Annotated in this window: 53 protein-coding genes (2 of these 53 cut by a window edge); 25 read left to right on the plus strand and 28 right to left on the minus strand. The window is 60.6% G+C overall.

Going from position 1 to position 56,174, the window contains the following annotated elements; all coding sequences use genetic code 11:
- The 3 genes from ACVW0Y_RS09505 to ACVW0Y_RS09515 form a co-directional block, all read right to left on the minus strand.
- A protein-coding gene (locus ACVW0Y_RS09505) for a DUF1302 domain-containing protein (RefSeq protein ID WP_457437788.1) crosses the window boundary here: on the minus strand, positions 1-1,520 show its 5' portion. 433 nt of this gene lie to the left of the window's left edge; 1,520 of the gene's 1,953 nt are visible here — the first part of the coding sequence; it begins with the start codon at positions 1,518-1,520; its stop codon lies off the left edge, out of view.
- Between the two features lie 369 nt (positions 1,521-1,889).
- Positions 1,890-2,357: a DUF3859 domain-containing protein gene (locus tag ACVW0Y_RS09510; protein WP_457437790.1), complete on the minus strand. Its 468-nt coding sequence runs from the start codon at positions 2,355-2,357 to the stop codon at positions 1,890-1,892.
- Between the two features lie 72 nt (positions 2,358-2,429).
- Positions 2,430-3,449: an amidohydrolase family protein gene (locus ACVW0Y_RS09515; protein WP_457437910.1), complete on the minus strand. Its 1,020-nt coding sequence runs from the start codon at positions 3,447-3,449 to the stop codon at positions 2,430-2,432.
- A 117-nt stretch (positions 3,450-3,566) separates the two neighbouring features.
- On the opposite strand from ACVW0Y_RS09515, the gene ACVW0Y_RS09520 reads away from it, so the two are divergent.
- Entirely contained in the window at positions 3,567-3,968 is a 402-nt protein-coding gene (locus ACVW0Y_RS09520) for an OsmC family protein (protein ID WP_457437791.1), read from the plus strand.
- A gap of 6 nt (positions 3,969-3,974) precedes the next feature.
- Positions 3,975-4,838, plus strand: coding sequence for a pirin family protein (locus ACVW0Y_RS09525; RefSeq protein WP_457437793.1), 864 nt, complete (start codon positions 3,975-3,977; stop codon positions 4,836-4,838).
- A 97-nt stretch (positions 4,839-4,935) separates the two neighbouring features.
- Here the strand turns inward: ACVW0Y_RS09525 and ACVW0Y_RS09530 are convergent, their stop codons facing one another.
- From ACVW0Y_RS09530 to ACVW0Y_RS09550, 5 genes are all read right to left on the minus strand, one after another.
- A complete protein-coding gene (locus ACVW0Y_RS09530; protein ID WP_457437795.1) occupies positions 4,936-5,658 on the minus strand; it encodes a dienelactone hydrolase family protein in 723 nt (240 codons plus the stop codon).
- A 178-nt stretch (positions 5,659-5,836) separates the two neighbouring features.
- Positions 5,837-7,735, minus strand: a complete 1,899-nt coding sequence (htpG, locus tag ACVW0Y_RS09535; RefSeq protein WP_457437797.1) for a molecular chaperone HtpG — start codon at positions 7,733-7,735, stop codon at positions 5,837-5,839.
- Between the two features lie 227 nt (positions 7,736-7,962).
- Positions 7,963-9,222 (minus strand): MFS transporter, encoded by a 1,260-nt coding sequence (locus ACVW0Y_RS09540; RefSeq protein WP_457437798.1) that lies wholly within the window; start codon positions 9,220-9,222, stop codon positions 7,963-7,965.
- Between the two features lie 171 nt (positions 9,223-9,393).
- A complete protein-coding gene (locus ACVW0Y_RS09545; RefSeq protein ID WP_457437800.1) occupies positions 9,394-9,855 on the minus strand; it encodes a PaaI family thioesterase in 462 nt (153 codons plus the stop codon).
- Positions 9,852-10,358, minus strand: a complete 507-nt coding sequence (locus ACVW0Y_RS09550; protein ID WP_457437801.1) for a PaaI family thioesterase — start codon at positions 10,356-10,358, stop codon at positions 9,852-9,854. The genes ACVW0Y_RS09545 and ACVW0Y_RS09550 overlap by 4 nt, the downstream gene beginning before the upstream one ends.
- A 176-nt stretch (positions 10,359-10,534) precedes the next feature.
- On the opposite strand from ACVW0Y_RS09550, the gene ACVW0Y_RS09555 reads away from it, so the two are divergent.
- Complete coding sequence (locus tag ACVW0Y_RS09555; protein ID WP_457437803.1) at positions 10,535-10,735, plus strand: hypothetical protein; 201 nt, start codon at positions 10,535-10,537, stop codon at positions 10,733-10,735.
- A 137-nt stretch (positions 10,736-10,872) separates the two neighbouring features.
- Here the strand turns inward: ACVW0Y_RS09555 and ACVW0Y_RS09560 are convergent, their stop codons facing one another.
- The 10 genes from ACVW0Y_RS09560 to sdhC form a co-directional block, all read right to left on the minus strand.
- The gene (locus tag ACVW0Y_RS09560; RefSeq protein WP_457437805.1) at positions 10,873-11,265 is read right to left on the minus strand and encodes an MAPEG family protein; all 393 of its coding nucleotides are present in this window, start codon (positions 11,263-11,265) and stop codon (positions 10,873-10,875) included.
- Between the two features lie 293 nt (positions 11,266-11,558).
- Positions 11,559-12,446, minus strand: coding sequence for a succinate--CoA ligase subunit alpha (gene sucD / locus ACVW0Y_RS09565; protein WP_110617804.1), 888 nt, complete (start codon positions 12,444-12,446; stop codon positions 11,559-11,561).
- The gene (sucC, locus tag ACVW0Y_RS09570) at positions 12,446-13,612 is read right to left on the minus strand and encodes an ADP-forming succinate--CoA ligase subunit beta (RefSeq protein ID WP_108097304.1); all 1,167 of its coding nucleotides are present in this window, start codon (positions 13,610-13,612) and stop codon (positions 12,446-12,448) included. The genes sucD and sucC overlap by 1 nt, the downstream gene beginning before the upstream one ends.
- 164 nt (positions 13,613-13,776) lie before the next feature.
- Positions 13,777-15,213: a dihydrolipoyl dehydrogenase gene (lpdA, locus tag ACVW0Y_RS09575; protein ID WP_457437807.1), complete on the minus strand. Its 1,437-nt coding sequence runs from the start codon at positions 15,211-15,213 to the stop codon at positions 13,777-13,779.
- Between the two features lie 80 nt (positions 15,214-15,293).
- Positions 15,294-16,514, minus strand: a complete 1,221-nt coding sequence (gene odhB, locus ACVW0Y_RS09580) for a 2-oxoglutarate dehydrogenase complex dihydrolipoyllysine-residue succinyltransferase (RefSeq protein WP_457437808.1) — start codon at positions 16,512-16,514, stop codon at positions 15,294-15,296.
- A gap of 77 nt (positions 16,515-16,591) precedes the next feature.
- A complete protein-coding gene (locus tag ACVW0Y_RS09585; RefSeq protein ID WP_457437810.1) occupies positions 16,592-19,426 on the minus strand; it encodes a 2-oxoglutarate dehydrogenase E1 component in 2,835 nt (944 codons plus the stop codon).
- A gap of 258 nt (positions 19,427-19,684) precedes the next feature.
- Positions 19,685-20,389 (minus strand): succinate dehydrogenase iron-sulfur subunit, encoded by a 705-nt coding sequence (locus tag ACVW0Y_RS09590; protein ID WP_457437912.1) that lies wholly within the window; start codon positions 20,387-20,389, stop codon positions 19,685-19,687.
- A gap of 26 nt (positions 20,390-20,415) precedes the next feature.
- Complete coding sequence (gene sdhA, locus ACVW0Y_RS09595) at positions 20,416-22,188, minus strand: succinate dehydrogenase flavoprotein subunit (RefSeq protein WP_457437811.1); 1,773 nt, start codon at positions 22,186-22,188, stop codon at positions 20,416-20,418.
- 3 nt (positions 22,189-22,191) lie between these two features.
- A complete protein-coding gene (sdhD, locus tag ACVW0Y_RS09600; protein ID WP_110617799.1) occupies positions 22,192-22,560 on the minus strand; it encodes a succinate dehydrogenase, hydrophobic membrane anchor protein in 369 nt (122 codons plus the stop codon).
- Positions 22,554-22,940, minus strand: coding sequence for a succinate dehydrogenase, cytochrome b556 subunit (gene sdhC, locus ACVW0Y_RS09605; RefSeq protein ID WP_457437813.1), 387 nt, complete (start codon positions 22,938-22,940; stop codon positions 22,554-22,556). The genes sdhD and sdhC overlap by 7 nt, the downstream gene beginning before the upstream one ends.
- 348 nt (positions 22,941-23,288) lie before the next feature.
- Between sdhC and gltA the strand changes: the two genes are divergently transcribed.
- Complete coding sequence (gene gltA / locus ACVW0Y_RS09610) at positions 23,289-24,578, plus strand: citrate synthase (protein WP_457437814.1); 1,290 nt, start codon at positions 23,289-23,291, stop codon at positions 24,576-24,578.
- Positions 24,579-24,710: 132 nt separating this feature from the next.
- On the opposite strand, the gene ACVW0Y_RS09615 is transcribed toward gltA, so the two are convergent.
- The 3 genes from ACVW0Y_RS09615 to ACVW0Y_RS09625 all read right to left on the minus strand — a co-directional run bounded on the left by ACVW0Y_RS09615 (position 24,711) and on the right by ACVW0Y_RS09625 (position 26,613).
- On the minus strand, positions 24,711-25,316 hold the full coding sequence (locus tag ACVW0Y_RS09615; protein WP_457437816.1) for an START domain-containing protein: 606 nt from the start codon (positions 25,314-25,316) through the stop codon (positions 24,711-24,713).
- A gap of 49 nt (positions 25,317-25,365) precedes the next feature.
- Positions 25,366-25,641 carry a YkgJ family cysteine cluster protein gene (locus ACVW0Y_RS09620; protein ID WP_457437818.1) on the minus strand — a complete coding sequence of 92 codons (276 nt, stop codon included), beginning with the start codon at positions 25,639-25,641 and terminating at the stop codon, positions 25,366-25,368.
- Between the two features lie 108 nt (positions 25,642-25,749).
- On the minus strand, positions 25,750-26,613 hold the full coding sequence (locus ACVW0Y_RS09625; protein ID WP_457437820.1) for an NAD(P)-dependent oxidoreductase: 864 nt from the start codon (positions 26,611-26,613) through the stop codon (positions 25,750-25,752).
- A gap of 165 nt (positions 26,614-26,778) precedes the next feature.
- Between ACVW0Y_RS09625 and ACVW0Y_RS09630 the strand changes: the two genes are divergently transcribed.
- The 3 genes from ACVW0Y_RS09630 (at position 26,779) to rhtA (ending at position 28,765) form a co-directional block, all read left to right on the plus strand.
- The gene (locus tag ACVW0Y_RS09630; RefSeq protein ID WP_457437821.1) at positions 26,779-27,324 is read left to right on the plus strand and encodes an exonuclease domain-containing protein; all 546 of its coding nucleotides are present in this window, start codon (positions 26,779-26,781) and stop codon (positions 27,322-27,324) included.
- Between the two features lie 91 nt (positions 27,325-27,415).
- Complete coding sequence (gene ppnP / locus ACVW0Y_RS09635) at positions 27,416-27,697, plus strand: pyrimidine/purine nucleoside phosphorylase (RefSeq protein ID WP_457437823.1); 282 nt, start codon at positions 27,416-27,418, stop codon at positions 27,695-27,697.
- A gap of 168 nt (positions 27,698-27,865) precedes the next feature.
- Positions 27,866-28,765 (plus strand): threonine/homoserine exporter RhtA, encoded by a 900-nt coding sequence (rhtA, locus tag ACVW0Y_RS09640; RefSeq protein WP_457437824.1) that lies wholly within the window; start codon positions 27,866-27,868, stop codon positions 28,763-28,765.
- Here the strand turns inward: rhtA and ACVW0Y_RS09645 are convergent.
- Both ACVW0Y_RS09645 and ACVW0Y_RS09650 read right to left on the minus strand, forming a co-directional pair.
- Positions 28,749-30,542 (minus strand): ABC transporter transmembrane domain-containing protein, encoded by a 1,794-nt coding sequence (locus ACVW0Y_RS09645; protein WP_457437825.1) that lies wholly within the window; start codon positions 30,540-30,542, stop codon positions 28,749-28,751. The two genes, rhtA and ACVW0Y_RS09645, sit on opposite strands and share 17 nt — an antisense overlap.
- Positions 30,543-30,732: 190 nt before the next feature.
- Positions 30,733-31,872 carry an ATP-NAD kinase family protein gene (locus ACVW0Y_RS09650; protein ID WP_457437826.1) on the minus strand — a complete coding sequence of 380 codons (1,140 nt, stop codon included), beginning with the start codon at positions 31,870-31,872 and terminating at the stop codon, positions 30,733-30,735.
- Positions 31,873-32,024: 152 nt separating this feature from the next.
- On the opposite strand from ACVW0Y_RS09650, the gene ACVW0Y_RS09655 reads away from it, so the two are divergent.
- The gene (locus ACVW0Y_RS09655; protein WP_457437828.1) at positions 32,025-32,204 is read left to right on the plus strand and encodes a PA1571 family protein; all 180 of its coding nucleotides are present in this window, start codon (positions 32,025-32,027) and stop codon (positions 32,202-32,204) included.
- Between the two features lie 120 nt (positions 32,205-32,324).
- Here the strand turns inward: ACVW0Y_RS09655 and pdxB are convergent, their stop codons facing one another.
- On the minus strand, positions 32,325-33,455 hold the full coding sequence (gene pdxB, locus ACVW0Y_RS09660; RefSeq protein ID WP_457437829.1) for a 4-phosphoerythronate dehydrogenase PdxB: 1,131 nt from the start codon (positions 33,453-33,455) through the stop codon (positions 32,325-32,327).
- Between the two features lie 288 nt (positions 33,456-33,743).
- Between pdxB and ACVW0Y_RS09665 the strand changes: the two genes are divergently transcribed.
- Positions 33,744-35,096 (plus strand): MATE family efflux transporter, encoded by a 1,353-nt coding sequence (locus tag ACVW0Y_RS09665; protein WP_457437914.1) that lies wholly within the window; start codon positions 33,744-33,746, stop codon positions 35,094-35,096.
- An 81-nt stretch (positions 35,097-35,177) separates the two neighbouring features.
- Here the strand turns inward: ACVW0Y_RS09665 and tusA are convergent, their stop codons facing one another.
- Both tusA and rlmM read right to left on the minus strand, forming a co-directional pair.
- Positions 35,178-35,435: a sulfurtransferase TusA gene (gene tusA, locus ACVW0Y_RS09670; RefSeq protein ID WP_457437830.1), complete on the minus strand. Its 258-nt coding sequence runs from the start codon at positions 35,433-35,435 to the stop codon at positions 35,178-35,180.
- Between the two features lie 24 nt (positions 35,436-35,459).
- Positions 35,460-36,515: a 23S rRNA (cytidine(2498)-2'-O)-methyltransferase RlmM gene (rlmM, locus tag ACVW0Y_RS09675; protein WP_457437831.1), complete on the minus strand. Its 1,056-nt coding sequence runs from the start codon at positions 36,513-36,515 to the stop codon at positions 35,460-35,462.
- Positions 36,516-36,707: 192 nt separating this feature from the next.
- On the opposite strand from rlmM, the gene acnA reads away from it, so the two are divergent.
- Both acnA and ACVW0Y_RS09685 read left to right on the plus strand, forming a co-directional pair.
- A complete protein-coding gene (acnA, locus tag ACVW0Y_RS09680; protein ID WP_457437832.1) occupies positions 36,708-39,449 on the plus strand; it encodes an aconitate hydratase AcnA in 2,742 nt (913 codons plus the stop codon).
- Between the two features lie 190 nt (positions 39,450-39,639).
- Positions 39,640-41,205, plus strand: coding sequence for a methyl-accepting chemotaxis protein (locus ACVW0Y_RS09685; protein WP_457437833.1), 1,566 nt, complete (start codon positions 39,640-39,642; stop codon positions 41,203-41,205).
- A gap of 56 nt (positions 41,206-41,261) precedes the next feature.
- Here the strand turns inward: ACVW0Y_RS09685 and ACVW0Y_RS09690 are convergent, their stop codons facing one another.
- Positions 41,262-41,954, minus strand: a complete 693-nt coding sequence (locus ACVW0Y_RS09690) for an alpha/beta family hydrolase (RefSeq protein WP_457437834.1) — start codon at positions 41,952-41,954, stop codon at positions 41,262-41,264.
- A 48-nt stretch (positions 41,955-42,002) separates the two neighbouring features.
- Between ACVW0Y_RS09690 and ccoN (ACVW0Y_RS09695) the strand changes: the two genes are divergently transcribed.
- The 12 genes from ccoN (ACVW0Y_RS09695) (at position 42,003) to ACVW0Y_RS09750 (ending at position 54,244) form a co-directional block, all read left to right on the plus strand.
- A complete protein-coding gene (gene ccoN, locus ACVW0Y_RS09695) occupies positions 42,003-43,427 on the plus strand; it encodes a cytochrome-c oxidase, cbb3-type subunit I (protein ID WP_457437836.1) in 1,425 nt (474 codons plus the stop codon).
- Positions 43,428-43,438: 11 nt separating this feature from the next.
- Entirely contained in the window at positions 43,439-44,050 is a 612-nt protein-coding gene (gene ccoO, locus ACVW0Y_RS09700; RefSeq protein ID WP_457437838.1) for a cytochrome-c oxidase, cbb3-type subunit II, read from the plus strand.
- 16 nt (positions 44,051-44,066) lie between these two features.
- Positions 44,067-44,984, plus strand: coding sequence for a cytochrome-c oxidase, cbb3-type subunit III (ccoP, locus tag ACVW0Y_RS09705; RefSeq protein WP_457437839.1), 918 nt, complete (start codon positions 44,067-44,069; stop codon positions 44,982-44,984).
- A gap of 426 nt (positions 44,985-45,410) precedes the next feature.
- Complete coding sequence (gene ccoN / locus ACVW0Y_RS09710; RefSeq protein ID WP_457437840.1) at positions 45,411-46,853, plus strand: cytochrome-c oxidase, cbb3-type subunit I; 1,443 nt, start codon at positions 45,411-45,413, stop codon at positions 46,851-46,853.
- On the plus strand, positions 46,853-47,464 hold the full coding sequence (ccoO, locus tag ACVW0Y_RS09715; protein ID WP_271196808.1) for a cytochrome-c oxidase, cbb3-type subunit II: 612 nt from the start codon (positions 46,853-46,855) through the stop codon (positions 47,462-47,464). The genes ccoN (ACVW0Y_RS09710) and ccoO (ACVW0Y_RS09715) overlap by 1 nt, the downstream gene beginning before the upstream one ends.
- Before the next feature lie 6 nt (positions 47,465-47,470).
- Positions 47,471-47,662: a cbb3-type cytochrome oxidase subunit 3 gene (locus ACVW0Y_RS09720; RefSeq protein ID WP_108097332.1), complete on the plus strand. Its 192-nt coding sequence runs from the start codon at positions 47,471-47,473 to the stop codon at positions 47,660-47,662.
- A complete protein-coding gene (gene ccoP / locus ACVW0Y_RS09725; RefSeq protein ID WP_457437843.1) occupies positions 47,659-48,648 on the plus strand; it encodes a cytochrome-c oxidase, cbb3-type subunit III in 990 nt (329 codons plus the stop codon). The genes ACVW0Y_RS09720 and ccoP (ACVW0Y_RS09725) overlap by 4 nt, the downstream gene beginning before the upstream one ends.
- 229 nt (positions 48,649-48,877) lie before the next feature.
- Positions 48,878-50,293: a cytochrome c oxidase accessory protein CcoG gene (gene ccoG / locus ACVW0Y_RS09730; RefSeq protein WP_457437844.1), complete on the plus strand. Its 1,416-nt coding sequence runs from the start codon at positions 48,878-48,880 to the stop codon at positions 50,291-50,293.
- 61 nt (positions 50,294-50,354) lie between these two features.
- Positions 50,355-50,888, plus strand: a complete 534-nt coding sequence (locus tag ACVW0Y_RS09735) for a FixH family protein (protein ID WP_457437846.1) — start codon at positions 50,355-50,357, stop codon at positions 50,886-50,888.
- A 4-nt stretch (positions 50,889-50,892) separates the two neighbouring features.
- Positions 50,893-53,322, plus strand: coding sequence for a heavy metal translocating P-type ATPase (locus tag ACVW0Y_RS09740; protein WP_457437847.1), 2,430 nt, complete (start codon positions 50,893-50,895; stop codon positions 53,320-53,322).
- A gap of 15 nt (positions 53,323-53,337) precedes the next feature.
- Positions 53,338-53,556, plus strand: coding sequence for a cbb3-type cytochrome oxidase assembly protein CcoS (ccoS, locus tag ACVW0Y_RS09745; RefSeq protein WP_457437848.1), 219 nt, complete (start codon positions 53,338-53,340; stop codon positions 53,554-53,556).
- Positions 53,549-54,244, plus strand: a complete 696-nt coding sequence (locus tag ACVW0Y_RS09750) for a sulfite exporter TauE/SafE family protein (RefSeq protein ID WP_457437850.1) — start codon at positions 53,549-53,551, stop codon at positions 54,242-54,244. The genes ccoS and ACVW0Y_RS09750 overlap by 8 nt, the downstream gene beginning before the upstream one ends.
- A 7-nt stretch (positions 54,245-54,251) precedes the next feature.
- Here ACVW0Y_RS09750 and ACVW0Y_RS09755 read toward each other — a convergent pair whose 3' ends face one another.
- Positions 54,252-54,710, minus strand: coding sequence for a hypothetical protein (locus ACVW0Y_RS09755; protein ID WP_457437851.1), 459 nt, complete (start codon positions 54,708-54,710; stop codon positions 54,252-54,254).
- Between the two features lie 130 nt (positions 54,711-54,840).
- On the opposite strand from ACVW0Y_RS09755, the gene fnr reads away from it, so the two are divergent.
- Positions 54,841-55,575: a fumarate/nitrate reduction transcriptional regulator Fnr gene (fnr, locus tag ACVW0Y_RS09760; RefSeq protein WP_457437853.1), complete on the plus strand. Its 735-nt coding sequence runs from the start codon at positions 54,841-54,843 to the stop codon at positions 55,573-55,575.
- 66 nt (positions 55,576-55,641) lie between these two features.
- Positions 55,642-56,174: the 5' portion of an adenine phosphoribosyltransferase gene (locus ACVW0Y_RS09765; protein ID WP_457437854.1), read on the plus strand. The gene runs 16 nt beyond the window's last position; 533 of the gene's 549 nt are visible here — the first part of the coding sequence; its start codon is at positions 55,642-55,644; its stop codon lies off the right edge, out of view.

A 56,174-nucleotide genomic window follows, 5' to 3' on the forward strand; every position in this document is an offset into this window, starting at 1 on the left:
TCAAAGCTGACCAGAGGGCCGAAGTTGTAGATGGTGGACAGCGAGATGTTGTAGGTCTCGGCGCGTTCGTAGTTTTCGAACAGCTGGGAGCGGCACAGTTGTTTGCCAGCGACGTCAGCACAGGCTTGATCGCCTGGGGCAGCGCTACTGATCAGAGACGATCCGTTGACGCCTTGGATCAGCAGGTCACCTAACAAGTCGTCCGTGGCGGCAATACTGATTGGCGCATTGGGACGATAGGCCACTTCACCGGAAAACGAGGCGTCACCCAGCGTCGTGTTGAAGCTGAAGCCATACATCCGGATGTCTTCAACATAGTCGCGGCGGGCCTGGGCGTTGCTCGCCAGGTCAAATGTTGCCAATGCCCCAGCGTAATTCGGGTCAATCCCGTTCAAGAAAAGATCGGTGCCCAGTGCATTGAGATCCACACCGTTATAGCGGGACAGATCAATCGCAATCTGCGGTTCTTTGGCGTGGTAGTTGACGAAGTAGAAACCGAATTCGGTGGAGTTCAACTCCTCTGCCACGTAGCGGAATGACACGCCATATTGACCACTGTCGTCGGCTTCGATGTCCTTGCCAATGTTGGCGACTTTGAATACTGCCGTGTCACCGTTCAAGTACGCATTTGGGCCTTGGGGCCCCATTCCCAAACCACCTGAGCCGAGAAACATGTTGTACAACGGCATCAGAGGTGCCAGCGCTTCATAGGTCGTATACGCCGTATTCCCTCCCTCGGCGAACAAGTCCGTATCACCAAAATAGGTACCCGCCGGGTCCAGCTGAGTCTCTTTCCACTTCCACTGGTAGAAGGCTTCCATGGACAGGTCTTCGGTCAGCCCGACGTTGAAGCTGAATGCCTCCATCGGTACCAATACTTCTTTCAGCTCGGAGCCCGGCAGGTGGAACTTGGCGGCGTCCACCGGGTTGATGGTGTTTACCCCACCGCGATAGAACACGCCCTCGCCCCAGCTGAGCACCTGACGGCCTACCTTGGCGGCCAGAGGTTTGTCGTAGATATCCCAGTTGCCCGACAGATAGGCGTCGAGAATCTGCGCCTTGCGCCCGGCGTTGTGGCGGGTGTCTTCGGTGAATTCGTTGTCGTTGGGGAAGTTCTGGCTGGGGCGCTCGACACCGTTGGTGGTGCCGTAATAGTCGTTGCGCTTGTCCATGATCTGCGTGTCGTAGAACGCGGTGCCGCGCACAAACAGGCCGTAATTCTGGTACTTGGCCGAGAGGTCGGAGGTGGCTTTGTAGACTTCCGATACCAGCCCGGTATCGAAGTTGCGGTTGCCGTCGTCGGCGTTGATATCGCCGATATTGCCTGGGTCGCGGCTCTGCACGCGCCACATCGAGCCGTATGACAGGGTGGTGTCCAACGAGCCGGTCACCTCGTTGTCGGCAAAGCTGAACTCCGCCCCCTGAACCGTCCCCGCTACCAGCAATGGCAACAGGGCCAACGCCGCTCCCGCCTGCCATGGGCGCACTTTCAACCTGGAAAAGCACACACGTGTGTTCATCGACAACGCTCCTTATTGGCCAAGATTATTCGGGAGGCTCTGCGGCCACCCTGTTTTTATTCGTCTCTCGGCTGCTGATGGCAGGCTAGGCACGCGCCCTTAGCCATCAACAGAAACTCCATCGGCCCATACCGCGTCGCCGTTGTCGGCGCGCCTTTATGTCTAATTGGTACGATAGTGCAGGCAAAGTAACAAAGTGTTGCCCTGCTGCCAACCGGTGAAAACAAAATAGCTGGTGTTTGCCAAATCGCGGCTGAAGCAGCTCCTACGGGTTGTGCGAAGAGTAGGAGCGGCTTCAGCCGCGATGCTTTTTGCCCAATAAAAAACCCGAGGCGCTGTGGCGGCTCGGGCTGGGTGTAGCGGCAAAAGTTATTGCACGGTGAAGGATTTCTGCGCCAACAGGCGATCGCCCTGGAACACCATAAAACGCCACTCGCCTTTGACCAGTTCGTTGTATTCGCTGAACTCGAAGGCCATTACATCCTGCGGCGCACCAACCACCAGTTTCTGCTCCACCACCAGCTTGTCGTGGCGGCCATCGGTCGACTGGATGCCGGGGGTGAGGTACAGCAGGGTCAGCGGGGTGTCGTCGGCGCGCTTGTTCAGCAAGGTGTAGCGAATGCCGAACTTGGTGCCCAGTTTGGCCGGGATGACATCCGTGTTGTGGATGGTTTGCTGGCTACGGGTAAGCACGCGCTCACCGGGCTGCAGGTCTTTGGCGGAGGTTTCGAAAATACCGAATTCCACCTGGCCATCGACGCGGACCTCGGCCGAGGCCAGCTGGCTCAAACCACACAGCAGCAAAGCTGCCAGCGAACTCATACGGATGACTTGCATATCGCGCTCCTTGTTTGGGGATCGCAGGAGCTTATGACCAACCAATGACAGACTGATGACAGCGGAAAAACATCAGCGCGGCGCGGGTTTGAGGTTGCGCGGCAAGACCTTGAGGAAGTTCTCCCGCGCCACGTTCTGCGCCACATCGGCTGGCAAGGCATCGAGAAACGGATCGAAGCCATGCATCTGCTCGCCGATATTTTCGAACTTGCCCACCACATCGGAGCCGAGCATAAAGCGTTCGGGAAAGCGTTTTACCAGCGCCAGCCACTCGCCATCAGGCTTGCCCTGTTCGTCCAATAAATACGGGCGCAGTACGCTCCAGGACAGGTCGATATACAGGTTCGGGTAGGTCTCGAGCAGGCGTTCCAGCGTTGGCCGGACAAAGTCCAGCTCGGTCTGGTGGCGGTGCAGCTCCATGCTGGTACCGGCATGGGCCCAGATAAACCGCGTGTGCGGATGATTGCGCAACGGCTCCTCCACCTCAGGCAGGTACAGCGGATTTTTCTCGCGCTTGGAGGTGATATTGCTGTGCAACAGCACCGGCATATCGTGCTCGGCGGCCAGGTGGTAGACCCGCGCCATGGCTTCGTTATTGGCCCGTGGCGTGTCGCCAGAGGTGATAGCGGTCAAATCGTCGTGACGGGTAAATACCTCGCCAATGCCTTGCCACAAACCGGGGTAGAGCTTGAGCAAACGTTCGATATGGGCGGCGGCGTTTTTGTCGACCGGATTGAAGCCGGAGATAAACGGGTGAAAGCGTTGGCGCTGCTGGTCGTTCAGATCGCCGAGGGCGGCGGCCACATAAAAGTCGGTGGCGCTGTACCAGTAGGCATCGGCATCGTCGCCGGCGTAGTAACGAGGGCGCTTGGGTTCGTCTTCGTGCCATTTCTTGGCCAGCGGAATCCCGGTGATCATCGCGTGGTCAACGCGGCTGGCATCCATCTGCTTGATCAGCACCTCCATGCCTTCGGTTTCCTGAAAGAAATCCACGTAATGCAGGTGGCCATCGGTGTAGTGGTAGTCGCGCGCCTGGCTTTGGCCGGCAATGGCCAACCAGGCGAACAGCAAGACGCTGGGCTTGAGAAAAATGGACAACGGTTCGCTCCCTGAAAATACGCGCCAAGCATAGACCCTGGGCTAGGCTTGCAGGTTCATGCCGGGCCAAGCAGGATGCCCTATCACGCCCTTTTAACCCAGAGAGTCGCTATGACCATCACTGTCACCAGTCAGTCCGCCAGCAGCTATCGCCATACCATCCAGATCGCCGAACTGGCACCACTGTTTACCGATATGCCCAGCGAATTGGGTGGCGAAAGCTCGGCGCCAGATCCCCATGACTATTTCGATACTGCCCTCGGTGCCTGCAAAGCCCTGACCGTTACCCAATATGCCCGCGCTCGGGGCATGCCGTTGACCGGTATCGAGGTGGCGGTGAGCCGTGACAACAGCAAAGAGCGCGAGGGCCATTACACGCTGAACGTCACCCTCACCCTACAGGGCAAACTCAGTGACGAGCAGCGCGCCAAGCTGCTGACGATTGCCGACAAATGCCCGGTGCACAAGCTGATGACCAGCACTGAAATCCACGTTGAAACTCAGCTGGGTTAACCCGCCATGGCCAGCCCGATAGTGATTCGCCCACGCCCGGAAAATGTCGAAGGGCAACCCATTCTGCGGCCCCTGCCTTCGGCGCAATGCCGCAGCGTCGGGCCCTTTGTGTTTTTTGACCATATCCTCAGCAACCGCTATGCGCCGGGCACCGGCATGAATGTGCGCCAGCACCCGCATATCGGCCTGTCGACCTTGAGCTACCTGTTCGACGGCGCACTGATCCACAAGGACAGCCTGGGTTCGGACCAGTACGTGGCGGCTGGCGATGTCAGCTATATGACCGCCGGCACCGGCATCGCCCATGTCGAACGCACGCCCAGCGAGCTGTGGCAAAGCGGCTCGCTGCTGCATGGTCTGCAGCTGTGGTTGGCGTTGCCCAAACACCTGGAGCAAGGCACGCCGAGCTACAGCCATCACGGCGTGGCTGAGCTGCCGGAAAGTGAGGCGCTGGGGGTGCGAATTCGCCTGGTGGCCGGCGAAGGCTTTTGCCTGAAATCGCCGGTACCGGTGCCCACCCCTACGCTGCTCGCCGATATTCACATGAGCACTGGCGCTGCGCAGTTTATTGCCGCCGAACACCAGCAACGGGCGTTGTACCTGGTCAGCGGCGAGGCGAGGCTGGAAGACCAGGAGCTGCAAACGCAGAGCATGTTGGTACTGCCGGAAGGTGAAACCTACACCCTGTTCGCCGAGAGCGATTGCCAGCTGATCATGGTCGGCGGCGAGCCTCTGGATGGGCCGCGGCGGATGAACTGGAATTTTGTTGCCAGTGATTCGACGTTGATCGATCGGGCGCGGGAAAAGTGGGCGGCGCGGGATTGGCCGACGGTGGCGGGGGAAACGGAGCGGATTGAGCTGCCGAGGTAACGGCGATCTCGTAGGAGCGGCTTTAGCCGCGATGCTTTTTTACGATCAAAAGCATCGCGGCTAAAGCCGCTCCTACGAAGATCAAATGCACGATCGGTTACAGCACTTCTTTGAGCAAATGCGCCATGGTGCTGAACGCCCGCGCCGAGACGGTGGGGTTGTATTTCATCATCGGCAGATTGTCGGCGCTCGGGTCGGTAAAGGAATGCACCGCGCCGCCGTAGCTGACCAGTTGCCAATCCACACCCGCCGCATCCATTTCGGCCTCGAAGGCCGGCAGTTGCTCTTTGGGTACCAGCGGGTCGGCCGCGCCATGCAGCACCAGAACCTTGCCTTTGATGTTGTTGGCATCGGCGTTGTTCGGGGTGTCCAGGGTGCCGTGGAACGACACCGCAGCCTTCACCGGTGCCCCATCACGGGCCAGCTCCAGGGCGCAGCAGCCACCGAAACAGAAACCGAAGACCGCCAGTTTGTCGCTGGCCACTGCCGCGTGTTTCTGGCTTTGCAAGGCCGCCAGGCTGGCCTGCATACGTTTGCGCAACAGGGCGCGGTCATTCTTCAACGGCATCATCGCCGCCGCCGCCTGTTCGTGGCCGTTGGGGCGTACCTGGGCACCGTAGATATCGGCGACCAGCACCACATAGTCCTTACCGGCAGCTTTTATCGCCAGGTCGATGGCACCGTCGGTAACGCCCATCCAGTTCGGCGCCAACAGTAGGCCCGGGCGGGCGCTGGTAACGCTGGTATCGAACACCAGCTGGCCTTCGTAGGCTTGGCCATCAACGTCGTACGCCACTGGAATAACGCTGAAATCGCTCATTGCTCACTCCTATTGATCGGGGAATCGGGATCGGGCTTTTGGTAGGAGCGACTTTAGTCGCGAACCCTGGAAAAGGTGAATGACGCCAGATCGCTTCGCGGCTGAAGCCGCTCCTACCGGGAACTTGGGGCTTGAATGACAAAACCCGCCGAAGCGGGTTTTGTGATCACTCTAGTCGTTAAACCGACAGCTCGACGAGCAGCTTGTTAAGCCGGCGCACATAGGCCGCCGGGTCTTTCAGGCTGTCGCCAGCGGCCAGGGCCGCCTGGTCGAAAAGGATGTGCGAGAGGTCGCCGAAGCGCTCTTCGCTCTGCTCGTTGTCGAGCTTCTCGATCAGCGGGTGCGCCGGGTTGAATTCGAAGATCGGCTTGGAGTCCGGCACTTTCTGCCCGCTGGCCTCGAGGATCTGGCGCATTTGCAGGCCGAGGTCCTGTTCGCCAATGGCCAGAATCGCCGGCGAGTCGGTCAGGCGGTGGGAAACCCGCACTTCGCTGACCGAGCTACCCAGCGCGGCTTTCAGGCGCTCCACCAGACCCTCTTTGGCCTTGGCGGCTTCTTCCTGGGTTTTCTTGTCTTCGTCCGAATCCAGGCTGCCGAGGTCGAGGTCACCGCGGGCAACATCGACGAACTGCTTGCCGTCGAAGTCGGTGAGGTAGCTCATCAGCCACTCATCGATGCGGTCGGTGAGCAGCAGCACTTCGATGCCTTTCTTGCGGAACACTTCCAAATGCGGGCTGTTTTTCACCTGCGCGTAGCTTTCGCCGGTGAGGTAGTAAACCTTGTCCTGGCTTTCTTTTACGCGGCCCAGGTAGTCGGCCAGGCCAACACTCTGCTCGCCGCTGTCGTCGCTGGTGGAAGAGAAACGCAGCAGGCCGGCGATCTTCTCTTTGTTGGCGAAGTCTTCGGCCGGGCCTTCTTTGATCACCTGGCCAAAGTTTTTCCAGAAGCCCTTGTATTGCTCAGGCTCGTTCTTCGCCAGTTTTTCCAGCATATCCAGCACGCGCTTGGTCAGCGCCGACTTCATCGAGTCGATGATCGGGTCTTTCTGCAGGATTTCCCGCGAGACGTTCAGCGACAGGTCATTGGAATCGACCACGCCTTTGACGAAGCGCAGGTACAGCGGCAGGAACTCGTCGGCCTGGTCCATAACGAACACGCGCTGCACGTAGAGCTTGAGGCCCTTCGGCGCTTCGCGGTGGTACAGGTCGAATGGCGCACGGCCCGGCACGTAGAGCAGCGAGGTGTATTCCAGCTTGCCTTCGACCTTGTTGTGGCTCCAGCTCAGCGGGTTTTCGAAATCGTGGGCGACGTGCTTGTAGAAGGCCTGATATTCCTCGTCCTTCACCTCGGTGCGCGGACGGGTCCAGAGGGCGCTGGCGCGGTTGACGGTCTCCCATTCAACCTCGGTTGCAGCCTCTTCGCCTTGCTGCTCTTTCGGCAATTCGATCGGCAGGGCGATATGGTCGGAGTATTTGGTGACGATATTGCGCAGGCGCCAGCCATCGGCGAACTCGCTTTCAGCGGCTTTCAAGTGCAGCACGATGCGGGTACCGCGCTCGGCTTTTTCCACGCTGGCGACTTCGAATTCGCCCTCGCCTTTGGAGCTCCAGTGCACGCCTTCGCTGGCCGGGGCACCTGCACGGCGGCTGAATACCTCAACCTGGTCGGCAACGATAAAGGCCGAGTAGAAACCCACGCCGAACTGGCCGATCAGGTGCGAATCTTTTTTCGCATCGCCAGACAGCTGCTTCATAAAGTCGGCGGTGCCGGACTTGGCGATGGTGCCCAGGTGGGTGATGGCGTCTTCGCGGCTCATGCCGATACCGTTGTCCTCGAGGGTCACGGTGTTGGCGGCCTTGTCGAAACTGACGCGGATTCTCAGCGCATCGCCACCTTCCAGCAGGGCCGGGTTGGCCAGCGCTTCGAAGCGCAGCTTGTCGGCGGCGTCGGAGGCGTTAGAGATCAATTCGCGAAGGAAGATTTCCTTGTTGGAATACAGCGAATGGATCATGAGGTGCAGCAGTTGCTTCACCTCGGTCTGGAAGCCCAGGGTTTCTTTTTGAGTTTCCACACTCATGGTCGTTTAACTCCAAGCAGATGGCAGATGCCGTAAAACGGCGATGACCAAGAGATGGGGGCAACGACTTCGATTTCAAGTGGTTAGGTATCTGCGCACGACGTGCAATTCTGGATCCCAGCCTGCGCTGGGATGACGGTGGTGTTTGGCAGAACTCCGTCATCCCAGCGCAGGCTGGGATCCAGACTCTCAATGCGACCACCATTTGCCGCCAAAACAGACAGCCGCTAAGGCTCCAACAACTCAATCGAGGTGATCTTCGCCGGCAACACGGCAAAGCTCGCCCCGCCCTGCCCTTTGAGGTTGCGCTGGACGACGATCTGGCCTTCGGTGTCGATGCCATTGAAGCGCCCTTCGACCATGCTGCCGCGCTCGGTAAGGATGCGCATCTGTAGGTTCATATAGCGGCTCGGGTTGCTTTGCAGACGTTCCAGGCTGAAACGCTGGCGGCGGTCCAGGGAGCTGTTGGGTGCCGGTGCGGCATTGGCCTGCACCGGCTTCTCCACGTTGCCTGCCTGCTTGGCGGCGGGGGCTTCAGCGACCTGGTAACGGTCGCCAACCACTATCCAGCCACGGCTAGGGCTTTTGCGCAGAACCACAGGCAGTTGCTGCGGCTGATCATTGATGCGCGCCTCGACATCAAGACTAAGGCTGCTGGCCGGGAAGTTGACCACCGGCAGAATGCCCAACTCCACGCGTTCGGTGGCGTAGCGACGTTTGAGGTAGTCCTCGATCACGTATTCGAGGGTTTCCCGCGAGTCGTAGCGGCTGTCGACCTTGCCGTCGGCGTAACGCAGGTGGTTGGTGAATACCTCGATGGTGCCGCTCAGGGTGGTCTTGAACTGCGGCGGCAACACCAGGTGGAAATCGCCGGCCAGCTTGTTCGGGCCCTGCGGGTCCAGCTTCAGGTGCAGGGTATAGGCATGGTTGAGGCGCCGCGCTTCGGGCAGCTCCTGCTCCGGCAGCAACCAACTCAGCTGCACCTCGGGCAGGTTGCCGCTGTCCTGGGGCAATACGTCGACGCGTACCGGACCATTGCCCACCGCGGCGAGCTCCGGGATACGCACGGTAACCTCGCGACGGGCGAACACATCCTCACCCTCGCGCAGGCTGAGCACGCCATCGATCAATTCGCCTTGCTGCGGTGCGAATGGCTGACCGTTGAGGCTGCCACGCAAATGGATGGCCAGCTCCGCCGGGGCCTGCACCGGTGAGTGCGCCCAGTCCAGGCTGAGGATGGCCTGCAGACGCTGGGCATCCTGATTGGCCAGCAACGTCAGCCCGACGACCAGCGGAATAAAACCCAGCCCACCGAGCACCACGGCTTTGCGCGCCACCCGCCAGTGCTTAAGCACATACACCAGGGTCAGCGGCGGCAGCAGACTGCCAAGGCCCCAGAGCAGGCTGGTGTCGAATGCCAGCATAACCAACCAGACCAGACCGACCAGAATCAGCAGCAAGCCGCCGAGGATCAGTAACGCATCCATCGAAAAAATCCTTATCCGTTACACAGACCCCGCGAAAGCTACTGCGCTTGGTTTAGCTGCGTTAAAAGCAGGGGGAAATGCTCATTGACTACGGCTTCCCCCCTGCTTTTGCCTTGCTAAACCTTCGCTCGCTACGCTTTCACGGGGTCTGACCGTTAATCTGCATCTAACTTACGGCTCATCCACTTTGAAATGCGCCCGCGCTGTGGCAATCGGTTCACTACGGGTGGTTTGCCAGGCGGTGATGGCCACGTTGGCCACCCGCCGGCCCTGACGCCAGACCTGGCAGGAAGCGAAGGTGTCACGATAGTGGCCGGCGCGCAGGTAATCTATCGAGAAGTCGATGATTTTCGGAAAGTGCGGGGTGCCCATAAACATCAGCAAATGGAGCATGGCGCTGTGCTCCATAAACCCGGCGATCACGCCGCCGTGAATGGCCGGCAGAATCGGGTTGCCGATGCTGTCCTTGTTGGCCGGAATGCGGAACACCATGTCATCACCCAGACGCAGGCATTCGATGCCCAGCAGCTTGGCGTAGGGGGTCAGCTCCAGCAGTTCATCGTAGTTGTTCTTTTCATGCGCGGCCTGCACCAGTTGGTTCAGGTTCAGCGCGGGCGGATTGGCTTCGCTCATGCTTTGCCTCCATCGATCGCGCCTTTAAGCTGCTCGGGGCTGACCGCCGTGCTCTTCAGTTCGGTGTCGCCCTGGGCACCTTTGCCCATGCGCATAAAGGTGCCGACCACATTGGCAATCGGCTGCTCGGGGTCGTCCTGGTAGGCATAACCACGGGTGAAGATGATGTTGGGGGTGACGCGGTAGCATTCGGCCACGCCGAACACGTCTTTATGCGGCTCGGCCGGGCGCATGTAATCGACGCGCAGGTCCAGGGTCGGGCAGATCTCGAAGTCCGGCAGCACACAAATGGTGGAAATGCCGCAGGTGGTGTCCATCAGGGTGGTGATCGCGCCGCCGTGAATCACGCCGGTTTCCGGATTACCGATAATCTGCTGGCTATAGGGCAAGCGCAGGGTCAGGCGCTGGCTATCGATGGCATGCACGGTCAGCCCCAATACCTGACAGTGACGCAACGCCGACAGGAAGCGCTGGACGCGCTCTAGAATCAGGCTATCGCTCATGTTCAAGGCCTATCTCATTGATCCATAAGGGCCGCATCATACCTTTCCGGCCTCCGGATTGGAGCCGTCCAGCCACGCCAATGGCGATTTTGCTTGGAACTTCGCGTAGCAGGTCACGCTCCAAAAGCGCAGCGATGAGAAAAATCGCCCCGATAAAGCGAAAAAGGACCAAGCCCATGAAAAATCCAATTGCCTACGCCCTGCTGCTTGCCGCGACCATGACCATGGCTGCCTGCGATAAAACTCCTGAAGACAAAATGGAATCCGCCAAGGAGTCCGCCCAGGACTCAGCCGAATCGGCACAAGACGCCGCCAAGAAAACCGGCGAAGCCATTCAACAGAAAGCCGAAGAAACCCACGACGAAGCCACCAAGTAATTCGTCGCTGCGTTACGCACAAAGGCCCACAAATGTGGGCCTTTGTTGTTTCTGGGGGATCAAATCCATCGCGGCTAAAGCCGCTCCTACGGTACGCACTATCCGTAGGAGCGGCTTCAGCCGCGATAGCCGTTACGCTATCTCAAGGTCGGGCTCAGCATAATCAGCAACGTGCACACCAACCCGATGATCCACACCAGCGACCGCTGCCAATGCAGGTCGCCCCAATACAGAAACAGATAAAGCACTCGGCAGACCACGAAAATCACCGCCAGGGTGTCGACAAGCCAGCCCATGGTCTGGGTGACAGCCGCCATCAACACAGCAGCGGCAAACAGCGTGAATGCCTCGAAGGTGTTCTGATGCGCCGCATAGGCCCGCGCGCCCAACCCCGTGAGCCGCGCCTGCTGCGCGCGCGGATGGTGGTTGTCATACCCGCCACCCTCCTTACTCATTTCTCTGGCCAGTGGAATCTTCGATACGAAGATCAAAACGGCCGTGATAAACACACACCAGAACGGCAAGCTCATTAGTTGTTCTCCTTGTTATTGGGCTGCGTTTGGAGTGTAGCGCAGCGGCGTCGTTCATCTTTTCCACGAGGCGGCTGACGCCGTGATGCTTTTGATGTTCCGATTTCAGCCGCGCTACAAATCGAGATCGAGCGAGCTAGAGCGAGGCAAGGCGAAAAGGCTTTTTCAAGCGCAGTTGGCTGTAGCCAATGAGCATTTAAAAAGCCTTTTCAACGCAGCATCGCCGACGCGCAGCCGATCGTTCAGGCAAAAAAAAGACCACCCGAAGGTGGCCTTTTTATTGCCGTTAACGCTTACGCGTTTTTGGCGGTCCAGCCGGTCAGCTCAGCCAGGGCTTTGCCGATATCAGCCAGCGAACGCACGGTTTTAACGCCGGCGTCTTGCAGTGCTGCGAATTTCTCGTCAGCAGTACCTTTACCACCAGAAATGATGGCGCCGGCGTGGCCCATGCGCTTGCCTGGAGGGGCAGTCACACCAGCGATGTAGGACACCACTGGCTTGGTCACGTGGGCTTTGATGTAAGCAGCAGCTTCTTCTTCAGCCGAACCACCGATTTCGCCGATCATTACGATGGCTTCGGTTTTCGGGTCTTCCTGGAACAGCTTCAGGATGTCGATGAAGTTGGAGCCTGGGATCGGGTCACCGCCGATGCCGACGCAGGTGGACTGACCGAAACCGGCGTCAGTGGTCTGCTTTACAGCTTCGTAGGTCAGGGTGCCGGAACGGGAAACGATGCCGACTTTGCCTGGCAGGTGAATGTGACCTGGCATGATGCCGATCTTGCATTCGCCCGGAGTGATCACGCCTGGGCAGTTCGGGCCGATCAGGCGTACGCCCAATTCGTCGCACTTGACCTTGGCTTCCAGCATGTCGATGGTCGCGATGCCTTCGGTGATGCAGACGATCAGCTTGATGCCGCCGAACGCTGCTTCCAGGATCGAGTCCTTGCAGAACGGAGCCGGAACGTAGATCACGCTGGCGGTAGCGCCAGTTTTGGCTACGGCTTCAGCAACAGTGTTGAACACTGGCAGGCCCAGGTGAGTGGTGCCGCCTTTGCCCGGAGTCACGCCGCCAACCATTTGGGTGCCGTAGGCAATGGCTTGTTCGGAGTGGAAAGTACCCTGCGAGCCGGTGAAGCCCTGGCAGATGACTTTGGTGTCTTTATTGATCAGGACGCTCATTACTTGCCCTCCGCAGCTTTGACGACTTGCTGAGCAGCGTCGGTCAGGCTGGTTGCCGCGATGATGTTCAGGCCGCTTTCAGCCAGTACCTTGGCGCCCAGTTCAGCGTTGTTGCCTTCCAGACGCACAACCACCGGGATCTTCACGCCTACTTCTTTCACTGCGCCGATGATGCCTTCGGCAATCATGTCGCAACGAACGATGCCGCCGAAGATGTTCACCAGAACAGCTGCAACGTTGGTATCGGACAGAATGATTTTGAACGCTTCGGTAACGCGCTCTTTGGTTGCGCCGCCGCCTACGTCGAGGAAGTTGGCTGGCTTGCCGCCGTGCAGGTTGACGATGTCCATGGTACCCATGGCCAGGCCAGCACCGTTGACCATGCAGCCAATGTTGCCTTCCAGGGCTACGTAGTTCAGTTCGAACTTGGCAGCGTGGGCTTCGCGTGGGTCATCTTGCGACGGGTCATGCATAGCGCGCAGTTTTGGCTGGCGGTACATGGCGTTGGCGTCGATGTTGATCTTCGCGTCGAGGCAGTGCAGGTTGCCGTCAGCTTTGATGACCAGCGGGTTCACTTCCAGCAGAGCCAGGTCGTAGTCCTGGAACAGCTTGGCCAGGCCAACGAAGATGTGGGTGAACTGCTTGATCTGGTCGCCTTGCAGGCCCAGTTGGAAGGCCAGGTCGCGACCTTGGTAAGGCTGAGCGCCAACCAATGGATCGATAGTGGCTTTGAGGATCTTCTCAGGGGTGTCGTGAGCGATCTTCTCGATGTCCACGCCGCCTTCGGTGGAGGCCATGAACACGATACGACGGCTGGAGCGGTCAACGACTGCGCCCAGATACAGCTCTTTGGCGATATCGGTGCAGGACTCAACCAGAATCTGGTTGACCGGCTGGCCATTGGCGTCGGTCTGGTAGGTCACCAGACGCTTGCCCAGCCACTGAGCGGCGAAGGCCTTGGCCTCTTCCTTGCTCTTGACCAGTTTCACACCACCGGCTTTACCGCGACCACCTGCGTGGACCTGGGCTTTGACAACCCACTCGGTACCACCGATTTTGTCGCAGGCCTCAGCGGCCGCTTCCGGGGTGTTTACTGCAAAGCCTTTGGATACGGGCAGGCCGTACTCAGCAAACAGTTGCTTACCCTGATACTCGTGAAGATTCATGCTTGTCTACCGTCTTCGTTAGGTATTGCGCATTCGACGCTGCGTGAAAATTGCCGCGCCACCTGTGACCGTTTTCTAGAAACGATCCGCCTGGGCATTCCGCAGTGCATCTTCACAAGGAAGACGCACGAACGGGCAGCCCGGCGTGGTTCTTGTTGTCGCTATTAACGCTTCTTGCGGTTGGCGATGTGGATGGCGCCGCCATTCACTGCCAAGGCCGCTTCGTGCAGCGCTTCGGACATGGTTGGGTGCGAGAACACCATCATGCCCAGGTCTTCGGCACTGGTGCCGAACTCCATACCGATTGCACCTTGTTGCACCAGCTCAGCCGCAGCTGGGCCAATCACATGAACGCCCAGCACGCGGTCGGTCTTGGCATCAGCGATAACCTTGACGAAACCGGCGGTGTCGTTGGCTGCCATGGCACGGCCACTGGCGGCGAACGGGAAGGTGCCGACGTTGACAGCAACGCCTTCAGCCTTGAGCGCCTGCTCGGTTTTACCGACCCATGCAATTTCCGGGTGAGTGTAGATAACCGATGGGATCAGGTCGTAGTTCATTTGCGCTTTGTGGCCGGCGATACGCTCGGCAACCATCACCCCCTCTTCCGAGGCTTTGTGCGCGAGCATGGCACCACGAACCACGTCACCGATGGCGTAAACGCCCGGAACGCTGGTGGTGCAATGATCGTCAACGAAGATGAAACCGCGCTCGTCCAGGGTCACGCCGCTGTCGGAAGCCAACAGCTCGGTGGTTACCGGGCGACGGCCAACAGCCACGATCAGCTTGTCGAAGACCTGCTTCTGCTCGCCAGCGGCGTCAGTGTAGGTCACGGTGACTTGCTTCTTCTTGACGTCCGAACCGGTTACGCGAGCGCCCAGTTTGATCTTCAGGCCTTGCTTGGTGAGGATCTTCAGGGCTTCTTTGGCAACGGCGTCGTCAGCGGCTGGCAAGAACTTGTCCAGGGCTTCGAGCACAGTCACTTCCGAACCCAGACGAGCCCAGACCGAACCCAGCTCCAGACCGATAACGCCAGCGCCGATCACGCCGAGGGTTTTCGGTACGGCTTGGAAATCCAGAGCACCGGTGGAGTCGACGATCACGTCCTGATCAACCGGGGCCGGTGGGATGTCCACAGGGCGCGAACCGGAGGCCAGAATCACGTTCTCGGCTTCATAGACAACGGCTTTGCCGTCCAGACCAGTCACTTCAACCTGCTTGTTGGCCAGCAGTTTGCCGTGGCCTTCCAGCAGGGTTACACCGTTGGCCTTGAACAGGGTGGCAACGCCGCCAGTCAGGTTCTTAACGATGCCGTCTTTACGGGCAACCATGGCCGCTACGTCGATGGTGACCTTCGGCGCGGAAATACCATGGATGGCGAAGCCTTCGTGGGCTTCGTGGTACTTGTAGGAGCTGTCCAGCAGCGCCTTGGACGGAATGCAACCGACGTTCAGGCAGGTACCACCCAGGGCAGTTTTGCCCTCCTTACCCTGATACTTCTCGACACAGGCAGTTTTCAAGCCCAGTTGAGCAGCCTTGATAGCGGCTACGTAGCCCCCTGGGCCAGCACCGATAACTACCACGTCAAATTTTTGCGTCATAACTCATTCCTTTTCGGATGAAACCGGACGACCCCTTGTGAGGGTCGCCGTGATCAAACCACAGAGTCGATATCCAGCGATCAGATATCCAGCAGCAGACGAGCCGGATCTTCCAGCAGGTTCTTGATGGTGACGAGGAAGCTAACGGCTTCTTTACCATCAATCAGGCGGTGATCGTAGGACACGGCCAAGTACATCATCGGACGGATGACAACCTGACCATTGATCGCCATCGGGCGCTGAATGATGTTGTGCATGCCCAGGATGGCCGCTTGCGGCGGGTTGACGATCGGGGTCGACATCATCGAACCGAAGGTACCACCGTTAGTGATGGTGAAGGTGCCGCCAGTCATTTCATCAATGGACAGCTTGCCCTCTTTGGCTTTCTTGCCGAAGGTGGCAATGCCGCCTTCCACTTCTGCCAGGCTCATCAGCTCGGCGTTACGCAGAACCGGAACCACCAGGCCACGGTCGCTGGAAACAGCAACGCCGATATCCTGGTAGCCGTGGTAAACGATGTCGGAACCGTCGATCGAGGCGTTCACCGCCGGGAAGCGTTTCAGCGCTTCCACCGAGGCCTTGACGAAGAACGACATAAAGCCCAGGCGCACGCCGTTGTGGCTCTTCTCGAACAGGTCCTTGTACTTGCTGCGCAGGGCCATCACTTCAGTCATGTCGACTTCGTTGAAGGTGGTCAGCATGGCCATGGTCGACTGAGCTTCAACCAGACGCTCGGCAACCTTGGCGCGCAGGCGGGTCATCGGAACGCGTTTTTCCACGCGGTCGCCAGCGGCGAAAACCGGAGCAGCTGCAGCCGGGGCAGCAGCGGCTTTGGCCGGAGCAGCCGGAGCGTTTTTCTTCGCTTCGATGGCAGCTACAACGTCTTCCTTGGTGACGCGACCACCTTTGCCGCTGGCGGCGATGGTGTTGACGTCGATGCCGTTTTCTTCAGCCAGCTTGCGTGCAGCAGGTGCCAGAATCAGCTCTTCTTTGCCAGCGGCAGCCGGAGCGGCAGCAGCGGTGGCGGCAGGTGCAGCAGCGGCGGCTGGAGCAGCAGCAGCGCCGGCGGCACCCAGTTTACCCAGCAGCTCGCCGCTGAGTACGGTGTCGCCTTCGTTCTTGACGATTTCGGCGAGAACGCCGTCGGCCTCAGCCAGCACTTCCATAACAACTTTGTCGGTTTCGATGTCGACGATCAGGTCGTCGCGCTTGACGGCGTCGCCCGGCTTCTTGTGCCAGGTAGCTACGGTGCCGTCGGCAACCGATTCCGGGAATTGTGGGGCTTTGATCTCGATAGCCATTGTGTGCGTTTCCTTAAATTCGGGTTCTTCAGCGAACGGGCGGCAGGATCGCTGCCGCCTGTTCTTGGACGAAGGCGTTAAACAGTAAAGGCGTCCTGCAGCAGTTTTTCCTGCTGCTCGGCGTGCATCGATGCATAGCCACAGGCCGGAGCAGCAGAGCCTTCACGGCCGGCGTACTCGAGGAACAGACCTTTCTTATGCGCCGTGGTGACACGACGCATATGGTGCTGGCTGCAATACCAAGCGCCCTGGTTCATCGGTTCTTCCTGACACCAGACCACGTGCTCGAGGTTCTTGTACGGGGCAAGGACTTCGGCGAGGTCTTCTTCAGGGAACGGATAAAGCTGCTCGAGACGCACGATGGCGATATCTTCGCGGCCTTCGGCGCGGCGTTTTTCCAGCAAATCGTAGTAGACCTTGCCGCTGCACAGCACCAAGCGTTTCACCTTCTTCGGATCGAGGCTGTCGATCTCTGGAAGTACGGTCTGGAACGAGCCTTCGGCCAAGTCTTCCAGGGTCGAAATAGCCAATTTGTGCCGCAGCAGCGACTTCGGCGTCAATGCGACCAATGGCTTACGCAGCGGACGGATCACCTGGCGACGCAGCATGTGGTAGACCTGCGCCGGGGTAGTCGGTACGCAAACCTGGATGTTGTGCTCAGCGCACAACTGCAGGTAACGCTCCAGACGTGCCGAGGAGTGCTCAGGCCCCTGCCCTTCATAACCGTGCGGCAGCAGCATGGTCAGACCGCACAGACGGCCCCACTTGTGCTCGCCACTGGTGATGAACTGGTCGATCACCACTTGTGCACCGTTGGCGAAGTCGCCGAACTGGGCTTCCCAGATCACCAGCGCATCCGGCTTGGTGGTCGAGTAGCCGTATTCGAAAGCCAGTACCGCTTCTTCCGACAACAGCGAGTCGTACAGGTCGAACTTCGGCTGACCGTCGTACAGGTGTTGCAGCGGAATGTAAGTGCCTGCGTCCTTCTGGTTGTGCAACACCGCGTGACGGTGCGAGAAGGTGCCACGGCCGACGTCCTGACCGGTCAGGCGAATCGGGTGCTTGTCGAACAGCAAGGTGCCGTACGCCATGGTTTCGGCAAAACCCCAGTTGATCGGCAGGCCGCCAGCGGCCATTTTCTGACGATCTTCGAGGATCTTCGACACCTGACGCTGAACCACGAAACCATCCGGGATTTCCAGCAGCTTGGCGGCCAGTTCCTGCAGGGTTTTCAGCGGTACGCGGGTGTCGTGACGGGCAGTCCAGGTGTGGCCCAGGTACGGGCGCCAGTCCACGAACAGCTCTTTGTTCGGCTCTTTGACCAGGCTTTTTACTACGTGCAGACCGTTGTCCAGCGCGTTGCGGTAGTCGTCGACCTTGTGTTGCACGCTTTCGGCGTCAAGGCTGTTGGACTGGGTCAACACGTCGGCGTACAGCTCACGGGTGGTGCGCTGCTTGGCGATCTGCTGGTACATCAGCGGCTGGGTGCCGTTCGGCTCGTCGGCCTCGTTGTGGCCGCGACGACGGTAGCAAACCAGGTCGATCACCACGTCACGCTTGAACTGCATGCGGTAGTCGATGGCCAGCTGGGTCACGAACAACACGGCTTCCGGGTCATCACCGTTCACGTGCAGGATCGGTGCCTGGATCATCTTGGCGACGTCGGTGCAGTACTCGGTGGAACGCGAGTCTTCCGGGTTGCTGATGGTGAAGCCAACCTGGTTGTTGATCACGATGTGCACGGTGCCGCCAGTCTTGAAGCCGCGGGTCTGCGACATCTGGAAGGTTTCCATGACTACACCCTGACCGGCGAATGCCGCGTCACCGTGCAGAGAAACCGGCAGAACCTTGTCACCGGTGGTGTCGTTGCGACGGTCCTGGCGAGCGCGTACCGAACCCTCGACCACTGGCGAAACGATCTCCAGGTGGGACGGGTTGAACGCCATCGCCAAGTGAACTTCGCCACCTGCGGTCATCACGTTGGAGGAGAAACCCTGGTGGTACTTGACGTCACCGGAGCCCAGCTCGACCAACTTCTTCTTGCCTTCGAACTCGTCGAACAGGTCGCGCGGGTTCTTGCCGAAGGTGTTGACCAGCACGTTGAGACGGCCGCGGTGGGCCATGCCGATGACGATTTCCTTGGTGCCGTAGGAACCGGAACGCTGGATCAGCTCATCGAGCAACGGGATCAGGCTTTCGCCACCTTCCAGACCGAAACGCTTGGTGCCCGGGTACTTGGTACCTAGGTATTTTTCCAGGCCTTCAGCGGCGGTGAGACGCTCGAGCAGATGGCTCTGCACCTCTGGGGAAACCGTCGGACGACCGCGCACGCTTTCCAGACGCTGCTGGAACCACTTGCGTTGCTCGGAATCGACGATATGGGTGAACTCGGCGCCAATGGTGCGGCAATATGTCTGCTGCAAGGCCACGTAGATCTCGCGTAGAGTCGCCTCCTCCTTGCCGATGTAAAGCTCACCGGTACGGAAGGTGGTGTCGAGATCGGCGTCAGTCAGGCCGTAATGATTGATCGCCAAATCAGCCGGTGCCGGGCGCTGCCACAGACCCAACGGATCGAGCTGAGAGGCCTGATGGCCACGCATCCGATACGCCTGAATCAGTCGCAAGACTTCGACCTGCTTCTTCTCGTGCTCACTGCTCACGCTACCGGCGGATACCGGTTGAGCGCGACGCTGGTTCTTGGCCAGCAACACGAAATGATCGCGAACCGTCGAGTGAGAAACGTCATTGGTGACGTTGCCATCGGCCGGCAGCTTCTGGAAGTAGGTGCGCCACTCTTCTGGCACAGCGTTGGGATCGTGCAGGTAGAGCTCATAGAGCTCTTCCACGTAGGCAGCGTTACCACCGGATAGGTGGGCACTGTCCCACATGCGCTGCATCACGCTTTCTTGCATGCTTGGTCACCCTCGGTAAGGGGACACCACCGGCGTGGAAACCGCAGGTATTTACCCAGGCCAAAACCAGCGACCTGGATAAAGCCACTTCGGATCCCGCAGATAGTCCGGGCACCAGCCCGGATGCCCCTGCTGGTCGTCAATTTTTCAGAATGAGAGCCGCCGCCTTTTGGGTAACGACTCGGTCTTAAACTGCGGCACCGAATTGTCGATGCCACAGGTATTGCGCTTACACGTGCTACGGGTAAAGCCGTTAAATCAGATACCGCTCTGCAACAACATGCTGCGTACGTGGCCGATTGCCTTGGTCGGATTGAGACCTTTAGGGCAAACGTTCACGCAGTTCATGATGCCGCGGCAGCGGAATACGCTGAACGGGTCATCAAGCGCAGCCAGACGCTCTTCGGTATGGGTGTCACGGCTGTCAGCCAGGAAACGATAGGCTTGCAGCAGTGCAGCTGGACCGAGGAACTTGTCCGGGTTCCACCAGAACGATGGGCAGGACGTCGAGCAGCACGCACACAGAATGCACTCGTACAGACCGTCGAGCTTTTCGCGCTCTTCTGGAGTCTGCAGACGCTCGATAGCCGGCGCCGGAGTATTGTTCTGCAGGAAAGGTTTCACCTTTTCGTACTGCTTGTAGAAGATGCTCATGTCGACGACCAAGTCACGGATCACCGGCAGACCTGGCAGCGGACGAACGACCAGCTTGTTGCCCTTGACCACCGCCGACAACGGGGTGATGCAGGCCAGGCCGTTCTTGCCGTTGATGTTCATGCCGTCGGAGCCACACACGCCCTCGCGGCAGGAACGACGGTAGGAGAAACCTTCGTCCTGTTCTTTGATCAGTGCCAGCACGTCCAGGATCATGATGTCTTTGCCATCAGTATCGATCTGGAAGTCCTGCATGAACGGAGCAGCATCCTGGTCCGGGTTGTAGCGGTATACGCTTACTTGCAGCAGTTTGGCGTTAGACATTGCAGCCACCCTTAGTAAGTACGGATCTTGGGTTCGAACGCCGGTACAGTCTTCGGCGCGAAGTTGACGGCACGCTTGGCAACGCGCTTCTCACCTGGGAAATACAGGGAGTGGCAGAGCCAGTTTTCGTCATCCCGATCTTCGTAGTCTTCACGAGCGTGAGCACCGCGCGATTCTTTACGAACCTCGGCGGCGATAGCCGTTGCTTCAGCCACTTCAAGCAGGTTTTGCAGTTCCAACGCCTCGATACGAGCAGTGTTGAACGCCTGGCTCTTATCGTTGATCTTCACGTTGGCAATGCGCACGCGCAGGTCAGCCAGCTGAGCGATACCCTTCTGCATGTATTCGCCGGTACGGAATACACCGAAGTAGTTCTGCATGCAGCTTTGCAGTTCTTTGCGCAGGGTAGCGACGTCTTCACCGTCAGTACGCGAGTTCAGACCATCCAGACGTGCCATGGCAGCGTCGATGTCGGACTGGCGAGCGCGTGAGTAGTCGACGCCTTCTTTCAGCGTTTGCTCCAGGAACAGACCAGCAGCACGACCGAACACCACCAGATCGAGCAGCGAGTTGCCGCCCAGACGGTTGGCACCGTGTACCGATACGCACGCCACTTCGCCTACAGCGAACAGGCCTGGAATGATCTGGTCAACGCCTTCGGCGTCCTGGGTGATCGCCTGACCATGAATGTTGGTGGCAACGCCGCCCATCATGTAGTGGCAGGTTGGAACAACCGGAATTGGCGCTACAGCAGGGTCAACGTGGGCAAAGGTCTTGGACAGTTCCATGATCCCTGGCAGACGGCTATGCAGAACTTCTTCACCGAGGTGATCGAGTTTCAGCATTACGTGGTCGCCATCCGGGCCACAGCCGTTACCGGCAATGATCTCTTTAACCATCGAACGGGCCACAACGTCACGACCAGCCAAGTCTTTGGCGTTCGGAGCGTAACGCTCCATGAAACGCTCGCCGTGCTTGTTGATCAGGTAACCGCCTTCACCGCGGCAGCCTTCGGTAACCAGTACACCGGCACCGGCGATACCGGTCGGGTGGAACTGCCACATTTCAATGTCTTGTACCGGCACGCCAGCACGCAGCGCCATACCAACGCCGTCACCGGTGTTGATCAGGGCATTGGTGGTGGACGAGTAGATACGGCCTGCACCGCCCGTTGCCAGAACAGTGGCATTGGCGCGTACATAAGAGGTTTCGCCGGTTTCGATGCAGATGACGATCATGCCGACAAAGGCACCCTCTTCATTCTTCACCAGATCGACGCCGTAGTACTCGTTGAGGAATACGGTGCCGGCTTTCAGGTTGGCCTGGTACAGGGTGTGCAGCAGGGCGTGACCGGTACGGTCAGCGGCGGCGCAAGTACGTGCAGCCTGACCACCCTTGCCGAAGTCTTTCGACTGGCCACCGAACGGACGCTGATAGATGCGGCCTTGTTCGGTACGGGAGAACGGCAGACCCATGTGTTCCAGTTCGAACACGGCTTCCGGGCCTACAGAACACATGTATTCGATAGCGTCCTGGTCACCGATGTAGTCGGAACCCTTGACGGTATCGTACATGTGCCAGCGCCAATCATCGTTCGGGTCGGCCGACGCGATGGCGCAGGTGATGCCGCCCTGCGCCGACACAGTGTGCGAGCGGGTCGGGAACACCTTGGTGACTACTGCAGTCTTGTGGCCGCCCTGGGCCAGCTGCAGTGCGGCGCGCATCCCGGCACCGCCACCACCAATAATGATGGCATCGAAGGAAAGCGTATTAATGTTAGCCATGAATCAGATACCCCAAAGAATCTGCACGCCCCAGACGAAGTACGCGAACATGGCAATGCCACACGCTGCCTGGAACAGAAAACGCACACCGGTCGCCCATTTGCCCAACGCCATAGGGGTCAGGTAGTCCGTGGAGATCGTCCACATACCAACCCAGGCGTGAACGCCCAGAGCAACCAGAGCCAGCAGGCTGAAAATGCGCATCCAGTTCTGCGAGAACAGACCATGCCAGACGGTGTAGTCCAGGCCTGGGTGAACCACGAGGTATCCAATAAGGAAGAGGAAGTAAGCCGCGAGTACAACCGCAGACACGCGCTGGGCCATCCAGTCATATAGCCCGGAGCGCGAAAAGTTCGTGACGTTAGTTACCATATCCACACTCCCGCCAGCACGATCACTACCGCCGAAACGACGAGTACGATTTGCGAGCCCAGTTTGCCGCCTTCCAGCGTCTCACCAACACCCACGTCCATAATCAGATGGCGTACACCGGCCACCAAGTGATACAGCAGAGCGGAGAGCAGGCCCCAAATCACAAACTTGGCCAGAGGGCTGGCCAGGCACGCGGCCACCTGCTTGAAGCCATCCTCGGATTCGAGGGACTTGTCGAGTGCATACAACAGCACAGCGAGGCCCACGAAGAGAATGACACCGGAAATCCGGTGCAAGATGGACGTGTAAGCAGTGACTGGGAGTTTGATCGTCCTTAAGTCTAGGTTTACAGGTCTTTGGCTATTCACGGCTTTTTTCACACGGAAGGGCCCCTAACAATCAGGGCAAAGTTGTCGGGAAGTGCACTGGTCAGACCCACTGCCCCGGGAGTGACAACCACCAGAATAAAGGCTTTAACGGCCCTGGCGGTCGGTGGGGGAGTATAGACAGTTAGGTTACTAATGACAACGAAAAGGCCTACCCCAAACCGCTCATTGCGCTCGACGAATAAAAGGCGTAAATAGCGCGAAATTCAATGGCAAACACCGCTGCAACCCTTCTGGCATATGGGTTCTCGCAAATTGACTTTGGAATTTATCTCTCTATAGTGTGGCGGGCCCTGCGTGGGGGGCAGTCTGGTGATTTCAAGCATAAATAGGAGGCCACACATGGCTGACAAAAAAGCGCAGTTGATCATCGAGGGCGCAGCCCCCGTCGAGCTGCCCGTTTTATCCGGCACCGTTGGTCCCGATGTTGTAGACGTACGGGGCCTCACCGCCACGGGCCATTTCACTTTTGATCCTGGCTTTATGTCGACCGCCTCGTGCGAGTCGAAGATCACCTATATCGATGGTGACAAAGGCATCCTGTTGCACCGCGGCTACCCGATCGAGCAATTGGCTGAGCAGTCCGACTACCTGGAAACCTGCTACCTGTTGCTGAACGGCGAACTGCCCACAGCCGAACAGAAAGCCAAATTCGTCAGCACCGTGAAAAACCACACTATGGTTCACGAGCAGCTGAAAACCTTCTTCAACGGCTTCCGCCGCGACGCCCACCCGATGGCCGTCATGTGTGGCGTAGTCGGTGCCCTCTCGGCGTTCTACCACGACTCGCTGGACATCAATAACCCGCAACACCGCGAGATTTCGGCCATTCGCCTGGTGGCAAAAATGCCAACCCTGGCCGCGATGGTTTACAAGTACTCCATGGGCCAACCCATGATGTACCCGCGTAACGACCTGACCTACGCTGAAAACTTCCTGCACATGATGTTCAACACCCCGTGCGAGATCAAACCGATCAGCCCGGTACTGGCCAAGGCAATGGATCGGATCTTTATCCTCCACGCCGACCACGAACAGAATGCTTCCACCTCCACCGTGCGTCTGGCCGGCTCTTCGGGTGCCAACCCGTTCGCCTGTATCGCTGCCGGTATCGCTGCACTCTGGGGCCCTGCCCACGGCGGTGCCAACGAAGCCGTACTGACCATGCTGGACGAGATCGGCAGCGTCGAAAACATCGACAAGTTCATCGCCAAGGCCAAAGACAAGAATGATCCGTTCAAGTTGATGGGCTTCGGTCACCGGGTTTACAAAAACCGTGACCCACGCGCCACCGTAATGAAGCAGACCTGCGACGAAGTGCTGAAAGAACTCGGCATCAAGAACGACCCGCAGCTGGAACTGGCCATGCGCCTGGAAGAGATCGCCCTGACCGATCCGTACTTCAAGGAACGCAACCTGTACCCGAACGTCGACTTCTACTCGGGCATCATCCTCAAAGCGATCGGCATTCCGACCAGCATGTTCACCGTGATCTTCGCCCTGGCGCGGACCGTCGGCTGGATTTCGCACTGGAAAGAAATGCTCTCCAGCCCGTACAAGATTGGCCGTCCGCGCCAGCTCTACACCGGCTACGAGCAGCGCGATATCACTGCCTTGAAAGACCGCAAGTAAGCTGCATGCAGCAATAAAAAACCCCGCTTCGGCGGGGTTTTTTATTGTCTACGCGCCCCGTAGGAGCGGCTTCAGCCGCGCTGCCCTTGCCTGCGCAAAGCCTCGCGGCCAAAGCCTCCTACGGAATTGCCTTTATTTCTCTGCGCGCTCTTTCATGCCCTGCAGGGTCTTGAACGGCGCATCCACTACAAAACTGTTGGCCAACCATGACGGCACGCTGCCGCCCGGCTCGGTGGTCACCTGGTACACCACTTCCACCTCACCCGCGCCTTTGGGCGTCATTTTCCAGAAGCCGTCGACCTTGGTCACGCGCACATAACCCTTCTCTTCCGGCTGGTAGGTGGGCAAGCCTTCGAGTTTGCGCAGCACGCTGCCGTCGGCTTCTTCAGTGGTGGTGACGTGGATGATCGAATCCCGTGCGGTTACCGGCCACGGCGGGCTGAATCGGGTGTAGGTCCAGCTTTCGGCACCTTCGCTTTTAATCAGCTTCTGCTCGCTGCACTGGAAGATCCACTTGCACGAGCCACTGACGTCTTCCTGCAATTTGCGCAGGGTGGCGATATCGCTCTTGATGGTGGTAACGCCACGGTAGGCTTTGTACTGCGAGCCCGGGACTTCGCTGAGAAAGACTTTGATGCCGTCTTCGTCCTTGGCCACTTTCCAGTCTTCGGCCTGGGCCACAGCAGAGGCCAATAGACTCAGGGCGCAAACGCCCGCCACACGACTTAGCAAACCCATCACGAACTCCTTACTGATGAAACCCAGGGTACGCGGTACGCCCCTGACGTTATTGGAGGGTAGAACCCACACCGAGCGCGGTGGCTTGCTCCAGCCAGCCGAGCAGACGAATCGCCTCGTCGCTGCTGTCACCGCACACCTCGGGATCTGCACCAAATGCGGAACACACCGCCGGCCGTTCGGGCAAGCCGAACAACGCGCACAAATTATCGACCGACAGATGCAAACAACGTTCGCCAGCCGGCTTGCCATTGGGCAAACCGGGAATCGGCGAGCTGATGGAGGGGGCGATGCAACAGGCACCGCAGCCGGCGCGGCAAATCATGACGACAACTACCTCGTGAGGTTCTGATCGCTCCGGGCAGACAGGCTGCAGCCGGTAACGGGCGGCGATTCTACCTGTGCCGTCGGACGCCGCAAAGCCGCCAGCGGCCTACTTCAGACGGGTAATCAGGCTGGAGGTGTCCCAGCGCCCGCCGCCCTGCCCTTGCACCTCGGCGTAAAACTGGTCCACCAACTGGGTGATCGGCAATTGCGCGCCGTTGCGCTGGGCCTCTTCGAAGACAATGGCAAAATCCTTGCGCATCCAGTCCACGGCAAAACCAAAGTCGAATTTGTCTTCCAGCATGGTCTGGTAGCGGTGCTCCAATTGCCAGGATTGCGCCGCGCCCTGGCTGATCACTTCCATCGCACTCTGCACATCCAGCCCGGACTTGCGGGCAAAGTGCAGCGCCTCGGCCAGCCCCTGCAGCAAGCCGCCGACACAGATCTGATTGACCATCTTGGTCAGTTGCCCGCTGCCCACCGGCCCCATCAGCCGGACCAGCTTGGCGTAGCTTTCGATCACCGGTGCCGCGCGCTGATAGAGCGCCGCATCGCCACCGACCATCACCGTCAGCATGCCGCTTTCGGCACCGGACTGGCCGCCCGACACCGGCGCATCGAGAAAGCCCAGCTCGCGCTCGGCGGCCAGGGTGGCCATTTCCCGGGCGATATCGGCAGAGGCCGTGGTGTGATCCACCAGCACGCTGCCCGCTGCCATACCGGCAAACGCGCCGCTTTCGCCCAGCAACACCGCACGCAGATGCTGGTCATTGCCCACACAGGTCATCACCAGCTCGGCCCCCTGCGCTGCCTCACGCGGGGTCTCGGCGCTTTCGCCGGCAAACTCGTCGCACCACAGCTCTACCTTGTCCGCCGTGCGGTTGTACACGGTCACCTGATGCCCTTCGCAGGCCAGGTGGCCAGCCATATGAAATCCCATGGTGCCGAGCCCGATAAATGCCACAGTCGCCATTGCTCATCTCCTTCATTGGGTTACAGCAAGCTTAGAGCGCCCTGACGAATTGACCGGGAGAAAATCCCCCGGCTTCTCGGTCAAAACCCGCGCAGGCCCCTGGCATGGGGTTTGCGGGGCGTCGAAAGGCCTTCCATACTGCTTGCCCAACGGACGGAGAGAACCATGGGATATTGGTTGGTGATCGACCTGGAGGCCACCACAGAAGAAGGTGGCTGGCCGGTTGCAGACATGGAAATCATCGAAATCGGCGCCAGCCTGGTGAACGCGCAGGGTCGTGAAGTCGACCATTTCCAGCGTTTCGTCCGCCCGCTGCGGCGCCCGCACCTCACCACCTTCTGCAAACAGCTGACCCATATCACCCAGACGAACGTCGATACCGCCGCGCCCCTGGCGGCTGTCTGGCCGTTGTTCGAGCGCTGGCTGGCCGCCCATCAACCGCGCCTGGTGGGTTGGGCCAGCTGGGGCGACTACGACCGCAAACAGCTGGAACAGGATTGGCAGCAGCACCAGCTCAGCAGCCTGCTCAGCGCGGTGCCGCACCTCAACCTCAAGCAGCGTTTTGCCAAGGCGCGGCAGTTGCAGAAGCCAGTAAGTTTGAACACCGCGCTGCAATTGGCTGGTCTGAGCTTTCAGGGCCAGCAGCACCGCGCCCTGGAAGATGCGCGCAACACCGCGCGGCTGTTGCCTCTGGCCCTGCCAGCCAGTTAAGACCGCGCCTTTGCAAGCGCCACGAGGGTGACGAGGGCAACACGCTTGGGCATACTGGCCGACCCTTTTTCGTCCCTTCAAGGAAACCGCCATGTTCAAGGTCAACGAGTACTTCGACGGCACCGTCAAATCCATCGCCTTCGGCATGGCCCAAGGCCCGGCCACCATCGGCGTGATGGCCGCTGGCGAATACGAATTCGGCACCAGCCAGCTGGAAATCATGCATGTCGTGGCCGGTGCCCTGACTGTGAAGCTGCCAGGCAACGATGCCTGGGAAACCTTTGAAGCCGGCAGCAAGTTCACCGTGCCGGCCAACAGCAAGTTCCAGCTGAAAGTCGCCGTGGATACCGCCTACCTGTGCGAGTACCGCTGAGTTTCACCCGTTAAGCGTCTATAAAAAATCAGGAGCGGCTAAAGCCGCCCGACTTGTGGATCGCGGCTTTAGCCGCTCCTACGGATTGTGCAGTCCGTAGGAGCGGCTAAAGCCACGATTCGCCGCACCACCCTCTTGCTCACTGCCACGCTGCAACCGGACACTCCCATGCCTGGGTCCAAACCCGCTGTCTCCATCGCCCTCCCCATTCTGCTGCTGATCATCGCCATGAGCTCGATTCAGGGCGGCGCAGCCTTGGCCAAGGGCATTTTCCCGGCCGTTGGTGCCGAGGGCGTTTCAGCCCTGCGCCTGAGCCTGGGAGCAATCATTCTGTGCCTGGTGATGCAGCCCTGGCGCACACGCCTGAACCGCGCCGCACTGCCCTCGCTGATCGGTTACGGTGCCTCGCTGGGCGTGATGAACCTGATGTTTTATATGGCGCTGAAAACCATCCCGCTGGGCATTGCCGTGGCGCTGGAGTTCACCGGACCACTGGTGTTGGCGATGCTGTCGTCGCGGCGCTTTATCGATTTTGTCTGGATTGCCCTGGCGGTTCTGGGCATTGGCTTGCTGCTGCCGATCAACCCCACCGACACCCAGCTCGACCCCACCGGCATCGCCCTGGCACTCGGTGCCGGCGTGTGCTGGGCGCTGTACATTATTTTCGGCCAGCGCGCCGGTGCCGAGCACGGCAACCACACCGTAGCCCTGGGCACCGTGGTCGCTGCGGTGATCGTGTTTCCCATCGGCGTGTTTTCAGCGGGCAGCGCCATGTTCCATATCAGCCTGCTGCCGGTGGCGATTGGCGTGGCAATCCTGTCGACCGCCCTGCCCTATAGCCTGGAAATGTTTGCCCTGACCCGCCTGCCGGCGCGTACGTTCAGCACCTTGATGAGCATGGAGCCGGCGATTGCGGCACTGTCCGGGTTGATCTTCCTGCAGGAGCGCCTCAGCCACACCCAATGGCTGGCGATTGGCGCAATCATCGTGGCTGCCCTTGGCGTGGCCCTGACCGTAAAACCGCAGCCGGCGAAGAACCAGCCGCGGGATATCAAGCGGGCTGAGTGACGTCCGCCTCGCCCTCGATGGTATTGAACTGCAACTCGGCCAGCCGGCGGTACAGCGGGTTGCTGCTGACCAACTGCGCGTGGCTGCCCAGGGCCACCAACTGACCCTTGTCGATCACCGCAATGCGATCCGCGCTTTTCACCGTGGCCAGGCGATGGGCGATCACCAGGGTGGTACGCCCGGCCATCAGGGTCGGCAGCGCCTGTTGAATCAGGTGTTCGCTTTCGGCATCGAGGGCGCTGGTGGCTTCGTCCAGCAGCAGGATCGGCGCTTCCACCAGCAGGGCACGGGCAATCGCCAGGCGCTGACGCTGGCCGCCCGACAAACCTAAACCGCCATCCCCCAGGTGGGTTTTGTAGCCCTCGGGCAGGGCCATGATGAACTCATGGGCATGCGCAGCACGGGCGGCCGCTTCCACTTCTGCCTGGCTGGCCGAGGCACGGCCATAGCGGATGTTGTCCTCGACACTGCCAAAGAACAGCGCCGGATTCTGCGACACCAGGGCAAAGCAGCGGCGCAAATCGCTGGGGTCGAGCTGGGCGATGGGCAGGCCTTCAACGCGAATCTGCCCTTCCTGCGGGTCGAAAAAGCGCAGCAGCAAGTCGAACAGGGTCGATTTGCCCGCCCCGGACGGCCCGACCAGGGCCAGGGTTTCCCCCGGTTCGATCTGCAGGCTGATGCCATCCACGGCAAACCGATCGCGGCGGGTCGGATAGGCAAAGCGCAGTGCATCCAGCTCGATACGGCCACTGACCCGCTCCGGCAACACCAGTAGATCATTGCTCGGTGCCTTGATTTCACTGCGCGCCTGCAGCAACTCGGCAATCCGCTCGGCGGCCCCGGCCGCGCGCTGCAACTCGCCCAGCACCTCGCTCAGGGTGCCGAAGGCGGTACCGACAATCAGGCTGTAAAACACAAACGCCGCCAGCTCACCGCCGCTGATACGCCCGGCGATCACATCCATGCCACCCACCCAAAGCATCACCCCGACGGCACCGAGCACCAGCAGAATCACCACACTGATCAGCCAGGCGCGCTGGGAAATACGCTTGCGCGCGGTTTCAAAAGCCTCCTCCACCGTGCTGCCGAAGCGGCGTTTGTCCTGCTCCTGATGGTTATAGGCCTGCACGGTCTTGATCTGCCCCAGGCTTTCGCCGACATAGCTGCCGACATCGGCGACCCGGTCCTGGCTCAGGCGTGACAGGCTGCGCACCCGCCGGCCGAAAATCAGGATCGGCGCGATCACCAGCGGCAACGCGGCAATCACGATCAACGACAATTTGGGGTTGGTGACAAACAGCAGCACGATGCCGCCCACCAGCATCAGCGCGTTACGCAGAAACAACGACAGCGAGGAACCGATCACCGACTGCAGCAAGGTGGTGTCGGCGGTCAGCCGCGACTGGATTTCCGAGCTGCGATTGCTCTCGTAGAAGCCCGGATGCAGGGTGATCAGATGGTTGAAGACCTTTTTGCGGATATCGGCGACAAAGCGTTCGCCAATCCACGACACCAGATAAAAACGGGTAAAGGTGCCTACCGCCAGGGCCACCACCAGCACCATAAACAGCGCGATGGACTGGTTGAGCATCTGCGGCGACTGGGTAGCGAAACCCTTGTCCACCAACAGCTTTACCCCCTGCCCCATAAACAGCGTGATGCCGGCGGTAAACATCAGCGCAAATAGGGCACCGATCACCTGCCAGCGATAGGGCGCCACAAACTCGCGGGTCATGCGCAGCGCCTTGCGCTGGCGGGAAGACAAAATGGAGATCATGCGGGGCTCGCAGAGAGAGGAAGGCTAGCGTGGTAGATGGGGACGGTTGGGACGGACAACAAGCGGCAAACAAAGAAATCATTGAGCTGACATTGATCCCACAGAGGCCTGCATTCTCCTGTCGGAGCGGCTTCAGCCGCGATGCTGTTGATCTTTTTTTCAGGCCCGGCCAGCGCGGCTGAAGCCGCACCTACAGGGGCAACGTCAAGCCCGGAAAAGTAGCGACGGGGTAGAGCAACTCCTCCTTGTACCCGGCCCACACCTTGGCCACATCGGGGAAGCTGTCGTCCAACTGCGCATCGCCGCTATCCACCAACAGCGGCCGACCTTCGAGAGTGGCGAGTTTGCGCTTGGTCGCCACCACCCGCAGGTTGTCCAAGCCAATGCTGCGCAGCACACGCGGGCTGATCTGCTGGTTGCCGCGCCCGAGAATATGGCCCTGGCCGCCAATGGCGGTGACCAGCAGCATTGCCGGTTTGCCGTGCACCCGTTCGAACAGCTGCGCCTCGGTCACATCCAGCGCCAGCACCCGGCCGTTTTCAATCACATCGACGCCAAGCAAAGTGGTTTGCAGCCCGAGGTTATGGGCCAGGCCATGCAGGGTCGAACCGGGGCCGAACACGTAGCGCACATCCTGTTGCCAGGTGTCTTCCAGCCAGGCGGCGATCTCGCTGAGCACCAGCTCCTCGGACTCCATGCCACCCTGCTTCACCTGCTGCACAAAGCCGCCTTCCTGCGGCACGCTCAGCTCGCCGTACCAGCGCGCCGCTACCCGGCCGGCCCGCAGGGCGGTTTCGTCGATATCGCGCACTTCGCCCTGGCCCAGGCGCACCAGGCCGCCTTCCACCAGACGGCGGGTCAACTCGCCAGCGGCACGGGGGCTGATCGCATAGACGCCGGACTGAATCTTCACCCCGGCGGGAATACCCAACACCGCCTGCCCCTCCCGGGCCACGGCGCAGACATCCCGCGCCGTGCCATCGCCGCCGGCAAACAGCAGCAAGGCGACACCGTTGGCTTGCAGCGCCTGCACAGCGTTACGGGTGTCATCCGCAGTGGTTTCGCCAGCGCTTAACTCGCCCAATAGGCGGTGCTTGAAGCCCATCTCGGCCAGCAGTTCACCGCCCATGGGGCCGGGAAACGTCAGAAACTCCAAACGCTCGCGCAGCGGCACCAGCAGCTCCAACGCCACCCGGGTACGCTCTGCGGCGCGCGGCTCAGCGCCACGGGCCAACGCCTCGACGGCCACGCCATCGCTGCCTTTAAGGCCAGCCGGGCCACCCAGGCCGGCCAGCGGATTGATGATCAGACCCAGATGAAAAACCGACATACGCCCCTCAAAAAGTGGGAACTAGTTGGCCCACGTTGATTCACAAAAACAATGCCCAGTTGAAGGGATGGCGGCACGCGGTGGCGTGTTTGTCATTGGGCTTTCATCTGTGCCGACTACCCTCGGCACACCACCTGATGAGGAGACAGGCCATGAGCTTGCACACCCTGCATACCGCTGAACGCCGCGTTGTACCTTTGCCACCCCAGCACCCTGTGGGCGGTGCCATCATCGATGCCCAGGGCCGGGAAATCCCGATTACCGAAGGCATGGTTCAACAGGCCTGCGAACAACTGGAAGAAGCGGCGCTGGGCGAGCCTGAACAGGATTGATCGAAGATTAAAAACATCGCGGCTAACCCTCCCACAGGGCTCTCATTGCTATGAGCCCGCACCTTTCGCTGTGGGAGGGGCTTGAGCCGCGATTCCTGCAAAAAGGCAATTTCCGCCCCGCTATACCAAGGTGCCACCCAACGCCCGCACCAGCTGCGCCAGCGCTGGCGCTTCGCCGCTCAATTTCACATGCAGACCATCGATCTCCCGTCGCGCCGGGTAATGCTTGCGCAGAGCGTCGAACGCGGCTTTGCGCTCGCTTGCGTTGCCCACCAGGCTGCGGCGGAAATCGGCATCGTCGCGACGCGGGTCGTAAATCGCCCGGCATAGCGAAGCCAGCGCCACCGGTACCGGCGTGGCAGCATCCAGACCAAACTCGGTAAGCCAATAGGCGGGCAACAGATCGTCCAGCTCAACTCGGGGTGTCAGTTTGAAATGCGCGCAGAAGGCTTGATAGATCTGCGCTGTACCACGCAATTTACCGTCCAGGCTGTAGCCGGCGATATGCGGGGTGGCCAGCAGGCACAGCTCGGCCAGATCGGGGTCGACCTGGGGCTCGCCTTCCCAGACATCCAGCACCGCGTCCAGATCGTCGCGCTGGCGCAACAGATCGCGCAGGGCCGCGTTATCCACCACCGCGCCGCGGCTGGCATTGATCAGCCAGGTGCCGGGTTGCAACCGGGCCAGGCGCTCGGCGTCGAGCAGATGGCGAGTACTGGCGATCAAGGGCGTATGCAAGCTGATCACATCGCAACGCTGGATGATCTGCTCCAGGCTGACATAGTCGCCGCCCTCCGCCGCCTGGCGGGGCGGGTCGCACACCAGCACTTGCCAACCCAGACCGCGCAGGACATCCACCAGACGCCCACCGACCTGCCCCGCGCCCACCACGCCATAGGTGCGCTGGGCCAGATCAGCGCCACTGACCTCGGCCAGGCTGAGCAAACTGCCGAGCACGTAGTCCACCACACCGCGGGCATTGCAGCCCGGCGCGCTGGACCAGCCGATAGCCTGTTCGGCGAAATAATCGAGATCCAGATGATCAGTGCCAATGGTGCAGGTGCCGACAAAACGCACCTTGCTGCCCTCCAGCAAGGTGCGATTGACCTGGGTTACCGAACGCACCAGCAGCACGTCGGCGCGGGCCACGGCGGCGCGGTCGAAAGCGCGCCCGGGCAGGCGTTCGATCTCGCCGAATTCGGCAAAAAATTCGTCCAGCAGGGGGATGTTCTCGTCGGCAAGAATTCGCATGACAGGCTCCAGAAGGCTGGCGGCCATTCTAGGGCGTAAGCCGGCGCGGGGCGACGGCGGATTGCGTCTGACCCTTTCCTGACTGCTGCGTCAAAGGCTAAACTCGCCGCTCCTTTGCAAGCTCTGTCCTGGCGCAGCACGCGCCTCAAGCGCTTTTTAACCACAAAAGCAGACTCGGACAAAAGCCAGTGCCCGGCCACCACTGCCGATACAGTGCGCACTTGATAGCTCTTGATAACAGAAACGGACTGCCCTGTGATCGCCCGCGAATCCCGCCTCAATCGCTCTATGCGCGAATTGCGCACCCTGCTGGTCCTTGCCCTGCCCATCATGATCGCCCAGCTGTCGCACTCGGCGATGGGTTTTGTCGACGCCGTCATGGCCGGCCGCGTCGGCCCTCGCGACCTGGCCGCGGTAGCCCTGGGTAATTCGATCTGGGTACCGGTGTTTCTGCTGATGACCGGCATCCTGCTCGCCACCACCCCGAAAGTGGCGCAACGCTTTGGCGCCGGCCAGGAAACCGAGATCGGTGCCCTGGTACGCCAGGCGTTGTGGCTGGCGCTGGTGGTCGGCATCACGGCGGGCGTGCTGCTATGGAATGCCGAGCCGGTGCTGCGGGTGATGAAGGTCGATCCGGAGCTGATCGGCCCGACCATGATCTATCTGTACGGCATCGGCTGCGGCATTCCTTCGGTGGCGCTGTACTACGTGCTGCGCTGCTTCAGCGACGGCCTGGGCCGTACCCGGCCGAGCATGATGATCGGCCTGCTCGGCCTGCTGCTGAATATCCCGCTGAACTACGTCTTTATCTATGGCCACTTCGGCCTGCCCGCCCTCGGCGGCGCGGGCTGCGGCTGGGCCACGGCGGTGGCGATGTGGTGCATGTTCTTCGCCATGCTGGCCTGGGTGCGCTGGGCGCCGGTATATAAAAACGCCGGGCTGTTCAGCCATTTCGAATGGCCGCGCTGGGAGCCGATTCAACGCCTGCTGAGCATCGGCCTGCCGATTGGTATTGCGGTGTTTGCCGAGTCGAGCATCTTTGCCGTGATCGCGCTGCTGATCGGCAGCCTCGGTGCCGACGTGGTCGCCGGCCACCAGGTGGCGCTGAACTTCAGCTCACTCACATTCATGATCCCGTATGCCCTGGGCATGGCCGTCACCGTGCGGGTCGGCCACGCCCTTGGCGCTGGCGACCCACGCCAGGCGCGCTTTGTCGCCGGCGTGGGGATTCTTACTGCGCTGGCATTTGCCGCCTTGTTTTGCACCGTCATGCTTAACCTGCGCAGCGAGATTGCGGCGATCTACACGCCCGACCCCAGGGTGATTCAGGTCGCCTCGGCGCTGATCGTATTCGCCGCGCTGTACCAGTTCTCCGATGCCGTGCAGGTAACGGCGGCCGGCGCGCTACGCGGCTATCAGGACACCCGGGTGACCATGGTCATGACGCTGTTTGCTTACTGGGGCATTGGGCTGCCGGTGGGCTACGCGCTGGGGCTGTCGCACTGGTTCGGCGCGCCGAGCGGGCCGAAGGGCTTGTGGCAGGGGTTGATCGTCGGGCTGACGTGCGCGGCGGTGATGTTGACGGTGCGCCTGATGCGCAGCGCCAAGAAGCGCATCAGGATTCACGATGCTCGTGCCTGACTTCGGTCCCGTAGGAGCGGCTTTAGCCGCGACGCTGCTCAGATTAAAAGCATCGCGGCTAAAGCCGCTCCTACGGGGGCGCTAACCTTCGGTTTTCTTGCGAATCCAGTACAGGTAAGTGCCCGCCTCTTCCTGCTGCTGCACCAGCTCATGGCCGAGGAACACGCAGAACTTGGGAATATCGCGGCGGGTCGAGGGGTCGGTGGCGATGACTTTGAGCAAGCCGCCAGCCGGCAGGTCGCGCACTTTGTTGTGCAGCATCATCACCGGCTCCGGGCAGAACAGGCCGGTGGCATCCAGGGTGCCGTCCAGCAGCGCAGCGGGATCGAATTCAGACATAAACAACTCCGGTAACGGGCGTGGCTATTTGCTTAGCCGACGCAGGTGACAGGTAACTTCTTCACGGTCGTGGTACAGCTGCTTGCAGCTGATGCTGGCCTTTACCCCACGGGCCTTGAAGCCTTCTTCGAGACGTACGAGCAAACGCTTCACTTCGGCGTAACGCTGTTTCATCGGCAGCTTCAGGTTGACCACCGCTTCGCGACAATGCCCCTCGCCTATCCAGGTTTCCAGCAAGGCGGCGTTGCGCGCCGGCTTCTCGACGATATCGCAGACCATCCAGTCCACCGGCTGCTTGGGTGTCCAGGTGAAACCATCAACCATCAGATGCTGCACCAGGCCAGTGTCCATCAGGCTTTCAGCCATCGGCCCGTTGTCGATAGCGGTCACCAGCATACCGCGGCGGACCAGCTGGTAGGTCCAGCCGCCTGGCGAGGCACCCAGGTCAACGCCGGTCATATCGCCGTTCAGACGCTCATCCCATTCCTCCCGCGGAATGAACTGGTGCCAGGCCTCCTCCAGCTTGAGGGTCGAGCGGCTCGGCGCTTCGCGGGGGAATTTCAGACGGGGAATACCGCCGGCCCAGAACGCCGAGTTATTGCTTTCAGCCAGTCCGAGGAACATTTCGCGGCCGCTTTTAAAGGTCAGCAACAGGCGCGGCTTGCGCTCGTCATCCACCAGACGCCCGGCCTTTTTCAGGGCATTGCGCAGCGGCACTTCGAATTTTTTGCAGAAGTTCGACAGTTCTTTGCCGTCGTTGGTGTCCAGCACTTCCAACCACAGGCTGCCGCACACCGGCAGGTCCTGCAGATGGCTGAGCAATACGCTGATGCGGTCGGTTTCCGGCAGGTCGATAAACTGCCCACGGGCCCACTGGCGGGGAAAAATCAGCTGGGCGAAGCGCTGGCCACGCATCAGACGCTCAGGGCCGTCGGCGTCGGTGCAAATGAATTCGGCATAGGCGCTATTCGGTTTGGCCTTGGCGTACCCCGCCACATCCAGGCGGGCGGCGTGGTCGCTTATTTCAGCGCACACCTCGCTTTCGAAACCGGGGCGGCAGTGCAGCAACAAAGTGGTCATCAGGCGTTCTCCTCAGGGCGCGCATGATAGCCGAGTTGGAACCCCTGGCGCTCAAGGGCAGTCAGTTGAAGGGGTCAGGCGCAGCGGGCGAAAGCTTCAGCGCCAGCTAGGCTTGATCTGTCTTTTCCCTCTTCGACGCAGCCGCACTGCGCACCCCGCCCCTACCGTGTGGGCCCCCTAAGGAGATGAGCAATGCCGTCCCTGAACAGTCTCAATAGCCGTCAAAGCCTCACCGTAGGTGACAAGACCTATACCTATTTCAGCCTGCCGCAGGCGGCGAAAACCCTGGGCAGCCTCGACCAACTGCCAATGTCACTGAAAGTGCTGCTGGAAAACCTGCTGCGCTGGGAAGACAACAAAACCGTCACCGGCGAGGATATCCAGGCCCTGGTGGACTGGCTGAAAACCCGCAGTTCCGAACGTGAAATCCAGTACCGCCCGGCCCGTGTCCTGATGCAGGACTTTACCGGCGTGCCCGCCGTGGTCGACCTCGCCGCCATGCGCGCGGCCATGGCCAAAGCCGGCGGCGACCCGCAGAAGATCAACCCGCTGTCCCCGGTGGACCTGGTGATCGACCACTCGGTGATGGTCGACAAATTCGCCAGCGCCAGCGCCTTCGAGCAGAACGTCGAGATCGAGATGCAGCGCAACGGCGAGCGTTATGCGTTCCTGCGCTGGGGCCAGAACGCCTTCGATAACTTCAGCGTGGTGCCGCCGGGCACCGGCATCTGCCATCAGGTCAACCTGGAATACCTCGGCCGCACCGTGTGGACGAAAGAGGAAGACGGCCAGACCTTCGCCTTCCCCGACACCCTGGTCGGCACCGATTCGCACACCACCATGATCAATGGCCTCGGTGTGTTGGGCTGGGGCGTCGGCGGTATCGAGGCGGAAGCGGCGATGCTCGGGCAACCGGTGTCGATGCTGATTCCCGAGGTGATCGGCTTCAAACTCAGCGGCAAGCTGAAGGAAGGCATCACCGCCACCGACCTGGTGCTGACCGTCACCCAGATGCTGCGCAAGAAAGGCGTGGTCGGAAAGTTCGTCGAGTTCTACGGCGACGGCCTGGCCACCCTGCCCCTGGCGGACCGCGCCACCATCGCCAATATGGCCCCGGAATATGGTGCCACCTGCGGCTTCTTCCCGGTGGACGACATCACCCTCGGCTATTTGCGCCTTTCCGGCCGGCCGGATGCCACGGTGGCGTTGGTCGAGGCCTACAGCAAAGCCCAGGGCCTATGGCGCGAGCCGGGCCACGAGCCGCTGTTCACTGATGCCCTGGCCCTGGATATGGGCACCGTCGAAGCCAGCCTGGCCGGGCCGAAACGTCCGCAGGACCGCGTCGCCCTGCCCAACGTCAGCAAAGCGTTTGATGACTTTCTCGGCCTCCAGATCAAACCGGTGCCCACGGATGAAGGGCGCTTGCTGAGCGAGGGCGGGGGCGGCACGGCGATTCACGATGACTCGCTGGTGACCGGCGTGGAATACGAATTCAACGGGCATACCCACCGCCTGAAAGATGGGGCGGTAGTGATCGCCGCCATCACCTCGTGCACCAACACCTCCAACCCCAGCGTGATGATGGCGGCCGGTCTGCTGGCGAAAAAGGCCGTGGAGAAAGGCCTGCAACGTCAACCCTGGGTGAAAAGTTCGCTGGCCCCCGGCTCCAAGGTGGTGACCGACTACTACAACGCCGCCGGCCTAACTCAGTACCTCGACGCCCTCGGCTTCGATCTGGTGGGTTATGGCTGCACCACCTGCATCGGCAACTCCGGGCCGCTGCCCGAGCCCATCGAAAAAGCCATTCAGCAGTCGGACCTGACCGTGGCCTCGGTGCTCTCCGGCAATCGCAATTTCGAAGGTCGCGTCCATCCACTGGTGAAAACCAACTGGCTGGCCTCGCCGCCCCTGGTGGTGGCCTACGCATTGGCCGGTACCGTGCGGATCAACCTCAGCGCCGACCCGCTCGGTACGGATAAAAACGGAAAACCTGTGTACCTGCGCGATATCTGGCCCAGCCAAGCGGACATCGCCGAGGCCATTCAGAAAGTCGACACCCAGATGTTCCATAAGGAGTACGCCGAGGTCTTCGCTGGCGATGACAAGTGGCAAGCCATCCAGGTGCCGGATGCCGATACCTATGAGTGGCAGGCCGATTCCACCTATATCCAGCACCCGCCGTTCTTCGAACGCATCACCGAGGCACCGCCGAAAATAGGCAATATCGCCGGGGCGCGCATTCTTGCCCTGCTCGGTGATTCGGTGACCACCGACCACATCTCCCCCGCCGGCAATATCAAAGCCAGCAGCCCGGCCGGACGCTACCTGCAGGAAAAAGGCGTGCAGGCCCAGGACTTCAATTCCTATGGCTCACGGCGCGGCAACCATGAAGTGATGATGCGCGGCACTTTTGCCAATATCCGTATCCGCAATGAAATGCTCGGCGGCGAAGAAGGCGGCAACACCCTGCATATACCCAGCGGCGAGAAGCTGGCGATCTACGATGCAAGCATGCGTTATCAGCAGGAAGGCACACCGCTGGTGGTGATTGCCGGCAAGGAATACGGCACCGGTTCGTCCCGCGACTGGGCCGCCAAAGGCACCAACCTGCTCGGGGTAAAGGCGGTGCTGGCGGAAAGCTTCGAGCGCATCCACCGCTCCAACCTGGTGGGCATGGGCGTACTGCCGTTGCAGTTCGGCAATGGTCAGGACCGCAAGACCCTTGGCCTCACCGGCAAGGAAACCCTGAGCATCGGCGGTCTGGACAACGTCGAACTGAAACCGCTGATGCAGTTACCGCTGACGCTGACCCGCGAAGACGGCAAACAGGAGCAGTTCGAGGTGCTGTGCCGCATCGATACGCTGAATGAAGTGGAGTACTTCCGCGCCGGCGGCATCCTGCATTACGTGCTGCGACAATTGATCGCTGGGTAACCTGCGAAGGCTCTGACCGGCGGCCTCTGGAAGAGCCTGGGTTGCCGGCGGGTTGAGCCTACGGCCTTGAAAACTGTGCGCCAGTTCAAATCTGGTTACACTGCGTGGAAATATTGACGTCAGAAATTTCTTCTCAACTTTGCTCGGCAGCGGCCGATCAGAACGGCACGGACATTACGGATACAGCCCCATGCGCAACAATCAGCCCGTCACCCAACGTGAACGTACCTTCCCCGCTCAGCAGCGTCTGATCTCCACCACCGACCTCAAGGGCGAAATCACTTACGCCAACGATGCGTTCGTGGATATCAGCGGTTACACCCGCGAGCAACTGATTGGCTCACCGCACAATATGGTTCGTCACCCCGACGTGCCGCCGGCGGTGTTTGCGCATATGTGGACCACCTTGAAATCGGGCCGACCGTGGATGGGCATCGTCAAGAACCGCTGCGTGAATGGCGACCACTACTGGGTCAACGCCTACGTCACGCCGGTACTGGAAAACAGCCAGGTAATCGGTTTCGAATCGGTGCGCATCAAGCCCACCGCTGAACAGGTTCGCCGCGCCGAAGCGCTGTACCAACGCATCAACAGTGGCAAGGCGGCCATACCGTCGAGCAACTTCTGGCTGCCGATTCTGCAGAACTGGGCACCCTTTATTCTGCTCAGCCAGGTCGGGTTTATGGTCGGCATCTGGCTCGATTCGCACTGGGGCTTTCTGCTGGCTGCCGCGCTCTCGGTGCCCCTGGGTCTGATCGGCCTGAACTGGCAGCAACGGGGCATCCGCCGTCTGCTGCGCCTGGCCGAACAAAGCAACTCCGACCCACTGATCGCCACCATGTACACCGACAGCCGCGGCCCTCAGGCGCGTCTGGAAATGGCCATGCTCAGCCAGGAATCGCGCCTGAAAACCTGCCTGACCCGTCTGCAGGACAGCGCCGAACACCTGACCGAACAAGCCCGTCAGGCCGACACCCTGGCGCAGAACAGCTCCAAGGGCCTGGAGCGTCAGCGGGTGGAAACCGAACAGGTGGCCACTGCCGTCAACGAAATGGCCGCCACCACCCTGGAAGTGGCCAGCAACGTGGCACGCACCGCCATCGCCACCCAGGAGGCCAACCGCCTGACCGGCCAGGGCCGCGCCATCGCCGGCGAAACCCGCGACGCCATCCAGCGCCTGTCGGTGTCGGTGGGTGAAACCGGTGAAACCGTGACCCGCCTGGCCCAGGACAGCAATGAAATCGGCGGCGTAGTGGACGTGATCAAAGGCATCGCCGACCAGACCAACCTCCTCGCCCTTAACGCCGCCATCGAAGCTGCGCGTGCCGGTGAAATGGGCCGCGGCTTTGCCGTGGTGGCCGATGAAGTGCGTTCGCTGGCCCAGCGCACGGCGGAATCCACCGGGCAGATCCACCAGTTGATCGCCAAGCTGCAACGCACCGCCGAAGAAGCCGTACTGACCATGGAAATCGGCCGCAAACAGGCCGATGAAGGGGTTGAGCGCGTACTGCAAGCCGACCAGGCCCTGGCCGGGATCAGCGATGCCGTAGCCAATATCGCCGACATGGCCGACCAAATCGCCGCCGCCGCGGAAGAGCAAAGCGCCGTGGCCGACGAGATCAACCAGAACATCACCACCATTGCTCACTTGGCCGACCAGACCTCCGGCGAAGCGCAGAATACCGCGCAACTGAGCAAGGAACTGACCATCACCGCGCAACGGCAATCGGCGTTGGTGGAGCGGTTTAACCGCTGACCGCCAATCGCGGCTGAAGCCGCTCCTAGGGCCTGTGTGGTCCCGTAGGAGCGACTTCAGCCGCGATGCTGGTGGGTGAATGCGGCAACCCGCTGCGCCGCGCTATCCAGATGCTGCTCATGGCTAAACCCCGATGCCTTCAGCGGCTTGAGGTCATGATCCGCCGCTGCCAGCCACAGCACCTCAATCTGCGCAGACAGGGCGTACTGCGCCACCATCTCTTTATTGCCCAAGGCATCCCGCTCGCCCTGCACGATCAGGGTTGGCGTGCGCAGTTCAGCCAGATGCGCTACCCGCGGTTTCTCCGGCTTGCCCGCCGCATAGAACGGATAGCCGAGGCACACCAGCGCATCCGCGCCCAATTCGTCCGCCAGCAAGCTGGCCATCCGCCCGCCCATGGACTTGCCGCCGATGGCCAACGGCCCTGCGACCTGTTGGCGCACCTCGGCATATACCGTCCGCCAATGTTCCAGCAAACGCGCCTGCGGATTGGGCGGACGGCGGCCGCCATCGAGCCGACGCTGCGCCATATAGGGAAACTCGAAGCGCAGCACAGCCAAGCCTTGCGCGGCCAGGCGCGCGGCAATCGCGTTCATGAACGGGCTGTCCATCGGTGCCCCGGCACCATGGGCCAGGATCAGGGTCGCCCGCGCCTTGTCCTGCGGCCTGCTCCATAGCCACAAGGGCGCGTCCAGAGCGCCTGAAGGCGCTTGATACAGATCAATATCGCCGCTGGTCGGTTTCGCCATGCTTCGCCTCGCCTTCAACAACTAGAGAAATCCGCGGATGGGCCTGACATGAGCACAACAACCACGACTGCCTACAACTATAAGGTGGTTCGCCAGTTCGCCATTATGACGGTGGTATGGGGCATCGTCGGCATGGGCTTGGGGGTATTCATCGCCTCCCAACTGGTCTGGCCACAACTGAACTTCGACCTGCCCTGGACCAGCTTCGGGCGTCTGCGTCCGCTGCATACCAACGCCGTGATCTTCGCCTTCGGCGGCTGCGCGTTGTTCGCCACGTCTTACTACACCGTGCAACGCACCTGTCAGACCGCCCTGTTCGCGCCACGCCTGGCCGCCGCCACGTTCTGGGGCTGGCAGCTGGTAATCGTACTGGCTGCGGTCAGTTTGCCACTGGGTTACACCAGTTCGAAAGAATACGCAGAGCTGGAATGGCCCATCGACTTGTTGATCACCGCCGTGTGGGTCGGCTACGCCGTGGTGTTCTTCGGCACCCTGCTCAAGCGCAAGACCCAGCATATCTATGTCGGTAACTGGTTCTACGGGGCGTTCATTCTTACCGTGGCGGTGCTGCATATCGTCAACAACCTGGAAGTACCGGTCAGCCTGACCAAGTCCTACTCCCTGTATTCCGGCGCGACTGACGCGATGATCCAGTGGTGGTACGGGCACAACGCCGTGGGCTTTTTTCTCACCGCAGGCTTTCTGGGCATGATGTATTACTTCGTGCCCAAGCAGGCCAATCGCCCGGTGTATTCCTATCGCTTGTCGATCGTGCACTTCTGGGCACTGATCACGCTGTATATCTGGGCCGGCCCCCACCATCTGCACTACACCGCGCTGCCGGACTGGGCGCAGTCGCTGGGCATGGTGATGTCTCTGGTGCTGCTGGCACCCAGCTGGGGCGGCATGATCAACGGCATGATGACCCTCTCGGGTGCCTGGCATAAGTTGCGCGACGACCCGATCCTGCGCTTCCTAGTGGTCTCCCTAGCGTTCTACGGCATGTCGACCTTCGAAGGTCCGATGATGGCGATCAAGACCGTCAACGCCCTCTCCCACTACACCGACTGGACCATCGGCCACGTTCACGCTGGGGCCCTCGGCTGGGTGGCGATGATCAGCTTCGGCGCGCTGTACCACATGATCCCGAAACTCTGGGGTCGCCCGCAGATGTACAGCATGGGCCTGGTCAACGCGCACTTCTGGCTGGCCACCATCGGCACCGTTCTGTACATCGCCTCGATGTGGGTCAGCGGCATCACTCAGGGCCTGATGTGGCGTGCGATCAATAGCGACGGCACCCTCACCTACTCCTTCGTGGAAGCGCTGGAAGCCAGCCACCCTGGCTATATCGTGCGCATGGTCGGTGGCGCGATCTTCTTCATCGGCGTGCTGCTGATGGCCTACAACACCTGGCGCACCGTGCGCAGCGCACAGCCGGCCGAAATGGCCAGCGCCGCGCAGATGGCTTGAGGAGAGCGGCCATGAGCAAACATGAAGTACTCGAAAAGAACGTGTTCCTGTTGGTGCTGTGCATGGTGCTGGCAGTCAGCATCGGTGGCCTGACGCAAATCGTGCCGCTGTTCTTTCAGGACGTGACCAACAAGCCGGTGGATGGCATGAAGCCTTACACCGCCCTGCAACTGGAAGGTCGCGACATCTATATCCGCGAAGGCTGCGTCGGCTGCCATTCGCAGATGATCCGCCCGTTCCGCGCCGAAACCGAACGTTATGGCCACTACTCGGTAGCCGGTGAAAGCGTCTGGGACCACCCGTTCCTGTGGGGTTCCAAACGCACTGGCCCGGACCTCGCCCGCGTCGGTGCCCGCTACTCGGATGACTGGCACCGCGCGCACTTGTACAACCCGCGCAACGTGGTGCCGGAGTCGAAGATGCCGGCCTATCCCTGGTTGGTTCAGCATCAACTGGATGGCAAGGACACCGCGAAGAAGCTGGAAGTGATGCGCCTGATGGGCGTGCCGTACACCGACGCCGAAATCGAAGGTGCCAGCGCCGCCGTCCAGGGCAAAACCGAGATGGATGCAGTGGTTGCGTACCTCCAGGTGCTCGGCACCACCATCAAGAACAAGCGCTGAGCAGGGGAATTGTGAAATGACTGTTTTCTGGAGTTGGTACGTCTGCTTTTTGACCCTGGGCAGCCTGTTCGCCCTGCTCTGGCTGGTGTTTTCCACCCGCAGCGGGGAAACCCCCAACGGTGGCGACAAAACCATGGGCCACGCCTTCGATGGCATCGAGGAATACGACAATCCGTTGCCCCGTTGGTGGTTCCTGCTGTTTGTCGGCACCATCCTCTTTGCCTTTGTCTATCTGCTGCTCTACCCCGGCCTGGGCAACTGGAAAGGTGTATTGCTGGGGTACAGCGATGGCTGGACCCAGGTGAATCAATGGCAACGCGAAGTGGACAAGGCCGACGCGCAGTACGGCCCGCTGTTCGCCCGCCTGGCTGCCATGCCGCTGGACGAACTGAGCAAGGATCCGGAAGCGCTGAAGATTGGCGGCCGTCTGTTCGCCACCAACTGCTCGGTGTGCCACGGCTCGGATGCCAAAGGCACGGTCGGCTTCCCCAACCTGACCGACAACATCTGGCGCTGGGGCGGTGATAGCGAAACGGTAAAAACCACCATCCTCCACGGCCGCATGGCGGCCATGCCGGCCTGGGGCCCGGTGATTGGCGATGCGGGGGTAAAAAATGTCGCCGCTTATGTGCGTACCAAACTGGCGGGGCTGCCATTGCCGGCGCAAAGCGATGCCGACCTGAACGCCGGCGCGACCACCTATGCCAGCACTTGCGTAGCCTGCCACGGACCAGAGGGCAAAGGCACCGCCGTCATGGGTGCTCCCGACCTCACTCATCCGGGTGGCTGGATCTACGGCAGCAGCCTTACCCAACTGCAACAAACCATCCGTCACGGCCGCAATGGCCAGATGCCGGCGCAAGAGCAATTTCTGGGTAACGACAAGGTGCATGTGCTGGCCGCTTATGTACTGAGTCTGTCGCCCCAGCAGTAAGGGATTGCTGCTCGGTGAGCATGGCGCGACGGACTGCGGGTCATGCTCACTGGCACAGCAAAACCTAGCAGCGACTGCGCAAATTGACGCACCGAACAAGCTGACCGAATGGCCAAGCCCGGCTTTAGTCCCGATGCGACCCAGTGTCGCACCCTGACGACCGGTAACGTTCATGGTGCGTTTTCATCTACTAAGCTGGCGCATTAGCCGTCAGTGTTTGCTATGAGGCATGGGACACATTCGTTGACGGTTAGGGATAAGGGCAGACAGCTGAGAACCAACCTCATTTAGAGGTGGAAATAACTTGTTTCAGGTGCCTGAAAGCCTTATCGCTGCGGCCTGTGGCGTTGCAATGACTACGTCGTTTCCTCATACTTGCCGCCGATTTTTACCCCTAAAAAACACCCTAAACCGTGGAACCTTAGAATGAGCACAGCAATCAGTCCGACTGCTTATAACTATAAGGTGGTCCGCCAGTTCGCCATCATGACGGTGGTCTGGGGGATCCTTGGCATGGGCATGGGCGTCTTCATCGCCTCGCAACTGGTATGGCCGGAGTTGAACTTCGGTCTGCCGTGGACGAGCTTTGGTCGCCTGCGCCCTCTGCATACCAACTTGGTGATTTTCGCCTTCGGTGGCTGTGCTCTGTTTGCTACGTCGTACTACGTAGTTCAACGTACCTGCCAGACTCGTCTGATCTCAGACAGCATGGCAGCCTTCCACTTCTGGGGCTGGCAAGCCGTAATCGTCGGCGCGGGTATCACCCTGCCGCTCGGCTACACCACCTCGAAGGAATACGCTGAACTGGAATGGCCGCTGGCCATCCTTCTGGCGGTGGTCTGGGTGACCTACGCTGCGGTGTTTTTCGGCACCATCATCAAGCGCAAATCCAAGCACATCTATGTCGGCAACTGGTTCTACGGTGCCTTCATTCTGGTGACGGCGATGCTGCACATCGTCAACCACATGTCGCTGCCGGTTTCGCTGTTCAAGTCGTACTCGCTGTACTCCGGCGCGACCGACGCGATGATCCAGTGGTGGTACGGCCACAACGCCGTGGGTTTCTTCCTGACCACCGGCTTCCTGGGCATGATGTACTACTTCGTGCCGAAACAGGCCGAGCGCCCGATCTACTCCTATCGCCTGTCCATCGTGCACTTCTGGGCGCTGATCACCCTGTATATCTGGGCCGGTCCGCACCACCTGCACTACACCGCTCTGCCGGACTGGGCTCAGTCGCTGGGTATGGCCATGTCGATCATCCTGCTGGCTCCGAGCTGGGGCGGCATGATCAACGGCATGATGACCCTGTCGGGCGCCTGGCATAAGCTGCGCACCGACCCGATCCTGCGTTTCCTGGTCGTCTCCCTGGCGTTCTACGGCATGTCGACCTTCGAAGGCCCGATGATGGCCATCAAGACCGTCAACTCGCTGTCGCACTACACCGACTGGACCATCGGCCACGTACACGCCGGCGCTCTCGGCTGGGTGGCGATGATCTCCATCGGTGCCCTGTACCACATGATCCCGAAACTCTGGGGCCGTCCGCAGATGCACAGTGTTGGTCTGATCAACGCGCACTTCTGGCTGGCTACCATCGGTACCGTGCTGTACATCGCCTCCATGTGGGTCAACGGTATTACCCAGGGCCTGATGTGGCGTGCCATCAACGAAGACGGCACCCTCACCTACTCCTTCGTTGAAGCGCTGCAAGCCAGCCACCCAGGTTTCATCGTGCGGGCACTCGGCGGTGCGTTCTTCGCCTCCGGCATGCTGCTGATGGCCTACAACACCTTCCGTACCGTGCGCGCCTCCCAGCCAGCTGAAGCAGAAGCCGCCGCTCAGATCGCTGTAGTTGGAGCTCACTGATGAGAAATCATGACGTAGTCGAGAAGAATATCGGCCTGCTGGCCTTCTTCATGGTTATCGCCGTAAGCATCGGCGGCCTGACTCAGATCGTGCCGCTGTTCTTCCAGGACGTTACCAACAAGCCTGTAGAAAACATGAAACCGCGCTCGGCCCTCGAACTCGAAGGTCGTGACGTGTACATCGCCAACGGTTGTGTCGGCTGCCACTCGCAGATGATCCGTCCGTTCCGCGCTGAAACCGAACGTTATGGCCACTACTCGGTAGCCGGTGAAAGCGTTTGGGACCACCCGTTCCTGTGGGGTTCCAAGCGTACCGGTCCGGACCTGGCCCGCGTTGGTGGCCGATACTCCGATGACTGGCACCGTGCGCACCTGTACAACCCGCGCAACGTAGTACCTGAGTCGATCATGCCGGCTTACCCGTTCCTGGTAGAAAACAAGCTCGACGGCAAAGACACCGCCAAGAAAATGGAAGTTCTGCGTTCCATGGGCGTGCCTTACACCGACGAAGACATTGCCGGCGCCCAAGCTGCGGTCAAAGGCAAAACTCAAATGGATGCTGTGGTTGCCTACCTGCAAGGTCTGGGCACCATCATCAAAAGCAAACGGTGACATGTGATGGATATCGGGATGATTCGCGGTCTTGGCACCGTAGTGGTGATGGTTGCTTTCGTCGGCCTGGCGCTGTGGGTTTTCAGTGGCCGCCGGCAGAAAGACTTCGACGAAGCCACCCTTCTGCCGTTCGCGGATGATCCCGAAGCCATCAAGCACGTCGAGCAAGAGCAAGCTTCTAGGAGTAACAAAGAATGACCCTCTTCTGGAGTCTGTACGTCACTGTACTTACCCTGGGCACTATCGCCACGCTGACTTGGATTCTTCTGTCCACGCGCAAAGGCCAACGTGCTGAAACTACCGACGAAACCGTCGGCCACTCCTTCGATGGCATCGAGGAATACGACAACCCGCTGCCCAAGTGGTGGTTTATGTTGTTCGTCCTGACCATCATCTTCGCCCTCGGTTACCTGGTGCTCTACCCGGGCCTGGGCAACTGGAAAGGTGTGTTGCCGGGCTACTCCTACCTGAACAACGAGACCAAGCAGGAATTCTCGAATGGTCAGCCAGGCTGGACCGGTGTGCACGAGTGGGAAAAGGACATGGCCAAGGCTGACGCCAAGTTCGGTCCGATCTTCGCCAAGTTCGCCGCCATGCCGATTGAAGAAGTGGCCAAAGACCCACAAGCCCTGAAGATGGGTGGCCGTCTGTTCGCCTCCAACTGCTCGGTTTGCCACGGTTCCGACGCCAAGGGCAACTATGGTTTCCCTAACCTGACCGACGCCGACTGGCGCTGGGGCGGTGAAGCAGCCACCATCGAAACCACCATTCTCGGCGGTCGCCACGCGGTGATGCCGGCCTGGGGCACCGTTATCGGTGACCAGGGCGTGCGTGACGTAGCGGCTTTCGTTCTGACCCAACTGGACGGCCGCAAGCTGCCGGAAGATGCCAAGGCAGATCCTGCCAACGGCCAGAAAATCTTCGCCGCCAACTGCGTGGCTTGCCACGGTCCGGAAGGCAAAGGTACCCCGGCAATGGGCGCACCTAACCTGACCCACCCAGCGGCGTTCATCTACGGCTCGAGCTTCGCTCAGCTGCAGCAGACCATCCGTTACGGTCGTCAGGGCGTGATGCCTGCCCAGGAACAACTGCAAGGCAAGGACAAGGTTCACCTGTTGGCGGCTTACGTCTACAGCCTGTCCCACGGCAACACCTCGGATGCTGCCAAACAGCAAGCCGAGTAATAGCCTCGTAAGAAATTGCTTAGGAGCCTGCCCAGCAGGCTCCTGATGCAACCCCCTCGCTTCACTCGCTCCGCCCTTCCGCCTCTGCCCCGCACTAACTCAAGCCTTACGCGACTTCACGTCGCAGCATTAACCCTGCAATCAGCGCGTATAATTCAGAGCGCACTAGTCGCCTTGACCTCCGTCGGCACGTATCGACGAGGCTCTTTCCACTGCCGTGGTACGCCCGATGAGTAAGCAGATTCCTGTTCAAGACATCACCCCGCCCGCCAAGTCTGCGGATAAGTCCGTTGATCTCTACGCTTCCCGGGAAAAAATCTACACCCGCGCCTTCACCGGTTTCTTCCGCAATCTGCGCATGCTTGGCGGCGCCGGGTTGTTCCTGCTCTACTTCGGCACTGTCTGGCTCAACTGGGCCGGCCACCAGGCCGTGTGGTGGAACCTGCCAGAGCGCAAGTTCTACATATTCGGCGCCACCTTCTGGCCGCAAGACTTCATTCTGCTGTCCGGCATCCTGATCGTCAGCGCCTTCGGCCTGTTCTTTATCACCGTATTCGCCGGCCGCGTGTGGTGCGGCTACACCTGCCCGCAAAGCGTATGGACGTGGATTTTCATGTGGTGCGAAAAGGTCACCGAGGGTGATCGCAACCAGCGCATGAAGCTCGACAAGGCGCCAATGAGCACCAACAAACTTCTGCGCAAATTCAGCAAGCACAGCCTGTGGCTGCTGATCGGTCTGGTCACCGGTCTGACCTTTGTCGGCTACTTCTCGCCGATCCGCGACCTGACCATCGATTTCTTTACCGGCGAAGCCGATGGCTGGGCCTACTTCTGGGTCGGTTTCTTCACCCTCGCCACCTACGGCAACGCCGGCTGGCTGCGCGAGCAGGTGTGCATCTACATGTGCCCTTACGCGCGCTTCCAGAGCGTGATGTTCGACAAAGACACCCTGATCGTTTCCTACGACCCGCGCCGCGGCGAACGCCGTGGTCCGCGCAAGAAAAACGCCGATTACAAAGCCGAAGGCCTGGGTGACTGCATCGACTGCACCATGTGCGTTCAGGTCTGCCCCACCGGCATCGACATCCGCGACGGCCTGCAGATCGAGTGCATCGGCTGCGCCGCCTGTATCGACGCCTGCGACACCATCATGGACAAAATGGAGTACCCACGCGGCCTGATCAGCTACACCACCGAGCACAACCTGTCCGGGCAGAAGACTCACCTGGTGCGTCCACGGCTGATCGGCTATGCCGTGGTCCTGCTGGCGATGATGGCCTTTTTGGCCACGGCCTTCGTACTGCGCCCGCTGGTGGGCTTCGACGTCAGCAAAGACCGGGTGCTATTCCGCGAAAACGCCGAAGGGCGCATCGAAAACGTCTACAACCTGAAGATCATGAACAAGGACCAGCAGCCGCACACCTATGCGCTCAGCGCCAAGGGCCTGGATGATCTGCAACTGGCCGGCAAACGCGAGTTCAAGGTCGATGCCGGGGAAATCATCTCCCAGCCCATCGAGCTGTCGGTGGCACCGGAGAAACTGCCGTCGAGCACCAACGAAGTGATCTTCGTCCTGGAGAGCGCCGACAACCCCGACACCCATGTGGAAACCAAGAGCCGCTTTATTGGCCCGCATATGCGCTGAGCCAATTGCGCCCTACACTAGCGCCCCGTAAATACCGGTCACCGATTCAGAGAGACAACCAATGCCCGCAACAGCAAGCAGTCCCTGGTACAAACACATCTGGCCCTGGATCATCATCGGCATGCTGACCACCTCGGTGGCCCTGACCATGCACATGGTGTTTATCGCCGCCGATGGCCAGGACACGCTGGTGACCGACAACTACTACGAAGCCGGCAAAGGCATCAGCCGCTCCCTGGACCGTGAACGTCTGGCCAAGGACCTGCACCTGGAAGCCCGCGCCACCCTGGACGAAGTGACCGGCGAAGTGAGCCTGCTGCTGAGTGGCGACAGCCGCCCGGAAAGCCTGGAGATGAACCTGATCTCGCCGACCCAGGCCGACAAAGACCGCCACCTGACCCTGAAACGCAGCAGCAGCCAGCCGGATCGCTATATCGGCCAACTGCCGGAAGCCGTCGAAGGCCGTCGCTTCGTCGAACTGCTCGGCGTGCAAGGCGAACAAACCTGGCGCCTGTTCGAAGAAGAGAAAGTCGGCGCTGGCGTCGAACTGAAACTCGGCGATGAGCCTATTCCGGGTGCCGAAACCCAACGTTAAGCCCATGAGCGCGCCCCTGCCCTGCTACCACTGCGGCTTGCCGGTTCCTGCCGGCAGCCGCTTTTGCGCACCCGTGCTCAACGAGCGCCGTGAATTCTGCTGCCCCGGCTGTCAGGCCGTGGCCGAAGCCATTGTTGCCGGCGGCCTGGAGAGCTACTACAGCCACCGCAGCGAAGCCTCGGTCAACCCGCAGGCCCTGCCGCAGCAACTGCAGGATGAGCTGGAACTCTACGACCGCGCTGACGTACAGAAAGATTTCGTTCATCACGACGCCGATCTTGCCGAGACCACCTTGCTTCTGGAAGGCATCAGCTGCGCCGCCTGCGGCTGGCTGATCGAGCATCGCCTGCGGCAATTGCCGGCGGTGGCCGAGGCGCACCTGAACCTGTCCAACCACCGTTTGCAGGTGCGTTGGGCCGACAGCCAACTGCCGCTGAGCGCGCTGCTCGGTGAGCTGCGCCATATCGGTTACGCCGCTCACCCCTACCAGGCTGATCGGGCTGCCGAGCAACTGGCCGCCGAAAACCGTCTGACCCTGCGCCAGCTGGGCGTCGCCGGGCTGCTGTGGTTCCAGGCGATGATGGCGACCATGGCTACCTGGCCGGAATTCAATATCGACCTGAGCCCCGAGCTGCACCAGATCATGCGCTGGGTGGCGATGTTCCTCACCACCCCCATCGTGTTCTACAGCTGCGCACCGTTTTTCAAAGGTGCCTTGCGCGACCTGCGCACCCGCCATCTGACCATGGACGTGTCGGTATCCCTGGCCATCGGTAGCGCCTATGTGGCGGGCATCTGGACCGCCATCACCGGCGTCGGCGAGCTGTACTTCGATGCGGTCGGCATGTTCGCCCTGTTCCTGCTGGCTGGGCGTTATCTCGAACGACGGGCTCGCCAGCGCACCGCTGCAGCCACCGCGCAGCTGGTGAACTTGCTCCCGGCCTCCTGCCTGCGTCTGGACGCCGAGGGTCAGAGCGAGCGCATTCTGCTGCGCGAACTGCAACTGGGCGAGCACGTGCTGATTCAGCCTGGCGCTGTGGTACCGGCGGATGGGCGCATTGTGCAAGGGCAGTCCAGCGTCGATGAGTCGCTGCTGACGGGCGAATACCTGCCGCTGCCACGCGCGGTCGGCGATCTGGTCACCGCCGGCACCCTCAACGTCGAGGGGCCGCTGCATGTTGAAGTGCAGGCGCTGGGGCATGACACCCGGCTATCCGCCATCGTCCGCCTGCTCGACCGTGCCCAGGCCGACAAACCGCGCCTGGCGGAAATGGCCGACAAAGCCGCGCAGTGGTTCCTGTTGGCGACCCTGATGCTGGTGGTGGTGATCGGTGCCGTCTGGTGGCAGCTGGATTCCAGCCGGGCCTTCTGGGTGGTGCTGGCCATGCTGGTTGCCACCTGCCCCTGCGCCCTGTCGCTGGCCACGCCCACCGCCCTTACCGCCGCCACCGGCACCCTGCACAAGCTGGGCCTGCTGCTTACCCGCGGCCATGTGCTGGAAGGCTTGAACCAGATCGACACGGTCATTTTCGACAAGACCGGCACCCTCACTGAGGGCCGCCTGACCTTGCGCGCCATTCGCCCCTTGGGCAGTGACAACGACGATAGCTGCCTGGCGCTGGCGGCGGCGCTGGAAAACCACTCCGAACACCCGATTGCCCGCGCCTTTGGCCAGGCACCGGCGGCGGCCGAGTCGGTCAACAGCGTGCCAGGGCTAGGGCTGGAAGGCGTGGTCGACGGCCGCCGCCTGCGTATCGGCCAGGCCAGTTTCGTCGCGCAGTTGAGCGGCAAGCCGGTGCCGGCGATGCCTGCGGAACCCGGTCAATGGTTGCTGCTGGGTGATAACGAAGGGCCGTTGGCCTGGTTGGTCCTCGACGACCGCCTGCGCAGCGATGCCCCAGCCCTGTTGGCGGCCTGCAAGGCGCGGGGCTGGAAAACTCTGCTGCTTTCAGGCGATACATCTCCTATGGTCAACAGCGTTGCCGCTGAACTGGGCATCGACGAAGCCCATGGCGGGCTACGCCCGGATGACAAGCTGGCGATGCTGCACACCTTGCACAGCCAGGGCCGCAAAGTGCTGATGCTCGGTGACGGGGTCAACGATGTACCGGTGCTGGCAGCGGCCGATATCAGCGTGGCCATGGGTTCGGCCACTGACCTGGCGAAAACCAGCGCCGATGCGGTGCTGCTGTCCAACCGCCTGGATGCCCTGGTGCAAGCCTTTGCCCTGGCCCGACGGACCCGCCACGTGATCATCGAGAACCTGTTGTGGGCCGGTCTGTACAATGGCCTGATGCTGCCGTTCGCCGCGCTGGGCTGGATCACGCCGGTGTGGGCGGCGGTCGGTATGTCGGTCAGCTCGCTGACCGTGGTACTCAATGCCTTGCGCCTGACGCGCCATCGCGCTCTGCCTGCCAGTGCTGGCAGCGCCTGACTGCCCGGAGCCTGTATGCCCGCCTTATACCTGCTGATTCCGATAGCCCTGCTGATCGTCGCGGTGTGCATCTTTGTCTTCTTCTGGGCCGTCAACAGCGGCCAGTACGACGACCTGGATGGGCCGGCCCACAGCATCCTGTTCGACGACCAGGACCCCAATCACCTGGCCGGCGTCGACCAGGCCAGCGGCCATGAACAGCCTGACGACAAACAGGAGCCGCCGCGTGCTTGAATTGGTGCCGCTGCTGGTCTCGGCAGTGATTCTCGGCCTGCTCGGTGGCGGCCATTGTCTGGGCATGTGCGGCGGCCTGATGGGGGCCCTGACCCTGGCCATTCCACCGGAGCAACGCAGTCGGCGCTTTCGCCTGTTGCTGGCCTACAACCTGGGGCGAATTCTCAGCTATGCCTGTGCTGGCCTGTTGATCGGCATGGCCGGTTGGGCCGTGGCCAATAGTCCGGCGGTGATGGTACTGAGAATTGTCGCAGCGCTGCTGCTGATTGCGATGGGCTTGTATCTGGCGGGCTGGTGGAGCGGTCTGACCCGCATTGAAGCCCTCGGACGGGGCTTGTGGCGCTATATCCAGCCGTTTGCCAGCCGTTTGATGCCGGTCTCCAGCCTACCCCGCGCCTTGCTGCTTGGCGCGCTGTGGGGGTGGTTGCCGTGCGGTCTGGTCTACAGCACGTTGCTGTGGGCGGCGAGCCAGGGCAATGCGCTAGACAGCGGTTTGCTGATGCTCGCCTTTGGTCTGGGCACCTGGCCGGTGCTGCTGGCCACCGGCATGGCTGCCGAACGCCTGACTGCCGTGCTACGCAAACGCAAGGTGCGCATGGCTGGCGGCTTACTGGTGATTCTGTTCGGTTTGTGGACGCTGCCCGGCCCCCATCAGCAATGGCTGATGGGCCACGCCATGCATCACTAAGCGCTACTTACGCCATCAACAGCCCGGACATTTCCTGAAGCTGATCAGGGCTCAGGCCTGCTTCTTTTACCGCCTGCAACAGCGCGCCATTGGCAGTAATCAGGGCGCCGTTCAGTGTTGCAAGCTGGCTTTGCACACCTTGCGCCTTCTGCGCTCGAGCTTCGTCGGAAAGACTCTGATCGGCCATCACCGCCTGCAGCTCGGCCTGCTTTTCGGCGATCTGCTGACGAAGCTGACGAATCATTTTCAACGCTTGTTTGATGCCGTCTGGCAGGCTGCTGTTGTCGATATCGTCGTTACTGCCCTTAGCGGCGGAACTGATCTTCTGCGCTTGCTCGGACAACGTCACCTTGATGCCTTGCAACGCTTCCTGCATATCCACCGGTTGACTCGGGTCGCGCGCCAGCTTGGTATTAACCTGCTGCGACAAGTGGCCCAAGACGTTGCTGCTGTTTACCTGCAACATTTGCTTTCTCCCTCCGTAGTCACACAGGGGTGTCGGCCGCCTGCGGGCGAACTTAAGCGCATGGCCAGGGCGGACGTTAAGCTGATACCCTTACGCTTCGTGTGTGCTTGGCTATAAAGGATGCCTTGCGATGAATGAAATGATCAAAGCCCGCGGCCTGCCAGCCGTACATTGCAAAGATTGCAGCCTGAGCGGCCTGTGCCTGCCGCTGTCGATGGACCTGGAAGATATGGACGCGCTGGACGACATCGTCAAACGCGGCCGGCCACTGAAAAAAGGCGATTTCCTGTTCCGCCAGGGCGACCCCTTCACCTCGGTGTTCGCCGTACGCTCCGGTGCCTTGCGCAGCTTCAGCGTCTCCGATGGCGGCGACGAGCAAATCACCGGCTTCCACCTGCCGAGCGAACTGATGGGCATGTCGGGCATGGACGAAGAGTCCTACCCCACTTCGGCCCAGGCCCTGGAAACCACCACCGTTTGCGAAATCCCCTTCGAAAAACTCGACGACCTGTCGCTGCAGCTGCCGCAACTGCGCCGTCAGCTGATGCGCATCATGAGCCGCGAGATTCGCGACGATCAGCAGATGATGCTGTTGCTATCGAAAAAGACCGCTGACGAGCGCATCGCCTCCTTCCTGATCAACCTCTCGGCACGCTTCCGCGCCCGTGGTTTCTCGGCCAACCAGTTCCGCCTGTCGATGTCGCGCAATGAAATCGGTAACTACCTGGGCCTCGCGGTGGAAACCGTGTCCCGCGTATTTACCCGCTTTCAGCAGAGCAACCTGATCGCCGCCGACGGCAAGGAAATCCAGATTCTCGACCCGGCACAGCTGTGCGCCCTGGCGGGCGGCAATCTGGAGCAGTAGGCAAGATCTGTCGGGCGCGGCTTGTTAGAATCGCGCCCTTGTCAGAACCAATAGCAGGCCCCAGCGATGATCTTCGACGACTTCAGCATCAAATCCCTGATTCGCCCCGTGCCGGATTTCCCCAAGCCCGGCGTGATCTTTCGCGATATCACCCCGCTGTTCCAGTCGCCACGCGCTCTGCGCTTGGTGGCCGACAGCTTCGTACAGCGTTACGTCGAGGCCGAGTTCAGCCATATCGGCGCTATGGATGCCCGTGGTTTCCTGATCGGCTCGATCATCGCCTATGCCTTGAACAAGCCCCTGGTGCTGTTCCGCAAGCAGGGCAAACTGCCGGCCGATGTCTTGGCCGAGGGCTACCAGACCGAATACGGCGAAGCCTTTCTCGAAGTGCACGCCGACAGCCTGTGTGAAGGCGACTCGGTGCTGATCTTCGATGACCTGATCGCCACCGGCGGAACCTTGCTGGCGGCCGCCGCCCTGGTGCGCCGGATGCGCGCCACGGTGTTCGAGGCGGCCGCGATCATTGACCTGCCGGAACTGGGCGGTTCGGAAAAGCTGCAAGACGCCGGTATTCCAACCTTCTGCCTGACCAGCTTCGC

The organism is Pseudomonas sp. TE3786 (assembly GCF_054057335.1).

What these genes read in the sequence shown, in the direction of transcription:
- ACVW0Y_RS09510 (WP_457437790.1), bottom strand. Translation starts at nt 2,357, where the DNA reads ATGCAAGTCATCCGTATGAGTTCGCTGGCAGCTTTGCTGCTGTGTGGT.
- ACVW0Y_RS09520 (WP_457437791.1), top strand. Translation starts at nt 3,567, where the DNA reads ATGACCATCACTGTCACCAGTCAGTCCGCCAGCAGCTATCGCCATACC.
- ACVW0Y_RS09525 (WP_457437793.1), top strand. Translation starts at nt 3,975, where the DNA reads ATGGCCAGCCCGATAGTGATTCGCCCACGCCCGGAAAATGTCGAAGGG.
- ACVW0Y_RS09530 (WP_457437795.1), bottom strand. Translation starts at nt 5,658, where the DNA reads ATGAGCGATTTCAGCGTTATTCCAGTGGCGTACGACGTTGATGGCCAA.
- htpG (WP_457437797.1), bottom strand. Translation starts at nt 7,735, where the DNA reads ATGAGTGTGGAAACTCAAAAAGAAACCCTGGGCTTCCAGACCGAGGTG.
- ACVW0Y_RS09540 (WP_457437798.1), bottom strand. Translation starts at nt 9,222, where the DNA reads ATGGATGCGTTACTGATCCTCGGCGGCTTGCTGCTGATTCTGGTCGGT.
- ACVW0Y_RS09545 (WP_457437800.1), bottom strand. Translation starts at nt 9,855, where the DNA reads ATGAGCGAAGCCAATCCGCCCGCGCTGAACCTGAACCAACTGGTGCAG.
- ACVW0Y_RS09550 (WP_457437801.1), bottom strand. Translation starts at nt 10,358, where the DNA reads ATGAGCGATAGCCTGATTCTAGAGCGCGTCCAGCGCTTCCTGTCGGCG.
- ACVW0Y_RS09555 (WP_457437803.1), top strand. Translation starts at nt 10,535, where the DNA reads ATGAAAAATCCAATTGCCTACGCCCTGCTGCTTGCCGCGACCATGACC.
- ACVW0Y_RS09560 (WP_457437805.1), bottom strand. Translation starts at nt 11,265, where the DNA reads ATGAGCTTGCCGTTCTGGTGTGTGTTTATCACGGCCGTTTTGATCTTC.
- sucD (WP_110617804.1), bottom strand. Translation starts at nt 12,446, where the DNA reads ATGAGCGTCCTGATCAATAAAGACACCAAAGTCATCTGCCAGGGCTTC.
- sucC (WP_108097304.1), bottom strand. Translation starts at nt 13,612, where the DNA reads ATGAATCTTCACGAGTATCAGGGTAAGCAACTGTTTGCTGAGTACGGC.
- lpdA (WP_457437807.1), bottom strand. Translation starts at nt 15,213, where the DNA reads ATGACGCAAAAATTTGACGTGGTAGTTATCGGTGCTGGCCCAGGGGGC.
- odhB (WP_457437808.1), bottom strand. Translation starts at nt 16,514, where the DNA reads ATGGCTATCGAGATCAAAGCCCCACAATTCCCGGAATCGGTTGCCGAC.
- ACVW0Y_RS09585 (WP_457437810.1), bottom strand. Translation starts at nt 19,426, where the DNA reads ATGCAAGAAAGCGTGATGCAGCGCATGTGGGACAGTGCCCACCTATCC.
- sdhA (WP_457437811.1), bottom strand. Translation starts at nt 22,188, where the DNA reads ATGGCTAACATTAATACGCTTTCCTTCGATGCCATCATTATTGGTGGT.
- sdhD (WP_110617799.1), bottom strand. Translation starts at nt 22,560, where the DNA reads ATGGTAACTAACGTCACGAACTTTTCGCGCTCCGGGCTATATGACTGG.
- gltA (WP_457437814.1), top strand. Translation starts at nt 23,289, where the DNA reads ATGGCTGACAAAAAAGCGCAGTTGATCATCGAGGGCGCAGCCCCCGTC.
- ACVW0Y_RS09615 (WP_457437816.1), bottom strand. Translation starts at nt 25,316, where the DNA reads ATGGGTTTGCTAAGTCGTGTGGCGGGCGTTTGCGCCCTGAGTCTATTG.
- ACVW0Y_RS09620 (WP_457437818.1), bottom strand. Translation starts at nt 25,641, where the DNA reads ATGATTTGCCGCGCCGGCTGCGGTGCCTGTTGCATCGCCCCCTCCATC.
- ACVW0Y_RS09625 (WP_457437820.1), bottom strand. Translation starts at nt 26,613, where the DNA reads ATGGCGACTGTGGCATTTATCGGGCTCGGCACCATGGGATTTCATATG.
- ACVW0Y_RS09630 (WP_457437821.1), top strand. Translation starts at nt 26,779, where the DNA reads ATGGGATATTGGTTGGTGATCGACCTGGAGGCCACCACAGAAGAAGGT.
- ppnP (WP_457437823.1), top strand. Translation starts at nt 27,416, where the DNA reads ATGTTCAAGGTCAACGAGTACTTCGACGGCACCGTCAAATCCATCGCC.
- rhtA (WP_457437824.1), top strand. Translation starts at nt 27,866, where the DNA reads ATGCCTGGGTCCAAACCCGCTGTCTCCATCGCCCTCCCCATTCTGCTG.
- ACVW0Y_RS09645 (WP_457437825.1), bottom strand. Translation starts at nt 30,542, where the DNA reads ATGATCTCCATTTTGTCTTCCCGCCAGCGCAAGGCGCTGCGCATGACC.
- ACVW0Y_RS09650 (WP_457437826.1), bottom strand. Translation starts at nt 31,872, where the DNA reads ATGTCGGTTTTTCATCTGGGTCTGATCATCAATCCGCTGGCCGGCCTG.
- ACVW0Y_RS09655 (WP_457437828.1), top strand. Translation starts at nt 32,025, where the DNA reads ATGAGCTTGCACACCCTGCATACCGCTGAACGCCGCGTTGTACCTTTG.
- pdxB (WP_457437829.1), bottom strand. Translation starts at nt 33,455, where the DNA reads ATGCGAATTCTTGCCGACGAGAACATCCCCCTGCTGGACGAATTTTTT.
- ACVW0Y_RS09665 (WP_457437914.1), top strand. Translation starts at nt 33,744, where the DNA reads ATGCGCGAATTGCGCACCCTGCTGGTCCTTGCCCTGCCCATCATGATC.
- tusA (WP_457437830.1), bottom strand. Translation starts at nt 35,435, where the DNA reads ATGTCTGAATTCGATCCCGCTGCGCTGCTGGACGGCACCCTGGATGCC.
- rlmM (WP_457437831.1), bottom strand. Translation starts at nt 36,515, where the DNA reads ATGACCACTTTGTTGCTGCACTGCCGCCCCGGTTTCGAAAGCGAGGTG.
- acnA (WP_457437832.1), top strand. Translation starts at nt 36,708, where the DNA reads ATGCCGTCCCTGAACAGTCTCAATAGCCGTCAAAGCCTCACCGTAGGT.
- ACVW0Y_RS09685 (WP_457437833.1), top strand. Translation starts at nt 39,640, where the DNA reads ATGCGCAACAATCAGCCCGTCACCCAACGTGAACGTACCTTCCCCGCT.
- ACVW0Y_RS09690 (WP_457437834.1), bottom strand. Translation starts at nt 41,954, where the DNA reads ATGGCGAAACCGACCAGCGGCGATATTGATCTGTATCAAGCGCCTTCA.
- ccoN (WP_457437836.1), top strand. Translation starts at nt 42,003, where the DNA reads ATGAGCACAACAACCACGACTGCCTACAACTATAAGGTGGTTCGCCAG.
- ccoO (WP_457437838.1), top strand. Translation starts at nt 43,439, where the DNA reads ATGAGCAAACATGAAGTACTCGAAAAGAACGTGTTCCTGTTGGTGCTG.
- ccoP (WP_457437839.1), top strand. Translation starts at nt 44,067, where the DNA reads ATGACTGTTTTCTGGAGTTGGTACGTCTGCTTTTTGACCCTGGGCAGC.
- ccoN (WP_457437840.1), top strand. Translation starts at nt 45,411, where the DNA reads ATGAGCACAGCAATCAGTCCGACTGCTTATAACTATAAGGTGGTCCGC.
- ccoO (WP_271196808.1), top strand. Translation starts at nt 46,853, where the DNA reads ATGAGAAATCATGACGTAGTCGAGAAGAATATCGGCCTGCTGGCCTTC.
- ACVW0Y_RS09720 (WP_108097332.1), top strand. Translation starts at nt 47,471, where the DNA reads ATGGATATCGGGATGATTCGCGGTCTTGGCACCGTAGTGGTGATGGTT.
- ccoP (WP_457437843.1), top strand. Translation starts at nt 47,659, where the DNA reads ATGACCCTCTTCTGGAGTCTGTACGTCACTGTACTTACCCTGGGCACT.
- ccoG (WP_457437844.1), top strand. Translation starts at nt 48,878, where the DNA reads ATGAGTAAGCAGATTCCTGTTCAAGACATCACCCCGCCCGCCAAGTCT.
- ACVW0Y_RS09735 (WP_457437846.1), top strand. Translation starts at nt 50,355, where the DNA reads ATGCCCGCAACAGCAAGCAGTCCCTGGTACAAACACATCTGGCCCTGG.
- ACVW0Y_RS09740 (WP_457437847.1), top strand. Translation starts at nt 50,893, where the DNA reads ATGAGCGCGCCCCTGCCCTGCTACCACTGCGGCTTGCCGGTTCCTGCC.
- ccoS (WP_457437848.1), top strand. Translation starts at nt 53,338, where the DNA reads ATGCCCGCCTTATACCTGCTGATTCCGATAGCCCTGCTGATCGTCGCG.
- ACVW0Y_RS09755 (WP_457437851.1), bottom strand. Translation starts at nt 54,710, where the DNA reads ATGTTGCAGGTAAACAGCAGCAACGTCTTGGGCCACTTGTCGCAGCAG.
- fnr (WP_457437853.1), top strand. Translation starts at nt 54,841, where the DNA reads ATGAATGAAATGATCAAAGCCCGCGGCCTGCCAGCCGTACATTGCAAA.